The sequence below is a fragment of the Kitasatospora sp. NPDC091276 genome (genome assembly GCF_040684355.1).
Classification (GTDB): Bacteria; Actinomycetota; Actinomycetes; order Streptomycetales; family Streptomycetaceae; genus Kitasatospora.
This window is the reverse complement of record NZ_JBFBFU010000013.1, coordinates 18,521-66,639: the sequence shown is the minus strand read 5'-3', so window position 1 is coordinate 66,639 and position 48,119 is coordinate 18,521. Positions and strand designations below refer to the sequence as shown.

Annotated in this window: 46 protein-coding genes and 6 pseudogenes; 20 read left to right on the top strand and 32 right to left on the bottom strand. The window is 71.4% G+C overall.

Annotation, left to right across the window (positions count from 1 at the left end; genetic code table 11):
• Together AB0O19_RS18195 and AB0O19_RS18190 are read right to left on the bottom strand one after the other, a co-directional pair.
• A pseudogene (locus tag AB0O19_RS18195) lies at window positions 1-952 on the bottom strand (hypothetical protein); the annotation flags it as partial.
• 141 nt (window positions 953-1,093) lie between these two features.
• The gene (locus AB0O19_RS18190; protein ID WP_363620561.1) at window positions 1,094-1,720 is read right to left on the bottom strand and encodes a helix-turn-helix domain-containing protein; all 627 of its coding nucleotides are present in this window, start codon (window positions 1,718-1,720) and stop codon (window positions 1,094-1,096) included.
• A gap of 64 nt (window positions 1,721-1,784) precedes the next feature.
• Between AB0O19_RS18190 and AB0O19_RS18185 the strand changes: the two genes are divergently transcribed.
• Window positions 1,785-2,303: a GNAT family N-acetyltransferase gene (locus tag AB0O19_RS18185; protein WP_363620559.1), complete on the top strand. Its 519-nt coding sequence runs from the start codon at window positions 1,785-1,787 to the stop codon at window positions 2,301-2,303.
• A gap of 31 nt (window positions 2,304-2,334) precedes the next feature.
• Here AB0O19_RS18185 and AB0O19_RS18180 read toward each other — a convergent pair.
• A pseudogene (locus AB0O19_RS18180) lies at window positions 2,335-2,523 on the bottom strand (hypothetical protein); the annotation flags it as partial.
• A gap of 1,106 nt (window positions 2,524-3,629) precedes the next feature.
• On the opposite strand from AB0O19_RS18180, the gene AB0O19_RS18175 reads away from it, so the two are divergent.
• The gene (locus tag AB0O19_RS18175; RefSeq protein ID WP_363620557.1) at window positions 3,630-4,496 is read left to right on the top strand and encodes an HNH endonuclease; all 867 of its coding nucleotides are present in this window, start codon (window positions 3,630-3,632) and stop codon (window positions 4,494-4,496) included.
• Between the two features lie 375 nt (window positions 4,497-4,871).
• On the opposite strand, the gene AB0O19_RS18170 is transcribed toward AB0O19_RS18175, so the two are convergent.
• The 3 genes from AB0O19_RS18170 to AB0O19_RS18160 form a co-directional block, all read right to left on the bottom strand.
• Window positions 4,872-5,279, bottom strand: a complete 408-nt coding sequence (locus AB0O19_RS18170; RefSeq protein WP_363620555.1) for a hypothetical protein — start codon at window positions 5,277-5,279, stop codon at window positions 4,872-4,874.
• Window positions 5,280-5,502: 223 nt separating this feature from the next.
• Entirely contained in the window at window positions 5,503-6,102 is a 600-nt protein-coding gene (locus AB0O19_RS18165) for an RHS repeat-associated core domain-containing protein (protein ID WP_363620554.1), read from the bottom strand.
• A 710-nt stretch (window positions 6,103-6,812) separates the two neighbouring features.
• Window positions 6,813-7,316, bottom strand: a complete 504-nt coding sequence (locus AB0O19_RS18160) for a MarR family transcriptional regulator (RefSeq protein ID WP_363620552.1) — start codon at window positions 7,314-7,316, stop codon at window positions 6,813-6,815.
• A gap of 85 nt (window positions 7,317-7,401) precedes the next feature.
• On the opposite strand from AB0O19_RS18160, the gene AB0O19_RS18155 reads away from it, so the two are divergent.
• Both AB0O19_RS18155 and AB0O19_RS18150 read left to right on the top strand, forming a co-directional pair.
• Complete coding sequence (locus AB0O19_RS18155; protein ID WP_363620550.1) at window positions 7,402-7,908, top strand: cupin domain-containing protein; 507 nt, start codon at window positions 7,402-7,404, stop codon at window positions 7,906-7,908.
• Window positions 7,909-7,952: 44 nt separating this feature from the next.
• The gene (locus tag AB0O19_RS18150) at window positions 7,953-8,372 is read left to right on the top strand and encodes a RidA family protein (RefSeq protein WP_363620548.1); all 420 of its coding nucleotides are present in this window, start codon (window positions 7,953-7,955) and stop codon (window positions 8,370-8,372) included.
• Between the two features lie 77 nt (window positions 8,373-8,449).
• On the opposite strand, the gene AB0O19_RS18145 is transcribed toward AB0O19_RS18150, so the two are convergent.
• On the bottom strand, window positions 8,450-8,623 hold the full coding sequence (locus tag AB0O19_RS18145; RefSeq protein WP_363620546.1) for a hypothetical protein: 174 nt from the start codon (window positions 8,621-8,623) through the stop codon (window positions 8,450-8,452).
• A 261-nt stretch (window positions 8,624-8,884) separates the two neighbouring features.
• Here AB0O19_RS18145 and AB0O19_RS18140 point away from each other — a divergent pair, with 261 nt between their 5' ends.
• Window positions 8,885-9,550 carry an SMI1/KNR4 family protein gene (locus AB0O19_RS18140; protein WP_363620544.1) on the top strand — a complete coding sequence of 222 codons (666 nt, stop codon included), beginning with the start codon at window positions 8,885-8,887 and terminating at the stop codon, window positions 9,548-9,550.
• 89 nt (window positions 9,551-9,639) lie between these two features.
• Here AB0O19_RS18140 and AB0O19_RS18135 read toward each other — a convergent pair.
• The 9 genes and pseudogenes from AB0O19_RS18135 to AB0O19_RS18095 all read right to left on the bottom strand — a co-directional run.
• Window positions 9,640-10,060, bottom strand: a pseudogene (locus AB0O19_RS18135) (transposase); the annotation flags it as partial.
• A gap of 78 nt (window positions 10,061-10,138) precedes the next feature.
• Window positions 10,139-10,594: pseudogene (locus tag AB0O19_RS18130) on the bottom strand (winged helix-turn-helix domain-containing protein); the annotation flags it as partial.
• A gap of 379 nt (window positions 10,595-10,973) precedes the next feature.
• Window positions 10,974-11,747 (bottom strand): PIG-L family deacetylase, encoded by a 774-nt coding sequence (locus tag AB0O19_RS18125; protein WP_363620816.1) that lies wholly within the window; start codon window positions 11,745-11,747, stop codon window positions 10,974-10,976.
• A 542-nt stretch (window positions 11,748-12,289) separates the two neighbouring features.
• Complete coding sequence (locus tag AB0O19_RS18120) at window positions 12,290-12,535, bottom strand: NUDIX hydrolase (RefSeq protein WP_363620542.1); 246 nt, start codon at window positions 12,533-12,535, stop codon at window positions 12,290-12,292.
• Window positions 12,536-12,537: 2 nt separating this feature from the next.
• On the bottom strand, window positions 12,538-13,050 hold the full coding sequence (locus AB0O19_RS18115) for an HIT family protein (RefSeq protein WP_363620541.1): 513 nt from the start codon (window positions 13,048-13,050) through the stop codon (window positions 12,538-12,540).
• Window positions 13,047-13,523, bottom strand: coding sequence for a GNAT family N-acetyltransferase (locus tag AB0O19_RS18110; protein ID WP_363620539.1), 477 nt, complete (start codon window positions 13,521-13,523; stop codon window positions 13,047-13,049). The genes AB0O19_RS18115 and AB0O19_RS18110 overlap by 4 nt, the downstream gene beginning before the upstream one ends.
• Before the next feature lie 150 nt (window positions 13,524-13,673).
• On the bottom strand, window positions 13,674-14,156 hold the full coding sequence (locus AB0O19_RS18105; RefSeq protein WP_363620537.1) for an NUDIX domain-containing protein: 483 nt from the start codon (window positions 14,154-14,156) through the stop codon (window positions 13,674-13,676).
• Window positions 14,157-14,197: 41 nt separating this feature from the next.
• Complete coding sequence (locus AB0O19_RS18100) at window positions 14,198-14,866, bottom strand: winged helix-turn-helix domain-containing protein (protein ID WP_363620535.1); 669 nt, start codon at window positions 14,864-14,866, stop codon at window positions 14,198-14,200.
• Window positions 14,867-15,144: 278 nt separating this feature from the next.
• On the bottom strand, window positions 15,145-16,461 hold the full coding sequence (locus AB0O19_RS18095) for a helix-turn-helix transcriptional regulator (RefSeq protein WP_363620533.1): 1,317 nt from the start codon (window positions 16,459-16,461) through the stop codon (window positions 15,145-15,147).
• A 319-nt stretch (window positions 16,462-16,780) separates the two neighbouring features.
• Here AB0O19_RS18095 and AB0O19_RS18090 point away from each other — a divergent pair.
• Window positions 16,781-17,077 (top strand): annotated as a pseudogene (locus AB0O19_RS18090) (Gfo/Idh/MocA family oxidoreductase); the annotation flags it as partial.
• A gap of 57 nt (window positions 17,078-17,134) precedes the next feature.
• Here AB0O19_RS18090 and AB0O19_RS18085 read toward each other — a convergent pair.
• The 6 genes from AB0O19_RS18085 to AB0O19_RS18060 form a co-directional block, all read right to left on the bottom strand.
• Window positions 17,135-17,707, bottom strand: a complete 573-nt coding sequence (locus tag AB0O19_RS18085) for a 3'-5' exonuclease (RefSeq protein ID WP_363620531.1) — start codon at window positions 17,705-17,707, stop codon at window positions 17,135-17,137.
• A gap of 731 nt (window positions 17,708-18,438) precedes the next feature.
• Window positions 18,439-19,317, bottom strand: a complete 879-nt coding sequence (locus AB0O19_RS18080) for a LysR substrate-binding domain-containing protein (RefSeq protein WP_363620529.1) — start codon at window positions 19,315-19,317, stop codon at window positions 18,439-18,441.
• Between the two features lie 126 nt (window positions 19,318-19,443).
• On the bottom strand, window positions 19,444-20,301 hold the full coding sequence (locus tag AB0O19_RS18075) for an NAD-dependent epimerase/dehydratase family protein (RefSeq protein ID WP_363620527.1): 858 nt from the start codon (window positions 20,299-20,301) through the stop codon (window positions 19,444-19,446).
• 482 nt (window positions 20,302-20,783) lie between these two features.
• Window positions 20,784-22,079, bottom strand: a complete 1,296-nt coding sequence (locus AB0O19_RS18070) for an FAD-dependent oxidoreductase (protein ID WP_363620525.1) — start codon at window positions 22,077-22,079, stop codon at window positions 20,784-20,786.
• Window positions 22,076-22,309 (bottom strand): ferredoxin, encoded by a 234-nt coding sequence (locus tag AB0O19_RS18065; protein ID WP_363620522.1) that lies wholly within the window; start codon window positions 22,307-22,309, stop codon window positions 22,076-22,078. The genes AB0O19_RS18070 and AB0O19_RS18065 overlap by 4 nt, the downstream gene beginning before the upstream one ends.
• A 66-nt stretch (window positions 22,310-22,375) precedes the next feature.
• Window positions 22,376-23,416, bottom strand: a complete 1,041-nt coding sequence (locus AB0O19_RS18060) for a cytochrome P450 (protein WP_363620520.1) — start codon at window positions 23,414-23,416, stop codon at window positions 22,376-22,378.
• Between the two features lie 38 nt (window positions 23,417-23,454).
• On the opposite strand from AB0O19_RS18060, the gene AB0O19_RS18055 reads away from it, so the two are divergent.
• On the top strand, window positions 23,455-23,634 hold the full coding sequence (locus tag AB0O19_RS18055) for a hypothetical protein (protein WP_363620518.1): 180 nt from the start codon (window positions 23,455-23,457) through the stop codon (window positions 23,632-23,634).
• Between the two features lie 183 nt (window positions 23,635-23,817).
• Here AB0O19_RS18055 and AB0O19_RS18050 read toward each other — a convergent pair whose 3' ends face one another.
• Complete coding sequence (locus AB0O19_RS18050) at window positions 23,818-24,411, bottom strand: DinB family protein (RefSeq protein ID WP_363620516.1); 594 nt, start codon at window positions 24,409-24,411, stop codon at window positions 23,818-23,820.
• A gap of 703 nt (window positions 24,412-25,114) precedes the next feature.
• Between AB0O19_RS18050 and AB0O19_RS18045 the strand changes: the two genes are divergently transcribed.
• The 3 genes from AB0O19_RS18045 (at window position 25,115) to AB0O19_RS18035 (ending at window position 27,962) form a co-directional block, all read left to right on the top strand.
• On the top strand, window positions 25,115-26,005 hold the full coding sequence (locus AB0O19_RS18045) for a PAS domain-containing protein (RefSeq protein ID WP_363620514.1): 891 nt from the start codon (window positions 25,115-25,117) through the stop codon (window positions 26,003-26,005).
• Window positions 26,002-26,952 (top strand): ornithine cyclodeaminase family protein, encoded by a 951-nt coding sequence (locus AB0O19_RS18040; protein ID WP_363620511.1) that lies wholly within the window; start codon window positions 26,002-26,004, stop codon window positions 26,950-26,952. The genes AB0O19_RS18045 and AB0O19_RS18040 overlap by 4 nt, the downstream gene beginning before the upstream one ends.
• A 134-nt stretch (window positions 26,953-27,086) precedes the next feature.
• On the top strand, window positions 27,087-27,962 hold the full coding sequence (locus AB0O19_RS18035; protein ID WP_363620509.1) for a PhzF family phenazine biosynthesis isomerase: 876 nt from the start codon (window positions 27,087-27,089) through the stop codon (window positions 27,960-27,962).
• 223 nt (window positions 27,963-28,185) lie between these two features.
• Here the strand turns inward: AB0O19_RS18035 and AB0O19_RS18030 are convergent.
• Window positions 28,186-28,431 (bottom strand): annotated as a pseudogene (locus AB0O19_RS18030) (transposase); the annotation flags it as partial.
• 290 nt (window positions 28,432-28,721) lie between these two features.
• Between AB0O19_RS18030 and AB0O19_RS18025 the strand changes: the two are divergent.
• Entirely contained in the window at window positions 28,722-29,003 is a 282-nt protein-coding gene (locus tag AB0O19_RS18025; protein WP_363620507.1) for a hypothetical protein, read from the top strand.
• Window positions 29,004-29,229: 226 nt separating this feature from the next.
• Here the strand turns inward: AB0O19_RS18025 and AB0O19_RS18020 are convergent, their stop codons facing one another.
• The 4 genes from AB0O19_RS18020 to AB0O19_RS18005 all read right to left on the bottom strand — a co-directional run bounded on the left by AB0O19_RS18020 (window position 29,230) and on the right by AB0O19_RS18005 (window position 32,320).
• Window positions 29,230-30,036, bottom strand: a complete 807-nt coding sequence (locus AB0O19_RS18020) for a glycoside hydrolase family protein (protein ID WP_363620505.1) — start codon at window positions 30,034-30,036, stop codon at window positions 29,230-29,232.
• Between the two features lie 92 nt (window positions 30,037-30,128).
• Window positions 30,129-30,950 carry a thaumatin family protein gene (locus tag AB0O19_RS18015; RefSeq protein ID WP_363620503.1) on the bottom strand — a complete coding sequence of 274 codons (822 nt, stop codon included), beginning with the start codon at window positions 30,948-30,950 and terminating at the stop codon, window positions 30,129-30,131.
• Window positions 30,951-30,966: 16 nt separating this feature from the next.
• Complete coding sequence (locus AB0O19_RS18010; RefSeq protein ID WP_363586058.1) at window positions 30,967-31,221, bottom strand: hypothetical protein; 255 nt, start codon at window positions 31,219-31,221, stop codon at window positions 30,967-30,969.
• A gap of 115 nt (window positions 31,222-31,336) precedes the next feature.
• Window positions 31,337-32,320, bottom strand: a complete 984-nt coding sequence (locus tag AB0O19_RS18005) for a hypothetical protein (RefSeq protein ID WP_363620501.1) — start codon at window positions 32,318-32,320, stop codon at window positions 31,337-31,339.
• Window positions 32,321-32,701: 381 nt separating this feature from the next.
• Between AB0O19_RS18005 and AB0O19_RS18000 the strand changes: the two genes are divergently transcribed.
• Window positions 32,702-33,169 carry a TetR/AcrR family transcriptional regulator gene (locus AB0O19_RS18000; protein WP_363620500.1) on the top strand — a complete coding sequence of 156 codons (468 nt, stop codon included), beginning with the start codon at window positions 32,702-32,704 and terminating at the stop codon, window positions 33,167-33,169.
• Window positions 33,170-33,705: 536 nt separating this feature from the next.
• On the opposite strand, the gene AB0O19_RS17995 is transcribed toward AB0O19_RS18000, so the two are convergent.
• Both AB0O19_RS17995 and AB0O19_RS17990 read right to left on the bottom strand, forming a co-directional pair.
• A complete protein-coding gene (locus AB0O19_RS17995) occupies window positions 33,706-34,164 on the bottom strand; it encodes a winged helix DNA-binding protein (protein WP_363620498.1) in 459 nt (152 codons plus the stop codon).
• Entirely contained in the window at window positions 34,157-34,912 is a 756-nt protein-coding gene (locus AB0O19_RS17990) for an alpha/beta hydrolase (RefSeq protein WP_363620496.1), read from the bottom strand. The genes AB0O19_RS17995 and AB0O19_RS17990 overlap by 8 nt, the downstream gene beginning before the upstream one ends.
• Between AB0O19_RS17990 and AB0O19_RS17985 the strand changes: the two genes are divergently transcribed.
• The gene (locus AB0O19_RS17985; RefSeq protein ID WP_363620494.1) at window positions 34,875-35,852 is read left to right on the top strand and encodes a DUF4389 domain-containing protein; all 978 of its coding nucleotides are present in this window, start codon (window positions 34,875-34,877) and stop codon (window positions 35,850-35,852) included. The two genes, AB0O19_RS17990 and AB0O19_RS17985, sit on opposite strands and share 38 nt — an antisense overlap.
• On the opposite strand, the gene AB0O19_RS17980 is transcribed toward AB0O19_RS17985, so the two are convergent.
• On the bottom strand, window positions 35,845-36,195 hold the full coding sequence (locus AB0O19_RS17980; protein ID WP_363586064.1) for a beta/gamma crystallin domain-containing protein: 351 nt from the start codon (window positions 36,193-36,195) through the stop codon (window positions 35,845-35,847). The two genes, AB0O19_RS17985 and AB0O19_RS17980, sit on opposite strands and share 8 nt — an antisense overlap.
• A 289-nt stretch (window positions 36,196-36,484) precedes the next feature.
• On the opposite strand from AB0O19_RS17980, the gene AB0O19_RS17975 reads away from it, so the two are divergent.
• The 5 genes from AB0O19_RS17975 (at window position 36,485) to AB0O19_RS17955 (ending at window position 41,034) form a co-directional block, all read left to right on the top strand.
• Window positions 36,485-36,733, top strand: a complete 249-nt coding sequence (locus tag AB0O19_RS17975; protein WP_363620492.1) for a hypothetical protein — start codon at window positions 36,485-36,487, stop codon at window positions 36,731-36,733.
• A 375-nt stretch (window positions 36,734-37,108) separates the two neighbouring features.
• On the top strand, window positions 37,109-37,471 hold the full coding sequence (locus tag AB0O19_RS17970; protein ID WP_363620490.1) for a hypothetical protein: 363 nt from the start codon (window positions 37,109-37,111) through the stop codon (window positions 37,469-37,471).
• Between the two features lie 274 nt (window positions 37,472-37,745).
• Window positions 37,746-38,591 carry a hypothetical protein gene (locus tag AB0O19_RS17965; RefSeq protein ID WP_363620489.1) on the top strand — a complete coding sequence of 282 codons (846 nt, stop codon included), beginning with the start codon at window positions 37,746-37,748 and terminating at the stop codon, window positions 38,589-38,591.
• A 30-nt stretch (window positions 38,592-38,621) separates the two neighbouring features.
• On the top strand, window positions 38,622-38,915 hold the full coding sequence (locus tag AB0O19_RS17960; protein ID WP_363620487.1) for a hypothetical protein: 294 nt from the start codon (window positions 38,622-38,624) through the stop codon (window positions 38,913-38,915).
• 1,669 nt (window positions 38,916-40,584) lie between these two features.
• Entirely contained in the window at window positions 40,585-41,034 is a 450-nt protein-coding gene (locus tag AB0O19_RS17955; protein ID WP_363620485.1) for a hypothetical protein, read from the top strand.
• A 909-nt stretch (window positions 41,035-41,943) separates the two neighbouring features.
• On the opposite strand, the gene AB0O19_RS17950 is transcribed toward AB0O19_RS17955, so the two are convergent.
• A complete protein-coding gene (locus AB0O19_RS17950; RefSeq protein WP_363620483.1) occupies window positions 41,944-42,372 on the bottom strand; it encodes a hypothetical protein in 429 nt (142 codons plus the stop codon).
• 521 nt (window positions 42,373-42,893) lie between these two features.
• On the opposite strand from AB0O19_RS17950, the gene AB0O19_RS17945 reads away from it, so the two are divergent.
• Window positions 42,894-43,805: an aminoglycoside phosphotransferase family protein gene (locus AB0O19_RS17945; protein WP_363620481.1), complete on the top strand. Its 912-nt coding sequence runs from the start codon at window positions 42,894-42,896 to the stop codon at window positions 43,803-43,805.
• Window positions 43,806-44,561: 756 nt separating this feature from the next.
• Window positions 44,562-48,119, top strand: a 3,558-nt coding sequence (locus tag AB0O19_RS17940; RefSeq protein ID WP_363620479.1) for an RICIN domain-containing protein, incomplete at its 3' end; no start/stop codon positions are given.

The window sequence follows — 48,119 nt, the reverse complement described above, 5'->3', positions numbered from 1 at the left end:
GGCCGTCGACCACCCCCGTCGCCACTGCGCACACAGCATGGGTGTGGCCGGTGAGCGGCTCGCCGATCTGCTCGCGCGTGGTCAGGTCCCATACCCGCACGGTCTCGTCGCCGCCGCCGGTGACCGCGACGGGGCGGCCGTCGAGCACCGCCGTCGCCACCGCCGACACCGCAGCTGTGTGGCCGGTGAGGGGTTGGCCGATCTGCTCGCACGTGGTCAGGTCCCACACCCGCACGGTCCGGTCACCACTGCCGATGAGCGCCACGGCGCGGCCGTCGACCACCGCCGTCGCCACCGAGCACACCTGGCCGGTGTGGCCGGCGAGAGGTTGGCCGATCTGCCGGCCGGTGGTCAGGTCCCATACCCGCACGCTCCGGTCAGTACCGCCGGTGACCGCGACGGGGCGTCCGTCGACCACCGCCGTCGCCACCGCCAGCAACGCGTCGGTGTGGGCGGTCGGAATACGACGCACGGACCGGTCGAGCTGGGAGCCGGTGGCCCACTCGACGCCCCACGGTGCGGCGGGTTCGTCCTCCACCGGTACCGCGGTGATCCGCGCCGACAGCTCCCGGTCCCCGTAACGGGCCGCGTCCAGCGCCAGCAGTTGTCGGCGCACCCCCGCGGTGACGTCACGATGCAGGTGTGTCGAGGCCCGGTACACCGACGCGGCCAATCGCGCCACCGGACCCGACGCCGCATCCAGCAACGCCAGTACCGATCCCGGGTCCGCGTTCACCAGGAACCCCGGATCGGCCAACCGCCCAACGGCCGCGGCGGATTCAGCACGCGGGTGGAAGTCCCGCAGATCGTCAGACATGAACGGCACAGTAGCCGTGCCCGGCAACCACGGCACCGCGGAAAGCGCGACCGCCAGACCCCCGCCTGCACATGGGCAGGGCACCGTCAGGACGCGGGCGCCGGCACACGAACACGAGGCGTCGCCCTTGTCCATGACGCAGGCCCCTGCCTGGACTCCGCCGGTGTCCTCTTCGGCCTGTCCGCGTGAGTGGCGACCAGGCGCCAGGTCCTCAGGCGCCGCTGGCAGGTGGCGAGCGCGCGGCCTCCGGGTGCGGCGCGGGCCGGCTGCCGGGCGTCAGCCGAGGGCGGCGTCGAGGAAGGCGTGCCAGGCGGCGTGGACGCGGGCGGCGTGGTTCCCGCCACCGTCGTTGCCGTCCTCGCTCCCGTCCTCGCCGCCGCCCCCGCTCCCGCCGTCGCCGTCGGCGAGGAGGTCCAGCAGCAGGCCGCGGAGGACGGCCAGCACCACGGTGGGATTCGCGCCGGTGCCGTCCAGGGCGCGTTCCAGGGGCGGCAGCCACTCGTCCAGCGAGACGGTGCCGAAGTCCAGCCAGGGCCCGGAGCCGCCGAAGGCGCGGACGTACCCCTCGAAGAACAGGCGTAGCGCGCCCCGGTGCTCGGGTTTCGTCAGCCACTCCCAGAGCAGTTCGAGGGTCTCGCGGGCGTCGCTGCCCTCGGTCTCGGAGCGCTCCAGCAGCGCGAGTTGCTCGGCCCGGCCGACCGCCAGGACCTCCCGGACCAACTGCTCCTTCGACCCGAACAGGTACAGGAGCACCCGCGGGCTGGATCCGATCTCGGCCGCCAGCGGGCGCAGGGAGAGGTCGGACACGTTGTGCTCGGCGACGTAGCGGACGGTCGCGGCGAGGATCTCCTCGCGGCGCCGCGACGGACGGGAGCGCGCATCTGCGGGGGTGGGGGTGGACACGTGGTCTATCGTTCCACTGAAACGACTGTTTCAGTGGAAGTGTCCTCCTGGAAGGGATGCCACCATGGCCGCCACCGCACCCGGATTCGCGACCGTCCGCGAGGCCGTCCGCCCCGGAGACCTCGGCACCGTCGCCGCCCTGCACGGTGTCCTCTACGCCCGCGAGTACGGCACGGACGAGACCATGGAGGCCTATGTCGCCGCCGGGATGGCCGAGTTGGTCCTCGCCCGGGCCCGCGAGGGCGGTGCGGCGCCCGGTCGTCTGTGGGTCGCCGAGCTCGACGGCCGCGTGGTCGGCGCCACCGGCCTCGTCCGGGCGGACGAACGCCCGGGCTGGGGCCGGCTGCGGTGGGTGCTCCTCGACCCGGTCGCCCGGGGCCGGGGCCTGGGCGGCCGGCTGCTGGAGACCGCCCTGGACGAGGCCCGCGCCCGTGCGTACGAGGGTGTGCTGCTCTGGACCATCGCGGGCCTCGACGCCGCCCACCACCTGTACGCGAAGGCCGGTTTCGAGCTCAACGTCTCCCGTTCCGCCCGCAAGTTCGGCCTGGACACGGTCGAGCAGCGGATGGACCTTCGGCTCTGAACGGGCCTCTGGCGTAGGCGACTTCCGTCCTTCAGGGCTTCGGGCCGAGGGAGCCGCTCGCCCGGCAGGGCTCCGCGTACCGTCCGGCGCGGGCGAGAAGGTCCGCGTGCGTGCCCGACTCGACGACCCGGCCGCCGTCCAGAACGATGATCCGGTCGGCATGCCGGACCGTGGACGACCGGTGGGCGATCGTGATCGTGGTACGGCCCGCGGAGAGCGCGCATGCGTCGTGTCGGCCCGGACTCGCGGTCATGGTGGTCGGTGAGGTGGAATGAGTCCGATCGGGCCACGGGTCTGACGAGTGGACCGGAGTGCTTGGGTGGGGACGATTCTCAAGGGCGTAAGCCGTGTGCGCTGGGACGAGTTGAAGCATGCCCGTGGATCTGCGGCAGATGTTCCCGGCCGAGCGAGTCCTGCTGCCGGGCCTGACACAAGAGCCTTCCCTTCCTTGGCACTCCGGCATCGGCCGTCGGCCTGGTGGTGCTCCTCGCTGCCGTCCGGGATCTCCGGGGGTCGCTCGACGCCGGCCTTGTCCCGGGCCCGCTGCGCCCCGGCTGCGGCCGCCGTCCGGGACCACGGAGGCCTCTGGACGAGAGGCAGCCACCGGACGGCTTCTGTCGGTGCCGGGTGATAGATGATCAGCAGGGCCGGGTGGCATGGCAGACAGGGGGAGGGCGCAGTGTCGGATGTGGTGATGTGGGGTCCGTTGGGAGATATCGCGCGGCAGGCAGGGCTGCAGGATGGCATCCACACCGAGGACGTCTATGCGGCGGCCCTGTGCTGGTGGGCCACCGCTGTGGCCCCCTCGGCGGTCCTTCCTGTCGGCCTCATGGAATGGCCTTGCCTGGTGTGGGGAGCCTTCCTGGCCGACGACGCCCGGCCTCCACTGGTTGCGGCCCTGACCACAGCCGGTATGGACCCCAGCCGCTTTCGCCGGCTCACCCGCCACCACGACATCACCACAACGGAGAGGCTGCGGGCCGCTTGGCGCCGGTCCGCCCGGAGTACCCGGCCCGGCACCGGCTTCTCTCTGCTGCTCACCGGCAGCCCCGTCAAGCGCCGCCCATCGAGGACGTTCTCCGATGACTCCCTCGCCTACGCGTTGCGTACGGCCTGGGACGGCAACGAGTACCGCAACCTCGAACATCAGCGTCGTTCGCGCGCGGGCGGTCCGGCGGGGGAGGCCCCCAAGATCGGGGTGCTGTGGGAGATGCCGGTGGGCGACTGGAGGTACAGAGCACAGACGGAAGCGGCCTCCTCCAGCAGGTTCCTGGTCTTCCGCCGGAAAGGGATGATCCCCGGGGCTCCACGCTCCCCGGCCGCCGGATGGTGCCGACGGCTTCCCGGGCCGTCGAGGGCCTCGCCCGGATCCACGAGAGCCTGTCGCGCCAGCAGGTGCAGTTCACGATGACGGGTGAGGCCGCCGCGAAGTTCTGGCCGGTCCGGCTCAGCGCTGCTCGCTTCGACGACCAGGAGTCCCTGCCGGAGGACCAGTTCGTCCGACTGGACGCCCACACCCACCGGATCGCGGCAGCGCTCGCCCTCGCCGAGGACACGGACGTGATCACCGGCGGCCACATCGAAGCGGCATGGTCCCTGGTTGCTCGTTCTGGCCGGGATCGGGCCAGGTTGCTCTGCCCTGGTGCCCTGGGCCTCGTCGGCGGCATTCTCGACGAGATCGGCGGGCAGGTCCGGACCGCGACCGGCTCGCCGCGGGCCCTGCCGCTGAGAGAGCTGTTCCCGCCGGGTGGTCTCCATGCCGACAGCGCGCCTGCCGCGGTGCCCGCCAGCGGGGTAAGGGACAGGAAGGGCCGGATCCGGCGTGACGGGGCGGTCGTTCAGGACGTCAAGGACTGGTACGGCAACCAGTGCCAGATGTGTTGCAGCGTCCTGGGAATCCCGGGACCACGCCAGGCGATCAGCGAAGGTGCTCATATCCGCCCGCTGAGCCAAGGCGGACCGGACTATACCGGCAACGTCCTGTGCCTGTGCCCGAACTGCCACACGCAGTTCGACCAGGGCGGCCTCTACCTGACCGACGACCTGCGCGTCGTGGAAACGGTGACGGGCACAGTGCGGCAGCGTCTGGAAACGGAGCCCGGCCATGACGTCGGCCTGGAGTACGTTCGCTGGCACCGTGCGCGATGGGCACGGTACATCCAGCCCGTCAGGCAGACGCGCGGAGGGCGCTGACGGACGCTGTGCCATTGCGGAGAGGCGGAGTTCGCGGGCTGTGCCCGCGCGGCTGTCCGTTGCCAGCGACCGGCTGGGTTCGTTTGATGCGGGGCCGGCTGCACGGCCAGCACCGGGCCGCCCGCCCACGCGGCTGCGGGGCTGCCGCGTGGTGACGGCCGTCGACCTCCAGTACCACCCGGATCGCGGTGTGCTGGTGCTGGCGCTGCTGATGGAGCTGGAGGACCCACTCGCCTGCCCGAACTCCTACGGCTGCTGCGGCTACTCGTCCTGCCACCGCCCGCCTCGACGGCCGGATCACGCGGCAGCCGGGGCGTCGGCGTTGGTCGGCCCGAGAGTTGGACCCGCCGGAGGAGCCACGGTGTATCCTCACTGTCAGCCCGGGAAACCCAACAGGTCGCGCAGAGCCTGGTCTTCTCGGACAGCGCCGGGTGGAGCCGTCCGTTCGAGGGCGGCCACGAGTCTCTGCCGGTCCCGCCGCCGCACGGACAGTAGCGGGATCCGGCAGCGTGCCCCCGTGCGGCTCTCGAGCAGGAGGGCGTGCGGCCCCCGGCCGGCGTCCGCCTCGGCCGCCACCGAGCGCAGCTCCGCCAGCGGGACGGAGGTGCGGCGCAGGCCTCGGCGGACGGTGACCCGGCCGCGGCCCACGGTGACCGAAAGGAGGAGCACCAGCGCGGGCGCGATGGCGCTCACGACCACCGCGGCGGCGTACACCGGGGCCATGGGACCGCCGTCGAGCGCCTTGGGCAGGGAGATCAGCAGGCCGCCCGCCGTGAGAGGCATTCCGAGGAGTGGGTTCGGCCGCACGGAGATCGGTGCGGACGGGGGTAACGCCTTGTCGGTCATCTGCCGTTCCTGTCGTAGAGAGGTACGGAACGCGAGCCACCGTGAGCGGCGGGCCGCCCCCGCGAGGAGAGACGGCCCGCGGTGGTGGACAGTATCGAGCCGGCCGTAGCCGGCGTGCACCGGCCGGGAACCGGGCTGGTCAGTTGCCGCAGATCTTGCGTCAGACGTCCAGGCCCTTGTCCGTCCGGGCCGGGAGGACGCCCCTCAGAGCGCCCATCGCCTTCGATCCGTCGAAAACGTAGCCTGTCAGGTAGAGGGCCTCCTTCCCGCAGTCCCAGGCGGTCGATCCGCCGCTGCACTTGTCAACCGCCAGGCCGGCCTCGGTGACGGTGCTGACCACCCAGGCTGCCTGGGAGATTCCCCCGGCGACGGCCGCGCAGGGCAGCGCGCCCACGACGCCGCAGCCCACCGCCGCCGTACCGGCGACGGCGCTGACGGCCTTGGCGACCGAGTTGATCTGCGAGATCACGTCGGAGTGGTCATGGGCGAACTTCTTGATGTTGCTCCAGCCCCAGAGCCCCGAGGGGTCGGTCTGGTTGAGCGGATCGGCGTTGGCGTAGCCGTATGCGCTGAGGGTCTGTTCGACCACCGGGTCGACGCCGAGGAACTGCGCCGTGGCCGGGTCGTAGGAGCGGGCCCGGAGGTAGACCAGACCGCTCTCGTCGTCGCTGTACTGGCCCGCGTACCGCAGCGCGGTCGACGCGGGGCCCGTGTGGGAACTGACGGCGCCGTAGGGTGTGTAGGCGTACGCTCCGGCCACGGAGCCCGAGGCGTCGGTCAGGGCCCGGGTGGAGCCCAGCTGGTCGTGGAAGAAGCAGAGGGTGCCGGTGACGGTGATCTGTTCGACCGGCAGGTCGTCCGGTCCGTAGATGTACGAGGACGAGCCGTCGGAGAGCAGGTCGGGGATCTGTTGCGCGTCCCAGGTGTGGGAGACGGTGGTCGTCCCGGTGGTCTTCCGCGTCCGCAGGCCGGTGCCGTTGTACGTGTAGGCGCTGGTGGTCCCGCCGCTGCGGTGTAGCCGTACTGGAAGTGGTCGTCGTCCTTGGGTGCGGGGCTGCGGGTGGTGCCGGCGCCGTAGACGTCGGTGAGGTTGCCGTGGGTGTCGTAGCCGTAACTCACCTGGCGGCCTGCGTTGTCGGCGAGGCCGGTGACGTGGTTGCCGGTCCAGGTGAGGGTGTAGCTCCGCCCGCCGGGGTCGGTGATGGCGCTCAGGTTGTAGGAGTGGGTCCAGCCCCAGCCGAACGGTCCGTCCGCGGCCAGGGCGCCGCCCGGGCCGACCGTGGCGGAACCGGCGGAGGCGCCGCGCCGGGCCGCGGCGGAAGCGGAGTACGTCAGGGTGTGGTAGTCGTCACGGACGGCACACAGCAGCGGGTGTCGGCCGCCGTACGCGTTCCCCGCGTACGGCGGCCGACGGTGTTCCGGAGCGGTCACGGGTGGCTGGGCCTCGGGCGGGGGCGTCGGGCGGGGCCGTCAGGGCGCCGGGCTCTGCGCGCCCTCGACGTCGGCGAGCAGTTTGCGCAGGAGCCCGTCCAGGGTGGCCCGTTCCTCGCCCGAGAGGGCGGAGAGCAGCGCGGTCTCGTTGGCCGCGTGGTCGGTGAAGGCGGCGTCCACGAGGGCGCGTCCGGCCGCGGTGAGGGCGATGCGGACGCTGCGCCGGTCCGCCGGGTCGGTGCGGCGTTCCACCAGGCCCGCCGATTCCAGCCGGTCGATCCGGCTGGTCATGCCGGCCCGCGACATCAGCAGCAGCGCGGCGAGTTCGGAGGGCATCAGTTCGTACGGTGCTCCGGAGCGGCGCAGGGTGGCGAGAACGTCGAACTCGCCGCGCTGGAGGCCGTGTTGCTTGAACACCTCTTCGATGACCCGGCCCGCGAGCAGCGCGAGGCGGCCGAGGCGGCCGACGGTGCCGACCGCCGCCAGGTCGAGGTCCGGGCGCTCCCGGCTCCACTGGTCGAGCATGACGTCCACGTGATCCATAGAGCCATATTATTCGATGGGAGATAGTTAGACGTAGTACTATCAGTCATGGAACTATCGGAGCACTCACTGTGGGGAGAGGCCAATGACGTTGATCGGACCGGAAGCTGTGGTGGTGCGGGGCGACGAAGCCGAGACCGTCGCAATGCTCGGCGGCAAGGGGCGGCTGCTGGCGGACTCCAGCGCCACCGGCGGCGCCCTGAGCACCCTGCGCGTCACGCTGGGGCGCGGCAGGGACGGCGCCACTCCGCACTACCACGGGGGCTCCTCGGAGCTGTTCTTCGTCGTCGACGGCTCGGCCCAGGTGCTGGTCGGGAACGAGGTGGTCACCGCCCGCAGCGGCGACCTCGTGGTAGTGCCGCCCCATCTGCCGCATGCCTTCGCGGCGGCGCCGGACTCCGGGGCGGACCTGCTGATCGTGATCACCCCCGGGGTGGAGCGCTTCGACTACTTCCGCCTGCTGGAGCGGATCCGCGCGGGCGAGGCGACGGTCGAGGAACTGCTCGCCAAGCAGGACCTCTTCGACAACCACTTCCTGGAGTCGCCGAGTTGGCGCGACGCCCGGGAGGAAGCCGCCCGGTCCGAGCCGTAGACCGCCCGGCACCGAGCCCGGCCCGACACCAGGGGAGGAACCCCGTGACCGACACCCGCACCATCACCAACCCGCCCGGCCTGCACGACCCGACGCCGTTCGGCTACAGCCACGCCGCCTCCGCGCCCGGCGAACCGGTGTTCATCGGCGGCCAGTACGCCTCCGACGCCAGCGGTCAGGTCGTGCCCGGCGACTTCGCCGCCCAGGCGGAGCTCGCCCTCGCCAACCTGCGCACCGCGCTCGCCGGAGTCGGCCTCGGCTTCGAGCACGTGGTCCGCCTCGGCTCGTACATCGTCGACCACGACCCGGAGAAGTTGGCCGTCCTCGGCAAGGCCCTGGCCGGGGCCTGGGGCGACCGGCTGCCCGCGCAGACGCTCAGCGGGGTCGCCTCGCTCGCCCTGCCGGGGATGCTCTTCGAGATCGATGCGGTCGCCATCCGGCCGACGGCGGGGGCAGCGGGCTGACCCACCTACGCGCAGGGGTCCCACCGATCGGTGGGACCCCTCGCCGTACCACCGCCGTTCGAGCCGGCGCGGACCGCTCACATGGCCCGGGTCGCCGCGCACAGCCGTCGTTCCACGGTGCCGGGGCCGTCGCCGAGGAGCCGCACCCGCAGGAACGGGCCCTCATCGGTGGCGGCCGTGCCGAGGATCTGGAGCAGGGCCGTCAGCTCGCGGACCGGCTCGTCGGCGAGGACGGCCTCGGCCCCGCTCACCAGGATCAGCCGCCCTGCCGGGTCCGGCCGCCGGAGCGGGTAGCGGGTGACGGAGCGGGTAGCGGGTCTCGGTGAGGCATTCCTCGAAGGCGTCCCAGTTATACCTTGTCCCACGTCTGCTTGTACCGACCCGGCGGTCGTTCTCGTGTAGATCGAGCGGGGCTCGCCAGCCGGCGGTCTTCCGGCCGGGTCAGTGGCTTGTCGGAGCCGTGGCCTAAAGTGCAGCCTCTGACAGACTGACGGCCGGAGAGGGGTCGGGCGATGACCGAGGCGTGGAACCGGCTCCGGGCGATTATGGGCGAGCCGGTGTACACCCCGGCGAGGGTGCCGTGGGAGCTCGCACCGGCCGAGCTCGGGGTCCAGCTGCCGTCGGACTACCGGGCGTTCGTCGACTTGTACGGTGCGGTGAACCTGAACGGCGAGTGGGGCGTGCGCTCACCGACGAAGCACTCCCACGTAGCCGGCTCTCCGGGAGGCCTGGCGGGGTGGCGCTTCGAGACCGACACCGAGTTCCGGGGGCAGGTCGAGGGTGAGGACGAGTTCTGGGACCAGGAGCACACCCCTGTGTTCCCGGACCCGGGCGGGCTGCTGCCCTGGGGCATGAACAGCAGCCACAACTACTGCTGCTGGCTGACCACTGACCCGGACCCGGAGCAGTGGCCGGTGGCCGTCTTCTGCGATTTCAACGACGGCGCGCTCGACCGTTTCGACGGCGGCTTCGCAGAGTTCGTGGCGACCGTACTTACCGGCGACTACGCCCATGAGGATGAGTTGCTGGTGCGCCCGGACCCGGAAGAGTGGGGACCTCAACCGGCCCGACCACTCTGGACACCCGCCTACGACTGGACCGGCAAGGACTGGGGCGCGGAGTGGGGCATCACCTGGTACCGACCCACCGGGTCGACGGAGATGCCCTGGACCAGGTAACGACGATCCGGGTACACCACCGTGACTGTGCCGAGGCTGCCTCAACTCGTGCGCGACAGGAGGAACGGCCCCATCCGTGAGCTGGAGTGTCAAGCGGCGAGTGCGTGGGCTGGGTGGGACCAGGCGGCCGCCTCGTCGTACGGTGTGCCGGTTTTGAGGCAGCCGTGCAGGATGCCGACGAGCCGGTTGGGCGAGTTGGCGCAGGGCGGCGTTGAATTCGATGCCGCGGGCGCGTTGCTTCTCGTAGTAGGCCCTGGCTCCGGTGGAGACCCGCAGTGCGGAGAAGGCTTGGGCGATCAGGGCGTCGATGAGCCGGTCGTTGCGGACGTGCCGGGCGGTCACGACCTTCTTCTTGCCGGAGGCTCGGGTGATCGGGCTGGTGCCGGCGTAGTTCTTGCGGGCCTTGGCGCTGGCGTAGCGGTGAGGGTCGTCGCCGAATTCTGCGAGTACCCGGGCGCTGAGCATTGCTCCCAGTCCGGGCTGGGACCGGATAATCTCAGCGTTGGGGTGCAGGCCACCCGGGGCAGCCTGCATCCGCGCGGGAGGCCGCCCGGGCGCTTTTATCTCCGCCCAGGTCGCCTCCCTCCACGCGGCCACGACCTGCTCGTCGCGTTCGGCGGCCCGGCGCGCGGGGACCTGTGGGGTGAAGCCGAGCCGACGCATCAGCCGGGTGGCCCCCGAGACGCTGTAGGACACGTGGAACCTGCGGCCGATCAGCGTCGCCACCCGCGCACCGGTCCACACCTGGTCCTGGTCCCAGCCGTGCACGGCCGGCCCCTGCTCGAGGTATTCGGCCAGCTTCTCCCGGCACCGCGCCGACAGCTTGCACCGCTGCCCACCCGGTCCCCGTGAAGCCGGCGCCCCGACCCCGTCCTCCCGCCAGGCCCGGTGCCACTGGTAGGCCGATTTCGCGGTCACCCGCAGCCTGCGGGCAACCTCCCTCGGCGGGACACCTTCGTCGAACAACGCGGCGGCCTCCAGCCGCACCGCCTCTCGGCACTGACGTGCCTTCGCCGTCAGCCCGCCCCCATCCGCATAGCGCATACCAACGGCATAGCACGCAAATGACTGCCAGTCAGCTACACAAAACAAGCCGATCACCTTGAAGCGCCGACATCAGTAAATTCGCCCTCCCGCTGCGCACTTCGCAGGATGGCGCGTGTTCGGATCGGGCTGGCCGGGCCGACGCCTGCCCGTACCGGGGCCCTCGGGTGCGCGCGCGGCCGCCGCGGCGGGAACCGCCCGGGTGCGGCTCGCGGCGACGAGTCGGCCTTCTGGCAGTTGGGTTCACGGCGGGCCTCGCCTGCTCAGAGCGCGGGCACCGCCCGTACCGGTGCCATTCTGCCGGCGCCGGCCCGGTGTCGTCCGTCCGGTGGGGAGGGCGGTTACTCGAATCAGCTGCGTCCAGGCGTCTGTCGGTCCGTCAGGCCGATGATCCAGCCGGGGAGTGCCGGGGTGGCGCGGTGAGTGACGTGTAGTGCTCGGTTCCGAGGATCCGGTACCTGACGTCCTCGGGCAGGCGGGTCAGGATTCCGGGGAGCGGGCGCTCTCCCTCGACCTGGCTGCGGTGGGCCGTGATCGCGGCCCACTTCTGGTCCAGCCACTGGCGTACATCGCATGTCACGTCGGCCAGGGTGTCGGGGACGCTCAGCACGGATTTGCCGACCCGGCTCAGGAGCGGCCCGAGGTCGGCGATCGCCGAGTGGGGGTGGGTGGCCATGTGGACGGCGGCGGGCTGCCAGGGCTCCCCGGCGTCCGGGTAGAGGTGTTCGAGTCCGGAGGCGGCGATGGCCAGCAGGGTCGCCCGGTGGGTCTGCCGGTGGTCCGGGTGGCCGGTCAGTTGCCCGTAGGCGTCGTGGGTCAGCACGATGTCGGGCCGAACCGCGCGGATGTGCCGCACGATGTCCTCGACCAGGCGATCGATGGGCGCGTCGCACAGCCGCGGCCGACCGGGAGCGGATTGCGGGACGCGGGCGTCGGCGTAGCCGAGCATCCTCGGTGCGCCGGCGCCCAGGATGTCCAGGGCGTCGGCGAGTTCGGCGGCGCGGTGGCTGTCCTCGGCCCAGGTGGCGGTGACGACGGCCGTCCGGACGCCGGACGCGGCGTGCTGGGCGAGGGTGCCGCCGACGAGGAGCGATTCGTCGTCCGGGTGTGCGAGCACGGCGAGCAGGGACGGCAGGGACGGCAGGGGTGGCATGGCAGGTCCTCCTTGTTCGGCGGGCGCAGGGTGAGTGGCTGGTGACGGCTGCCCGGGTCGGAGGCGGGCGGCGAGGGTGGCCATGTCGGTGGTGAAGCGGCCTGCGAGGTCGACGCCGGTCTCCTGGGCGATGACCATGAGCGAGAACAGGCAGTCGGACAGCTCGTGGCCGATGGCCCCGGTGCTCGCGGCCACGTCGGCGCGGTGGCCCTGGTGGGCCATGACCAGTTTCGCGAGGTCGCCGACGTCGCCGGTGAAACCGAGGACGAAGTCCGACAGGCCCCAGGTGCGACCCAGCTTCCGCCGGTTGATCTCGTCGTAGAGGTCGCGTACTTCGCCTGCGGCGGCGGACATCTCGTCCCAGGTGGTCATCGGCTGCTCCGTTTCGGGTGCGTGGTCGGGTGGCATCGGCGGCGGGTGCGGTCGTGTTCGGCGGGGTCGGGGGGAGATGCGTTCGAGTTCCTTGTCGGTGAGGCGGCCGCCGTCGAAGGTGACGCCGATCTTCCAGGGCCGCGGTGGTTCCGGCGGGGTGAAGGAGAGCATCAGGGAGCGGGGGCGTCGTCGAGGGCGGCGGGGACGAAGCCGATCTCCTCGGCGGTCTCGCGCAGTGCGCATGTCCACGGGTCCTCGTCGTTGTCGAGGAGGCCGCCGGGGTAGTGGTATTCGCCCGGGTGGTGGGCGGAGGTGAGCAGGAGCGGCCGGTTGTGACGGCCGGTCAGGAAGGCGCCGGCGTAGGAGATGCCGTGCGGCAGGGTGGGGACGAACCGCTCGGGCGGGACGAAGACCATGGTCAGGCTCCTTCCTGGCCGTGACGGCCGGGGTGGCCTAGCCGGGTGCGCAGGTCGGCGGCGAGGCGTTCGGCCTGGCCGGGGTCGTCGGGCAGGAGGCCCGCGCCCTCGGTCATCAGCGCGTGGAACTGCTGCTGCTCGTAGGGGGTGCCGGGCGGTAGGGCAGCGATGTGCCAGTGGACGTGGGCGTTGCCCTGCATGCTGCCCAGGCTCAGCAGGTAGAGGCGTTCGGTGGGGACGGTCGCGGCGAGCGCGGTCGCCACGCGGTGCACGACCAGTTGCAGGGCGAGGTACTGGTCCTCGGTGAAGCCGCTGACGGTGTCCTCGACGTGGGCGCGCGGGGCGACGAGGAGTTTGCCCGGCAGGGTGGGGTAGCGGTCGAGGAAGGCGACGTGGACGCCGTCGTCCAGGACGATACAGTGTTCGTACCCGGGCTCACCGGCGAGCATCGAGCAGATGAAGCAGGGGCCGTTGCGGGCCCGCTCGTTGTAGGCGTCGAGGTCGAAGGCGGTCACCGCGTCCAGCCTTCCGAGCCGGGGCGCAGTGCCATGTAGCCGTCGACGGGGTCGAATCCGAGGGTGCGGTAGAGCGGGGCTCCGGTTTCGGTGGCACGCAGCTCGATCGATCCGCAGCCGCTGTGCCGGAGTGCCTGGACCAGGGCGGTGGTGACGGCGCGGGCGTGCCCGCGGCGTCGGTGGGCCGGGTCGGTGGCCACGGTGTGGATCCGGGCCCACCGGCCGGTGGGGTGGGTGGGGCCCCGGTAGCCGCGGTAGACGATGCCGATGGCGCAGGAGGCCAGCGTGCCGTCGTCGGCGGGGACGACGTAGGCGAGCAGGTTCGGGTCGGTGCCGAGCCGTTCGCGCATGTCGTCGCGGAAGGTGGTGCGCCAGTCGTCGGTGAGCCGGGCGCCGTCGAGCACCGCGACGCGCAGGCGCAGCAGTTCGTCGGCGTCCTCGGGGCCGGCGGGGCGTACGGGGGATCCGGTCATGCGGGACTGCCTCCGGGGTTCGGTGGTCACTCGGGTGGTTGTCGGGGGAGGCCGGGGCGGACGAGGTGTCGGTCGGTGCCGCCGTCGGGCCGGTGCACGGCGCGGTAGGCGTACGGGATCCGGCTGGTGGGGAAGGCGGCGGTGCCTTCCTCAGTCCTGGACCAGGTCGCGGGGGTCGGCCCCCTCGGCCCAGCCGTGGGTGGAGAACCCGCGGCCACCGGACAGGTACGCGGACAGGGCGGCGTGGGAGGACGGGAACATCGGCAGCGGCAGCTCGCCCTCGGGCGACCACACCACGGCGAGGTGCTTGCCGGGCTCGGTGTTCGCCAACTCGCCCTGCCAGGCGGTGGCGAGGAAGACCGACAGCAGGAAGGGGCCCTTGCCGTCCCAGCCCTGGCGGACCTGGATCGTGTGGACCAGCCGCAGGTCGCACGGGTCGACTTCCAGCCCCGTCTCCTCCGCCAGTTCGCGGGCGGCGGCCTCGTCCAGGCGCTCGCCGACCTCGACCTTGCCGCCGGGGATCGTCCACACCGGCGTCGTGCTCCAGCTGTTCGTCGCGTAGTTGATCGTCGCGACCCGGCCGCCACCCCGGTCGTGGACGATGACGGCCACCGCCTGTCGCAGGCTCTCCACAGCACTACCTCCAAGGACGCTTGATCACTGACTTCGGCTCGTCAGGGTGATGTTGGGGTGTCGAGGGTCAGGCCGGTGCCGGCTATGAATCCGTCGGGTGTGTCGGGTCGGTACTGGAGTCGCTTGAGTCGGTTGCGGACGAGGGTTTCGAGTCGGTCGAGGGCGACCACGGCGAGGTTGGCGAGGCTGTGCTTGACGTGTGCCCAGACCCACTCCACGGGGTTGAGGTCGGGCGAGTGGGCGGGAAGGAGGAAGACCGTCAGCCGGTCGCGTTCGGCGATCAACTCGCCGATGGCGTGGGAGATGTTGGTGTACAGGCGGTCCCGGACCAGCGCGATCGGTGCTTTGGCGAGGTGGTGGACGCCGCCGACCAGAGCGGTGAAGTCGCGCTCGGCCACCCCGCGCTCGGCCACCCTGCGTGCGGGGACCTGCGGGCTGAGGCCGAGCCTGTGCATCGGCCTCGTGGCGCCCGAGACGCTGTACGAGACGTGGAGCTTACGCCCGATCGGCGTGGCCACCCGCGCAGCCGTCCACACCTGGTCCTCCACCCAGCCGTGCGCGGCCGGGCGCTGGTCCAGGTACGCGGCGAGTTTCTTCAGGCAGCGCGGCGGCAGACGGCACCGCGACCCGCTCGGACCGCGAGAAGCCAGAGCCTGCGCGCCGCCATCGCGCCACAACTGGTGCCACTGGTAAGCCGACTTCGGACTCACCCGCAGACGCCGTGCCACCTTCGGCGGTCGCCGGGCTCTGGCTCGCCGGACACCACCACGACGGCACCCCCAGGAGGGCACCCCCAAGGCGTGCGCTCCTGCGAGCACATCCAGCACTTCTCGCTGATATCGGTGCGAAGCCCGGCCCCGCGACCCGCATGGGGCCGGGCTTCGCAGACTGGCGCTTGGCAGCCTCCTGGCGACGGCGGCTCGGATCATCCTCCCCGGGATCATCCTCTCCGGGCCGCTGATCACCGCGACTCTGATCTGGGCATCCGTCACGCAGCCCGGACGCGCTCGATGAGATCGGCGACGCCGTCAACCTGGCGGTACGGCTTGAACGCCGGCGCGAGCTCGCGGACCAGGCTGACGCACCGCTCGGCGCCGATGCGGGTGGCCAGATCGAGGGATTCGGTGGTGACGGCGAGAGCCTGCTCGACGTCGTTGGATTGCAGGAAGCCCTTGGCCTGGTAGGTCAGGAAGATGCCACGCGTCTTGTCCCGGGCCTTGGGCAGGAGGGCCAGGCCCTCGGCCATCCTGACCTGCGCCTCGTCGGCCCGGCCGAGATCGAGCAGGCACTGGCCGGAGTCGACCGCGAGGTCCGCGGGGCGCATCCACGCGCACCAGCCCGGCGCGGGGTCGCCAGCCCGCGCCGACAGTGCGGTCTCGGCGTCGGACAGGTCGCGGTAGCACGCGGAGCGTTCGCCGAGCGCGGCGTGGGCCCTGGCCCGCCGGAGGAACAGCAGTGACCGGGCGGTGGGGTGCTTGGTACCGGACAGTGCGTGGCCGAGCTGGTCCACCGAGATGCTCGGTTGGCCGATCCAGTTCGACTGGTAGGCGAAGTCGGAGAGCACACCGGCGCTGAAGTCGCGGTCACCTGCGGCGTCGGCGGCTTGCAAGGCTCCTGCCCAGAGCTTTCCCGCGGCGAAGTGCTTGCCCTGGTCGAAGCGGTACCAGCCGCAGGTGGTGGCCAGTGACGCGGCCAGGAGGTGCAGCCGCTTGGCGACGGGCTCGGCGTGGCCGCCGCCCTCGATCAGGTCGGTGACGGTGGCGAGATGAGCGTCCATCAGCTTGATCGTGTGCTGGCGCTGTTCGGTGGGCAGGGTCGTCAGCTTCGCGCTGGTTTCCTCCAGCCAGTCCACGAGCCCGGGGTCCACGGCTGTCCTGCCGTCGAGGGCGGAAGTCAGGCGATCGGGCTCGATCGTGGCCCACTGGGCGGCGAGGCCGGCCAGCGAGACGGCGCTGAAGGTCATGAAGCTGCGGCGGTCCATGGCGGCTCTCTGCGCATCTCGAAGTGCTTGGACGGTGTACGCCGATCCCAGCGGCAGCGGAACCTCGCGGCCGGGCAGCCAATCGGGCCACCCGAACAGCTCCATGTCGGCGATCGGAACGTCGAAGGCTTCCGCGATCAGGATCTGGGAGTCCAGGTTCGGCTGCTTGCGCCAGTTCTCCCACCGGCTGACGGCCGTCTTGTCCGCGCCGGAGCGGAGCCCGTGCCTGCGGGCGGCCCGGTCGAGGAACACGACGAGGCCGCTCTGTGACCACCCGCGCAGTTCACGGGCGTAGGCGAGGGGGTGCCGGATCGGGTCGTCCACGGGGCCAATTCCATCATCGACAGTGACAGACAGCCTACTGCGCGCGAGCGCGGGACAACCCCGGGACTACAGACAATGCCTGTCCAGGGAAGCGGAGTTGGCGCTGCACTCGACACGCATCGACAAGTTCCCTCACGAAGCGGAAGGAGTCAGCCCATGAAACGACGCGCGGCGGTCATCGGCCTCGGACACCAGGCACTCGAAGACCACCTTCCCGGCCTGCTCGCCTCCAACCGGGCCGAGTTGGTCGCGGTCTGCGACAACGACCCGGACGTCCTGCGGGCCCAGCAGGACACGCACCACGTCCCCGGGCTTCACCCGGGCCGCCGACCTGCTGGACACCGTGGCGCTGGACTTCGTCATCGTCGCGGTCCCGCACCACGCCGGCCGGGCCGCGATCGAGGAGTGCGCCGTCCGAGGCGTGCACGTCCTCAAGGAGAAGCCGTTCGCCACCTCCCTGCCGGAGGCGCGCGAGCTCGCCTCGATCTGCCAGCAGGCCCAGGTGGAGCTGATGGTCACAAGCGCGGGTGAGAGCACTCGGCTCAGGATTCTCAGTGCATCTGGCTTCAGGGGAACATGCGGTGGGTTGGGGGCCAGTTCTGGAGGTCTGTCTTGATGCTTTCGGTCCCACTCCGCTGTCCAGCCTCCGCGCGCGGAGAGACGTCCGGCGTGGTCAGCATGGAACCGGCCAGACGCCTCGCTCGGACAGGTGGAGAACGAGGGCGGCGATGTTCCAGGCGTCGTCCTCGCCGCGGTGGTGACGGCCTTCGAGTCGCCGCCCGGCGATCTCCAGGGCCCGCGCCATGCCGGGGCGTTTGCGCAGGCCGTATGCCTCGGTGAAGGCCGCTTTGGCGTTGGTGTGGTGCCGGCCGAAGGGGTACGGCGTCCCGGTGGCCCGGCACTGCCGGGCGAACTGGTGGCGGTCGTAGTCGCCCCAACTGGCCCACGGGCGCGTCCCGGCGTGGTGTCCGGCCGCCAGGAGCCGGCACGCTTCGGCGAAGCCGACCCCTGCGTCGACCTCGTGCTGGGTGAGGCCGGTCAGCTCCGTGCAGAACTCGCTGACCGTGGATCGGGCGGGCCGCACCAGGATCCGGTGGCGGGCGAGGCGCTCGCCGGCGTCCAGATCGACGACGGTCAGTCCGATCTCGATGATCTCGCTGACCGTTCCCGGCGGTTGGCCGCCGGCCCAGCAGGTTGCTTCGACGTCCACGACGTTCAGGAGGTGCTCGGCCCCGGTGCTGTCCATGGCGGGAAGCGTAGGGAGGAGCGGCGGTCGCGGCACCTGGTTTTGCCTGCCGGGGTACGGATGCGCTGACGCCCCGCACCCCCTGGGGAGGCAGCTGGTTCGGGCCGGCGCCGCGGCCGGTCGGGCCCGGTCCCGAACGAGACCACGTGTCCCGTCTCGTTGATCAGGTCACGAAGACGTGCTGTGACCTGGGCGCTGACAGGTCTGACCGGGATTCGCCTCGGACGTGACGGGCTGGGACACGGACTGCTGCCTGAGCGGCGTCGACGGTCTCATCGATCACGGCGAAGCCGCCCGCACCGTACTTTGCCGCGCTGGACGACGAGGCCCTGCCCGAGCCGCTGGCCAACCCGCTCGCCCGATCCGGGCAGTGGGACGAGCTGCAGGGCTGGACAGCGCACCCGAGCCGTTGTCGGCCGAAGGCGTTGCGGAGAGGTGGCCGGCGATCTCGCCCGGCCGCGGATGGACGGGGCCTGGCGGCCGATGCGGCGGGCGCGGGCGCGGGCGCGGGCGCGGGCGAGGACCGAGGCGGTGAAGGCTGGCTCCTCCTTTCCGTGGTGTGAGCCTCCCGGCTCCGGAGCGCTGCTGAGGAGAGGATGCCGAGGCCCGCGAGTGCGCGCTGCCGACGGCACCGCGCGGCGACAGCGGTCGAGTGGCCCCGTGTGGTGCGTCCCTCACGTGGCCCGCTCCTCGGTGGGCGGCGATGGCGGCACGTTCGTGTGGGGTGGCGGTCATGGCGAGGTGGGCGGTGGTGCCAGGGCAGGTGCCACGTCGGTGAAGTCGTGGATGAGCCGGGAATGGCGGGTGGCGGGCCAGGCCAGGCAGACCTGCCCCGGGCCGAGGCCCTCGACTGGCCGGGCGACGACGTCGGGGCGTGTGTAGAAGGTCGCAGTGGACAGCGGGATCACGCAGATGCCCGCGCCGACGGCGACCAGTTCGAGCTTTTCCTCGACGCTGTGGATGGGTGGAACGTCGGAGCGTTCGCCGGTGCGCAGTTCCTGCGCGATGTCGCGCCACTCCGGTACGGCGTCCGGGTCCTGGAGGAGGTGCTCGCCCGCAAGGTCGGCGACGGTGAGGGCCGGCCTGCCGGCCAGCGGATGGTCGGTCGGCAGCACCACGACGCGCGGTTCGCTGAACAGCGGCAGTACGCGCAGCCCCTTCTGATCGATCGGCAGACGCACGATGCTGACGTCGGCCCGTCCGTCGCGCAGGACCTCGACCTGGTCCTCCCAGCCGGTGCGCAGTAGCCGGACGTCGAGTCCGGGATGGCGGGCGGCGAGCGCCCGCACGGCGGGGGTGACGGTGATACCGGGCATAAAGCCGACGGTGAAGACCCGTGTGGCGGTGGCTGCGGCGGTGACCCGGCGGACCACGGCCTCGGCCGCCGCGAGGAGCGGGCCCACCTCGTCGAGGAGCTGGGCTCCGGCGGGCGTGAGGACGGTGCCCCTGCGGTCGCGACGCAAGAGCGTGACGCCCAGGTCGTTCTCCAACGCGCGCACTTGGCGGGAGAGGGCCGGCTGCGCGATGTGCAGTCGCTCGGCGGCACGGCCGAAGTGCAGTTCCTCGGCGACCGCCGCGAAGTACCGTAGTTTCCGCAGGTCGATGTCCATACCGTTGCCGTGTCCCGTCCTGATCGGTGTCCGTACGCCTCGTGATACCCCATTGGATCCAGCGGGGTGCCGCTCCCAGCGGCAGCTCCCCCGGTCGGCGAGGGGACCGGCCACCGGGGGCGTGGATCAGCCCTGGGCGAGGACGGTCAGCGGGTCGGTGTGCTTCGGGGTCCAGCCGAGCTGGTCGCGGGCGCGCGCCGGGGTGAGTCGCTGGTCCAGGGCGAAGGCGTCGGCGAAGGCGCCCATGGCCGCGCGTGCCTCCTCCAGAGTGATGGAGACGGTCTTGCCGCCGAGACCTGCTCCTCGGCTGATGGCTTCGGCGCACTCCCGGGCCGTGGGATCGACTCCTCCGACGCCGGCGTAGACGGCGCCGGGCCGGGCGCGCAGCGTGGCCGCGTACAGTTCCGCGAGGTCGTCGACGTGGACCAGAGCCCAGTGTTGCGAGCCGTCTCCGATGTAGGCGATGGCGCCCGCCACCATGCCCGGACGGGTGAAGAAGGCATCGATGAGCCGGTTGTCGCCGCCGTACAGCAGGCCGGGCCGGACCACGACGGGACGACCTCCGCGCGCGGCGCGGGCGAGGACGGCATCCTCGACGGGGCGGCGCCAGGCGACGAGGGCCGGTGGATCCCACGGCGCGTCCTCGTCGACGACGCCGTTGGTGTCGCCGTAGACCCAGGTACCGCTGGTGTGCACGTAGGGGCCGGCGCCGATGCCGTCCTGCATCGCGGTGGCGGCGGCGAGGTCCTCCGCGCCGGTGGCCGCCTGGGCGAGGTGAACGACGGCTTCGGCCTGCGCCGCCGCCTCATTGAGCACGCCCAGGTCGGCCAGGCTGCCCGTGACCGGATCCGCCCCGTGCGTCCGTACGGTCCGGGCAGCGTGCTCGTTGCGGGCCAGGGCGCGCACGGTGTGGCCGTGCCGTGTCAGCGCGTCGATGGTCGCCTTGCCGATGTAGCCGGAACCGCCGGTGACGAAGACCCTCATGACGTTGTTCCTCTCGTTTCGGGATCGCTTTCAGCCTGCGGCGGCGCCGGCACCGGTGTCCAAGACCTGTTCCGGCGCCTGTGGTGCCGTCCGAGCATCACGGTCGAGGAGGCGGCCCACGCGGACGGTGTGAGTTCTCGGTTCTGTCCTGTGGGGCACCTGTGGTTCCTACCTGCAATCCCGGGGGCCATGTGGAGAGTTCGGGATCTTTGCGGCAGGTCGTCCGGGACGCGGTTCGCTCTGGTTCCGGCTGGGCGCGCAGTGTCGTGGGCCTGCGATCCGGTGGTTGACCCGGAACCGGAAGTATCGCGGGAATCGCTATGAAGGTCTCCATGGTTGCGAAGGTCGCGCAGCGTGGTAAAGGCCGGGAGGCCGTCACCCGCAGGTGACGGCCTCCCCGTGTTCTCTCAGGGCCCGGCAGCGTAACGCCGGGCAACGACACCAGTCCGCCTCCAGGTCCGGCCAGGCGGCCCGCTGCGCCTTCACCCAGCGCCCGAGCTGCCCGCCCTCGTACACCGTGTCCTCGGGCAGGGTGGTCCAGTTGACCAGGCCGTCGGAGTCCAGCCACCACAACGGTCGACCGTCAGTGGGGGACACAGCCCGGCGTCCGTGACGGCGGTCCAGAGCGAGCGCTCGACGACCAGCCGGCGCAGCATGCGCAGTTCGCGGGGGGCGTTCCAGCCGAGCACGCCGACCACCACTCCTCGGTGGCCGTAGGCGGCGGTGAAGCGGCCGTTGGACGGGTCGCCGGAGAGGACGCGCAGGTCCGCGTCGGGCGGGAAGATGCCGTACGCCTGGATCCTGGTGTCGTACTGGTCGGTCCAGAAGTAGGGCACGGGGGCGAACGGGGTGGCGTCGCCGAGCAGGTTGCCGGCCGCGGCGACGGCCTGTTCGGTGGCGTTCATCCGGTGCTCCAGCCGGATGCGGGTGCCGAAGTGGGGGTTGTGCCAGGAGGCGACGTCGCCGGCGGCGTAGATGCCGGGTGCGGCCCGGCACCACGCGTCGCACACCACCCCGTTCCCCAGGCGCAGGCCCGAGCCGGTCAGCCAGCCGGTCGCGGGGGTCGCGCCGACGGCCAGGACGACGAGGTCGGTCGGCAGCGTGGTGCCGTCGCCGAGCTCGACCCCGGTCACCCGGCCGCCTGCGCTGCGCAGCCGGCGCACCGGGACCCCGCAGCGCAGACGGGTCCCGTGGGCGCGGTGCAGGTCGGCGACGAGGGCGCCGATGCGCTCGCCGAACGGGCGGCGCACCGGGACGGGCTCCGGCTCGACCACGGTCACCTCCAGGCCCATGGCCCGGGCTGCCGCCGCGACTTCGGTGCCGAGGAAGCCGGCGCCCACCACGACCACCTGGCGCTCGGCGAGCAGCGCGGCTCGCAGGGCGAGCGCATCGTCGAGCGTGCGCAGGACGTGCACCCCGGCCAGATCGGCGCCGGGCAGGCGCCGGGGGGTCACCCCGGTGGCGATGACCAGACCGTCGAAGCGGATGTTCTCGCCGCCGCCCAGCCGTACCCGGTGCCCCGCGGCGTCGAGGGCGGTGGCGGGCTGTCCGAGGTGCAGGTCGGCCTCCAAGCGTGCGAGCTCGTGCGGGGAGCGCAGCACGGCTCGCTCGGCGGGCCAATCACCCGTCAGGATCCGCTTGGACAGCGGTGGCCGGTCGTAGGGCGGGCGGGGCTCGTCGCCGATCAGGGTGAGGTGGCCGTCCCAGCCCCGGCGGCGGAGGGTCTCGGCCGCGGTCAGGCCCGCAGCCGAGGCCCCGACGATGACGATCCGCTTCACTGTTCGCCCTCCTGTTCCTCCTGTTCCGCTTTCTCCTGTTCCGCCACCCAGATCGCCTGGGCCGGGCAGAGGACGGCGGCCTGCCGGATGTCGCCCATCAGGTGGTCGGGCGGGGTCTCGGTGAGCAGGACGACGACGCCGTCCTCCTCACGCTGGTCGAACACCTCGGGCGCGGTCAGTACGCACTGGCTGGAGGCGACGCACTTGTGCTGGTCGACGATGACTTTCATCGGAATCCTCCTTGTCCGCACGGCACTCGTCCGCACGGCACTCGTCCGGACGGTACTTGTCCGCGCTCACCAGGTGACGGGCAGCGCGTAGACGCCATAGACGTTCCCGTCGTGCTTGAACGGGATCCGGTCCGGATCGACCGCGAGCCGCAGGGCGGGGACGCGGCGGTAGAGGGTGCCGTAGACGACCTGAAGCTCGACCCGGGCCATCGGCTGGCCCAGGCACTGGTGGACGCCGAAGCCGAAGGCCACGTGGTGGCGGGGGTTGCGGGCGACGTCGAGCCGGTCGGGGTCGGGGAAGGCGGCGGGGTCGCGGTTGCCGATGTCGTTGGCGAGGACGACGCCTTCGCCGGCGTGGATGGTGACCCCGCCGATCTCGAGGTCGGCCAGGGCCACGCGGCGCCGTCCGCTGTGCACGATGGTCAGGTAGCGCAGGAGTTCCTCGACCGTCGAGGCGATCAGCTTCGGATCGTCGCTCTCGCGCGGCCGGGCCAGCTGGTCGGGGTGTTGCAGCAGGGCTAGGGTGCCCAGCGCGATCATGTTCGCGGTGGTCTCGTGCCCGGCGATCAGCAGCAGTATCCCCATGTTGGCCGCCTCGTGCCGGGAGAGTTCGCCGCCCCTGACCCGCTCGGCGAGGGCGGAGAGCAGGTCGTCGGTCGGGTGAGCGAGCTTGTCGCCGATCAGCCGGTCCAGGTAGTCGGTCAGCTGCCGGGTGGCAGCCCGTGCCTGCTCCGGGGTCGTGGTGCGCTTGACGAGGAGCCTGCTGTTGGCCTGGAAGAAGTCGTGGTCGGCGTACGGGACGCCGAGCAGCGCGCAGATCACCAGTGAGGGCACCGGCAGCGCGAACGCCTGGACCAGGTCCACCGGCTTGGGCCCGGCGAGCATGGCGTCGATCAGGTCGTCGACGATCTTCTGAACGGTCGGCCGCAGGGCCTCTACCTGCTTGATGGCGAAGGTCGCGGTGACCATCCGGCGCAGCCGGGCGTGTTCCGGATCGTCCATGGTGATGAAGGTCCGTGACTGCCTGCGGCGCTCCTTCGTGGCCGGGCTCTGGTGGGGGTAGTGCGGGTGGGTGCTCTCCGAGCTGATCCGCGGACGAACCTCCACTGCACCTCCGACTGAGCCGCGCCCAGGGCGCCCGGCGGGTGCACATCGAAGTCTGCGACGGAGGCCCTGCGGCCGCGCAGGGCGGTTGGGCGGCCAGCTGTACCCGCGGTGAGCACGGCCGAGGGCTGCAGATCATCGACCGGCTCACCGTCGCGCGCGGCGACCGCGCGGAGCTCGGACACGCCGTCCACTGGGCCGACGTCGCCATCGCGGCCTGACCGACCGGCGTTGGGAGCGGTCCAGGGAGCGGCGGTGGACCTCGGGCGGGAAGTCCGGTGGCGCGCACTCTGCGGTGGGCGCCCTGTGACAGCTGCGGCACCGGGTGGGGAGGTAGGCGACAACACGAGCTACCACGGCAAGCCCCTACCTCCCCGAACGAACCCGGCTCAGCTCAGCTCGGCTCAGCTCGGCTTGGCCTGGGCCTCCTTGGCGGACGCCTCCAGCCTGTTCCAGTACTCCTGGTACCAGGCCTCGTCGCCGCCGTCCATGTTGCTGTTGGTCTCCCTCATGCCGGCCTTGCCGTCGATCAGCTCGCGGACGATGTCGGCGTGGCCGGCGTGACGGTTCGTCTCGGCCGTCATGTGCAGCATGATCCGCTGAAGCGTCACGTCGCCGCCGTCGCCCCACCACGCGACGTGGCCCATCGCATCGAGCGGCAGCGCCTCGATCGTCGCGTCCGCGTGCGCCCAGGCGCGGTGGTAGAGGCCGAGGACGTCCTCGCGTGACTCGTCGGCGGGTGCCCACATGTCCGAGTTGGGCTCGGAGCCCTCCTCGTGCCAGGGGAGGGATTCGTTGTGCGGGCGGCCGAACGTCGGGCCGAAGTAGCCGAGTTCGACGCTGGCGAGGTGCTTGACGAGGCCGAGGAGGTTGGTGCCGGTCGGCGTCAGGGGGCGCCGGACGTCGTACTCGGACAATCCGTCCAGCTTCCAGATGATGGCTTCGCGGGCCGCCTTGAGGTAGCGGTGCAGGTCGTCTTTGGGGTCGTTGGGCTTCATGGGGCCGAGTCTCGCATCACCTGCCGACAACCCCGATTCGCAGGAAGAGCTCGTTGCGTTCCCGATCCCACAGATCCGTCGGCAGATCATCGTTCACACCGATGCTCTCTCCCCGCCGCTGTCACTACATGCGGCGCGGCCACCCGTGGGTGGGACATCCACGTCAAAGCCGCCCCACCCACGCCACAGCCCCGCTACGATCACCGCCCCCAGGGCGCTGACCAGGCCACATGGAGAACTCTCACTGGAGTCTAGATCCCCGACAGAGTCAGCCTCTGAGCTTGATCCTTGTCACCGCTGGACGGTCACTCTTTGGGGTGAGCGCCGGGCATGGAGACGTCCTCCTCGTGATCCTGAACTCTGCTGGGGACTCAGGAGTTCACGAGGGGGCGTGGGATGAGTGTGCCGGGGCCGGTCTGCGGAGCGAGGGGACTCGCCGAACTGTCCCGCTTGCGCGTCCAGCTTCGACTGCAGTTCCTGCGTCAGTGTCGAGTAGCGCGCGTACCCGTCCGGATGTCCGTGCTGGGTGGGTCCGGGGTGGCCGGAGCCGGTACCGGGGTTCCCGGCCGCCAGGGCCGGCCCGTCTCGATCCAGGAGGTTCCGGCGGCCGGTTCTCGATCTTGCTCTGGCAATGGAACGTTCGCGAGGGGGCAGGCGGGTCGGAATGGACACTTAGTCCAGATTGGATATACAGTCCAGTTCCATGGGATCCGTTGATGAGAGCGTGGATCCACGGGTGCGGACGTGGGCGCCGGTGGGTCAGGCTGTCGCGCTGTTGCTCGGTCCGTACGCCGAGGTGGTGCTGCACGACCCGGACACTGACCGGATCTTGGCGATCTGGAATCCGATGACTTCGCGCGGCCCGGGGGACCAGTCGTTCCTGGGCGAGTTGGACAAGCCCGATCCGTCGGCGCGGGATGTGTTCGGTCCCTACGAGAAGCTGCTCGCGGCCGGCCGGCGCCTGTCATCGGTCAGCGCGGTCCTTCGTGGCCCGGACGGCGGTCCGTCCGCCGTCTTGTGCGTCAACCTCGACCGCTCACCGCTGGAGCAGGCCTCAGCCCCCCTGTCCGCTTTCGGCGCCCCGACCAAGCCCCTTCCGGAGCCACTGTTCGAGCAGGACTGGAACGAGCGCGTCCAACACGTCATCGGCGCGTACGTGCGCGAATGCGGCCGCCCGGTTGAACGGCTGACCCGCGCAGACCGCCTGGCCGTCCTCGCCCGACTCGACGAGGCCGGCGTCTTCGCCGTACGGCGAAGACGCCTGTCGTCACCGGCGCCCTTCAAGTCTCCCGATCCACCCTCTACAGCCTGCTGGCCGAACTGCGAGCACCAGCGAAGGATTGAAAAGCATGACCGGGCTACCTCCCGCAGAGAACCTTGCCCTTCCAGAGCGCGCTGTGCGCCACCGCCCGACCGCTCCTACCGTCCCCCTGGACCTCCTTGCGGGCGGATCGCTTCCGGCGACCACCAGGGCCGAGGCGTATCCGTGAGCCTCCGCTGCAGCCCCACCGACCGTTTCCGCGTTTGCGTCGGCCGCGTCAACTTCGAAGCGGGCCTGGCCGCCTTCGCCCTGTGGCAGCGGGAGAGCCGATGACCCCGCCCGTCCTCGGTGCCGTCGCGATCAAGCGTGCCGTCACTCCGGAAGTGGTCTTCGCCGCCGTCCGCGACGCGCTGATCGCCCATGCCCACGGTCGCACCGCCGTACCGACACCGCTGCACCTGCAGTTCCCTGACGCCGACGGTGACTGCCACGTCAAGGCGGGCTGGGTCACCGGTATGCCCGAATTCGCGGTCAAGATCGCCGCCGGTTTCTACCGCAATAGCGCTGCCGGGTTGCCCACCAACCACGGCCTGGTCTGTGTCATCAGCACAAGCACCGGCCAGATCCGTGCGGTCCTCGACGACCAGGGCCTGCTCACTGCCTGGCGCACTGCGGCGGCGGGCGCCCTGGTCACCCATGCCCTGGCCCGACCCGACGCGGCCACTCTGGCCGTCTTCGGCACCGGAGAACAGGCACGCCTCCAGGTCGAGTGGCTGGCCAGGCTCCGCCGGATCGGCACGGTGCTCGTCCACGGCCGCAGCAAGGACAAGGCCCGGTCGTTGTGCGAGACGCTCACCGCGCTCGGCCATCACGCCCGGCCCGTCTCGGCGCATGAAGCAGCCGCAGCCGACATGGTCATCACGACCACGCCCGCCACGGTCCCGGTCCTGCAGGCCCGTCACGTCCGCGCCGGCGCACACGTAACCGGCATCGGCACGGACATGCCGCACAAGAACGAACTGCCGGCGGCGCTGTTCGCCCGCGCGGCACTGATCGCGACAGACGACCACCAGCAGTGTCTGGAGCACGGCGACTTCGGCCACGCGGTGCGCGCCGGCTCCACCGCCGAGACCAGCGACACACCCGTTGGCCTCCTACTCGAAGGACCCGTCGATCGGCCGGACGGGGCGATCACGGTCGCAGACCTCACGGGCGTCGGTGCCCTGGACGCAGCACTCGCCTCGGCCGTCCTGCGCGAACTGACCCCGCCGGCCCCGTGATCGGCGTGTCCGCTGGCGCCGGCCATGACAGGCACAGGCAGCGGCCCGGCCGATGACAACCGAGATGTTTGGAAGGAGAACCGCAATGACGAGCCACGCTGCCGAAATTTGGAGCGGATCTGGTGGGGTTGGGCATGGAGTTTGAGCTGGTTGAGGTGTTCGGGAGTGGGCCCCTGACCGGGGGGCCGCTCGGCGTGGTCATGTGTGATACCACGTGTGACGATGCGCTGATGCAGCGTCTGGCTGCCCGCCTGGCCATGCCGGAGACCGTCTTTCTGCGCAGCGGTGACGACGGGGAGGTGGATGTACGGATCTTCACTCCCTATGTGGAGTTGGGCTTCGCGGGCCATCCGCTTGTGGGAGCGGCCGCCGTGGCGGTGCGGCGGAGTCTGGCCGCGCCAGGCTGGGTGGCAATGCGCACTCGGAACGGGATCGTTCGCGCGCGTGTGGAACCACGAGCGGACAGCGCGGTTCTGGAGGAACGGCTCTGCCGGGTGGGTCCGCCTGTCGTGCCGGATCTCGTATGCGAAGCAGTGGGGCTTGCGTCGGATGCGGCCGCGGGGCCGGTGCGATTGGCATCGGCTGGACTCGGGTTTGTCTGCCTCCCGGTGAGTGCCGCTGATCTTCAATCTGCCCAAGCCCTGCCGCTTGAGGTCGCGGCGCTCGCCGAGCGGGTCCCTGGACTGGCCGACGTTTTCGGGGTGGCGGCATTCGTTCCGGGGTTGCCTGAAGTTCGTTCTCGGGTCTTTGTTCCCGAGCCGGTGTGCGCGGAAGACCCAGCCACCGGCTCGGCCGCGCTGGCAGTGGCGGGATGGCTTGCGTACCAGGGGCGGCCTGAGGAGTCCCTGGCGTTCGACATCGTCCAGGGCACAGCCGAACTCGGCTTTGCCAGAATGCAAGTGAAAGTCCGCAGGCAAGCTGATCGAGGTCTGCTCGCGAGCGTCGGCGGCGGGGTACGCACCTTGTTCCGGGGGCAGCTCATCCTGGACGAGACGGCTGACCAGGCCTGAGCTTGCTTTTTAAACTGCCGCTGCGATCTCGGCGAGGTGGGCTTCGGGCGTGGGTTCGCGTTTGACGGTCTTCCCGACGTCGTAACGGGGTGCGCGGTGTTTGTTCTTGGCGCCTGGTGACCGTCCGGGACCCGTGCCTCTGGGTTTGGGAACACGGGTCGGGCAGATGAGGTGGGGGCGGATGTTCCTGAATCCCCGGCGGACCCGGGCCGGGGTGAGCCGTTCGGAGGTGGCCGACGTCGATCCGGCCTTGGTTCAGGCCGCCGTACATCGCTCCGTGCCCACGCCGGTGCTCGGGCAGCAGTGTCAGGTCCAACCGGGACTTCACCGCACCGTCCGCACACAGCACCGCGTCGGCGGGTTCGAACAACTCGTCACGCCGGGCGGTCGGACACTCGTAGAACTCTCCCCGGAAGCGTGACGCTTCCGCGAACGCTTCCCGCCGCACAGCATCAGGCAGCAGACTCACCCTCACTGCCTTCGTCGTGGTCACGTGCACCTTGGCCGGAGCACAGGATCAGACGAAGGCTGCCTTCATGTCCGGCGAATCCCCAGGTGAGCGACCCCGTTCGAGACGCCGTTCGAGGGCGGAATAAAAAGAACAAGCTCATTGTCCGCCGAGATCTCCGAGCAGGCCCCGGGCGGTGCCTGGGGCCCCTGACGCGACTGCCGCAACGGCGGCTGCGCCGGGGGCTGACCGCCGGCGCAGCCGCGTGACGGAGCCGGGGAACGAGGCCCGGGGGCCGGACGCCGCCACCGTTGCCGCCGTCCGGCCGCCTGGCCACCGCCTCCGACCTGTCGGGGCACCGCTGGAAGGACACCGGGGAGTACGCCCAGCCGCGCCGCCTCGGTGTGGTCGACGACTACGCGGGCCGTCAGGCCGGGCGGGCCCGAGGCCGGGCGATCGGCATGCGGGAGGACCGCACCGGTCCGTTCGCCGGCGGCCGGCCGGCCTGGGCACCGGATCCGTCCTGGCCGCTGCCGCCGCTGCCGCCCGGCGCCGACGGGGCGGTCCTGGCGGTGACCCCGTACCGGCCGTGACGAGCAGCGCGCTCGCGGGCGGTGACCACCTGAGGAATCCCTTGGACCGGCGCGGGGGCGGCCGACGAGCCGAGCCGATCGGCCGCGAGCCGAGCCGACGGCCGCGAGCCGTCGCCCGGCGGGTGGACACGTCGGTCCACCCGCCGGGCTCGCCGACCCCGGTTCTGCGCCGGTCCGGGCGTCGTGGTCGATCGGGCCCGTGCGTGGACGCGGGCGGGGTGTGTGCTCAGCCGGCCGCGCGGTAGGCCGTACCCACCCGGTTGGGGGTCGCCCGGTTGTAGAGGCCGGTGCCGCCACGGTCCGCGGAGAGGGTGAACCACGCGTAGCGCTCGACGAAGGGGAGTCCCTGGAGCATGGCGGTCGACTTCGTCACGAACGCGGCCTGCTGTTCCGGTGTCGGATACTTCGGGGTGCCGCTGGAGAAGTCGATCAGGGCGTACTCGGTGAGCCAGATCGGCTTCTTGTAGCGGTTGTACACGGCCTGGAGGTAGTTGCGCAGTTGACCGGTCGCGGCGTCGGCGCGGAAGTCCGAGCCGTACCAGTGCAGGGGGATGAAGTCGACCTTGTCGTGGCGGGCGGCGGCGCCCTTCATGAACTGGTCGAGCCAGCCGCCCGCGACGTCGCCGCCGCCCGCCACCGCGGGTGCCCCCAGACGCATCCCGGTCGACTGGAGCCGGGGCCACAGGTCGAGGGCCCTGGTCACGCTCATGTTGGCCTGCGCCGGCAGGTCGGGTTCGTTGAAGCCGAGCAGGGTCGTGCCCTCCTGCCTGGCCGTTCGCAGTTGTGCGTCGGTCACCGAGCCCGCGCCCCAGATCATGGGGACGAACTCGACGCCGGCCGGCGGCTTGATCTGCTGGCGGTCCGAGGCCCAGGTGTAGAACCAGCCGGCCCTGGAGTCGGCCAGCGCCTTGGTGACGTCGGTGAAGTTCCAGGCGCTCACGCCCTTCTTCTTCGCCGGGGAGGCGGTCGCGTCGGCCGCACTGCCGACGGTGAGGCAGGTGAGCACCGCGAGCAGGGCGGTGAACAGGCGCATTCGACGTGGCAAGGCGTTCCTCTCTTCGGTCACGCGGTCGTGCCGGGGGCCGCGGCCCTGGAGTCCGGGGGCCGGGGTCCGGGGCGGGTGGCTCACGCGGTGGGGCCGAAGGTGACGGTGAAGCCGCTGCAGCGGCTGCACTGCTGCATCACCTTGTTGCCCGGCACCTGGTCCTGCTTGGACCACGTGTAGGCCTTGGGACACTTCGCGCTGAGCGCGCGGCTGTAGCTGCTGGGGGTGTCCCGGCTGGGGTTGGTGCACAGCATCGGCTTGCCGTCCGGCCCGCGCGTCAGGTCGGCGGGCGGGCAGTAGGGCAGCAGGTTCGCCGCGCAGCCCCGCGTGTCGCAGCCCCCGCCGGCCGGGATCGTGGCGTTCACCGGAGTGATCGTGATCGGCAGCGAGAACGCGTTCACGTAGCTCACGTCGTACCAGGGGGCGGCGCCGTCCTTGGCGTCGAAGTTGAACTCCGCGAGGCTGGCGGGTTGTTCGCCCGTCGTGCAGTGGTCGGCGGCCGGGCCGCAGTCGGCCACCCGGCAGTGGAAGGTGCTGCCAAGGGCCCCGCCGCATCCCTGGCGTGCGAAGAACTTCCCACGCCAGTGGAACGGGGCGGCCGTCTCGGGGATCGTCACCGTCGCCGACTGGCCGGGAGCCAGGACCGGCAGCCGGGTGAACTGCTTCGACCCGTCGGCGTTGACGCCGCTTCCGATCCACAGCTTCTGCGACGAGTGGTTCACGAACGTCACCGTGTGGTTGACCGCGGCGGCCGCAACCGGCGCGGTGCGGGTCGGCGCCGCCGCACCCGTCACGGTCGTGCCCGTGACGGTCGCGCCCGTCGCCGCGCCCGCGTTCGGCAGTACCACGGTCAGTGCGGCGGCGGCCGCCGCGACGAACAGCCTGGTCAGGAATCCGCGCATGACTTCTCCGTTCCGCTCAGCAGGTCAGGTTGGTGCCGGGGTAGGCGCTCATCGCGCCGACCAGTGCGTCGTAGGTGTAGAACCGGTCCCTGTTCGGGAACATCCGGTCGAACTGGGCCTTGCCCATGACGAAGCCGGCCCGGTCCGCCGCCGTCGCGTGTGCCGGTCCGGCCGTCGACAGGCCGGTGGCGTGGGCGGAGGCGGGCAGGGCGATCGCCGATACGGCCGCCGCCGCGGCGGCGATCCTCAAGGCCGTGCGTCGAAGGGACACGCGGGGCCTTCCTCCCGTTGCGGAATGCGGGACATCGGGTCCGCCGGTCTCCTGGTGCCACCGGCGGGTGTGGTCGGGCCGTTCGGGCCGGCCTGGCCGGCGCCGCGGTGGTGTGTCAGGAGCAGGTCTTGTCCGGGTGGTCATGGGTGATGGCGCAGATCATCGCCTTTGCCCGGCCGTTGTTCGGATACCTGCGCTGAAGCTCGTCCTCGAAGTCCTTCCACTGGCGTGCGATGTCCTTGACGGCGAGGTCGTAGGCGTGGTCGAAGTTGTGGGCGACGACCGAGCGCGGACTGTCCTTCGTGTCCTTGTTCAGGACCCCGTCATGAGTGACGCGACCCGTGCAGTTGGAAACCGTCCCGCTGTGGTCGCGGTCCGGATAGCAGCCCGTCGCCAGGTCGTGGGGGATGTGGCCAGTGGCGTCTTTGACCCAGTCCGCCCTGCTCATGGAGCTGTAACGACCGATGGAGAAGAACACGGGCAGGTCGGTGCGCCCCAGACCGGGGGGGTTCTTGACGCCGATGGCTCCCGGGACGGCCTGGTCGACCCAGTTGCTGTGGGCGTAGAAGTCCTCGATCTGATGCCAGCCGCGGCCCAGGTCCTCCATCACCTCGCACTTCGCCCGTCCCGGTCGGTCGTTCCACGAGCAAGCCGGGGAGATGGAGGTCTGGGTGGCGATGACGCGCCCGTTCGCGTCGACCAGCCGGTCCGCGGCGGCGACGGCCCTCCTGACGTGGTCGATGGAGCCCTCGACGCAGTCGATGATCTCGGCGTTGGCCTGCTCGCGGGTGCGGGGGTAGCGGCTGTCGTACCTGGGGTCGAGGTAGTCGGCGTTGTCGCAGTGGAGCTTGCCGATGCCGAAGTACTCGCCGTGGTCGTTGGCGACGATCGCGCCCGAGTTCCCGTCCGCCATCGCCGTCAGCGAGTTCGGGTGCCAGCCCCCCGGGCCCAGGGCGGCCCGGGTGATCTTCTCGTGGTTCCCCCCGCTGAAGGCGTGCGCCGGTGTCGAGGCACCGAGGGCGACGGCACACGCCATCGCGGCGCACGCGGCGCCGGAAGCGCGCAGGCGCTGCCGGCGGGAAGCGGAGAGGGGATTCATGAGGTCTCCAGTCGCACGATGGACGTCTTCGGCAGGCGTGCGTCCGGGCATGGAGTCCCGTCCGTACTGCGCAGGCCATGGCGGACCCATGGCGACACTTGGTGACGAAGCGTCACCGATCCTGCACCCGTACGTTAGCCGCCGTGCCCGCAGCCCGACAGACCGCCAGTGCCCCACGGGCCTGCGGCCGCGCATCGCGGTGTCCCCGTGCCACGAGGCCCAGGCGCCCGGCCCCGTTCACGGGAACGGGCAGCACAGCCTCCCGGCCCCCTTCCGGCCTGGGCTTGTCCACCCGGGGCCCGCCCCCGCACCAAACAGAGCAGGGATTCTGTGCAGTTCCCTCTGCAAGCAGAACGTCAATTCTTCTTGACGGAGGGCGCGGTGCCACGGCTCACCGACGCACGCAAGGAACTCCGGCGCACCCAGATCACCGAGGCCGCCGTAGGCTGCTTCAGCCGCAACGGCCTGGAGCGGACCTCGATCGCCGGCATCACGGCCGAGTCCGGCCTCTCGACCGGCTCGATCTACGCCCACTACCGCGGCAAGGCCGACCTGGTCCGGGCCTCCGCCCACGCGCTGCTCGCCAAACGCGCTGAAGCCCTCGGCGAATACGCCGCGAGCGACAGCCCGCCCGACCCCGACGAACTGCTCGCCCGCCTGATCGCCACGATCGACCCCGCCGAGGCCCTGGTCGGCGTGCGGACCTGGGGCGAGGCGACTACCGACCCGGCCATCCGCGGCATCGTCGTCGACACGGTCGACCGGATGCGCGCCATGGCGCTCGACTGCGTCACAGCCCACCTGGCCAAGGTCGAAGACCTCGCCCCGGCCCGCGCGACGACCGGCTGACCACCGCGGAGAAGGAGGAACTGCGGTCCGCCGCGGCGGTGACTGTGGTGACGGCCTTGAGGACTTCGGGGGCGGTGAGGTGGACGGGTGTTGACCGGTCGGGTGGTGTGCTGGTCGAGCGGGGTGAGCCGGTTGGTGGTGGTGCCGGTGAACGGGTCGAAGCCGCCGTCCACGGTCAGAAGGTTCGGGGGCGTACGCGGTGATGCGGAAGTGCTCCTCGGCCGGGCGCGGGAGCGTGCGGGTCCGGCGGTAGGTCGTGCCGGCCCCGATCGGTCCCGGGGAGGCCTGCTCGGTGGTGTCGAGTGCGTAGTTCCAGCGCGGGAGGTTTTCGGGCCGTGCGAGGTGGCCGTGCGAGGTGGCCGTGCGAGGGGGGCGTGCGGGGTGGGCGTGCGGGGTGGGCGAGGACCTCGCCGGCGGGCGCGTCGACGGTCGGGGTGTTCGAACCGCGTGGTCGTTCCTTCCCCGGCGCGCGGTCGGCCGGTCCTGTGCGGCCGTGCGGTCCCGTGCGGGCCGTGGCGACGGTCGGGGGCGGGGTGTCAGTCGAGGGCGAGGCGTTTGTTGAGGGCCTCGCCCGAGGGCAGGGGGTCGATGAAGTTGTGCAGGAACGTGAGCATCGCGTCGGTGTCCAGGCCCTGGCAGGCGGTGTCCATCGCGGCGTAGAGGGACTCCTCGATCCCGGCGACGGCGGTGGCCAGGCGTTCGCCCTCGGGGGTGAGGCTGAGCTGGAGGTAGCGGCGGTCCGCGGCGTCGGTGCGGCGCTCGACCAGCCCGGCCGCGACGACGCGTTCGACCAGCCGGCTGGGGTTGGTGCCGCTCTCGCACACCAGGAGCTGCCCGAGCCCGTTGAGGCTCAAGGTGCCGTGCTGCTGGAGCAGGCGCAGCACCTCGGCCTGTGACGGGGTGATGCCGTGCGGTTTGAGGGCCTGGATCAGCAGCCGGTTGCCTTCGCGCTGGGCCGCCAGGATCGCGAACCGCAGGTGTTCGGCCTTACGCATCGGCGTCTCGCCGGGTGGTCGGCAGGGTGGCGAGGAAGTCGTTGACCACGGCGGCGTAGGTGGCCGGGTGGGAGAAGCGGAACATGTGGCCGGTGCGCGGCAGCACGACCTCCCGGGCGTCGGGGATGCCCGCGAGCATGACCTTGGAGGCGTTCTCGCCGATCAGTACGTCGTGGGAGGGGGTCAGGATCAGGGCCGGGACCTGGACCCGGCCCAGCGCGTCGACGTAGTCGGCGGTGAGGACGGCCCGCAGGCGGGCGCCGAAGGAGACGGCGGGGGTGTTGGCGAGGAACAGTTCGCGGCTGCGTGCCTGGCTCCAGGGCACCTGGCCCTCGCCGTCGAACGGGGAGGTGAGGCGGTGGGCGTGGGCGCGCAGTGTCAGCTGCCGGTAGAGCGGCCCGCGGGCCCTGCCGATCGCCCGCATCAGGGCCTTCCACGGCTTCGAGTCGACCGGGTTGGCCGCGAAGCCGCCGGACACGACCAGGGCGCGCAGGCCCCGCGGGCGGCGGGTCGCCAGTGCGAGGGCGATGTTCGCGCCGAAGGAGTCGCCGACCAGCACGTAGTCGTCCAGGTCCGCGATCGCGCTCTCGACGTGGTCGGCGTAGCGCTCGATGTCGTCGACGCCCTCGGGCAGGCGCAGCGTCCGTTTGGGTGCCTCGCCGTAGGGGGCCAGTTGCTCGGCGCTCCACGGGGCGCCGGAGAAGCAGGGGATGAAGACGAGGGTCGGATTCTTCTCTGAAGTGCTCATATCGGACACATTACACGACACATGTGTCGTGGCATATGTGGCCCAGGTCATCTTCCCGGTCTGTTTTCCCTGGACTCGCCCGGCCTCGGGAGCGGCGCGAGCCTCCCTGGCGCGCGGAAGGCGGTCACCAGGCCGCGGGGCGCCTCGAAGGTATCGATCCAGCGTCCTTCGGTGCCGTCGCCGCGATCACCGCCACGGCCCCGGTCGGCTGCTCGCGCAGCACCACCCGCCCGGTGGGGTCTCGGGGGAGGGGGCCGACACCGGGACCGCCGCGCCCGACCCGCCGGCCGCATCGTCCGGTCGGCCACCGGGGGTGCCGGGACACGGTCGCGGCGCGGACGGCGGCGGGACGGCGGTCCTCTTTCGATGGAGCCACTGGAGTTGCATGTCGGTCAGTTCCGCGGGGAGCACCACCGAGCGACAGGGGGGTGTCCGGGAACGCTGTCGGAGGCCTCGATCGCGCAGGGGCTGGCGGACGGCGTCGATCGTGGTCTGGCTCGTGGTCCTGGCCCTCGGCCGGATGCCACCGCCGCTGTACGAGGCGACGGCCGCGGTCCTGCGCTACCGGATGCGCCACACCACCTACCTGACGATGCTTTCGTCGGCCTACCCCAAGCGCCTGTTCGGCGAGGAGCCGGGCAGCGAACCGGAGGGCCCGGCGTCGGGCACCCGTCCGCTGGCCCTGGTCGGTGCCGGGCGCGGCCTGCTCGTCCTCTTCCTCCTGCTCGGCCCGGCCTCCTGGGCGACGGGGTCGGTCGCCGTTTCGGTGAACTCGGACGACGACGGCAACGACGAGTTCATCAACCCCACCCAGCGCGTCCTCGCGCCCCTCGTCCCGGGCCCCGCCGACCGCGTGCCCCGGGGCCCGCCCGCGACGGCTCCCCGTGGGGGGCCGGTCACAGGGGCACGGCCTCCTGTGACCGGCCGGTGGTTCAGTTGATGTGGAGCGTCGTGATGGTGCCGTAGTTCTTGGTGATGGCCTGGTTCTTGCCGAAGGTGTGGCGGTAGAGGGAGCCGTCGCCGGGCTCGTACTCGAAGTACCCGGCGTTGTTGCCGCTGCTGAAACTCGTGACCGACCTCTGGTCGATCCAGATGTCGCCGGCGTTCGCGAAGCACCTCCTGAAACCGGTGCCGTTGTCGTTGGTGATGCCGATGGTGAAGTAGTCGCTGGCGAACAGGCATTCGGCGAAGTTGACTTCGTTGGTCGCGTGGGCGGGCACGGTGCCGACGGCCAGAGCCATCATGGCGACCCCGGCGGCCACGGCGATTCGTCGCTTCAGCATGACGCAAACTCCCTGGTGTGTGAGGCGGGGCATGCGAGTCGAACTGAAGGGACACTAACAAGAGGTGTTCAGGCCGCAACCTGGTGTAACGATTTTCGGACATCATTCCATTTCCCGGGACTTTTGCCAGACTTTGCTGATCTGAATTCCGCAACTGTCACACCTGTCACCTGTCACACGGACCCGCATGGCCGTCCGGGCCGCGCCGATCCCTCGGCGCGGGGTGCGGGTCGCGCGTCGGGGGCCTGGTCCTTTGTCTGGCCACCGGAGCTGATCCTGCCGGCACCGGATGAAGGGAGGACCCGCCCGCACGACCACCCGGTCGGACTCTCGCACCCTGCGGTGTCCCACCGTCGCCGGACGCCGCGCCGCCGCCACGCTTCCGGCCCGGACCGAACCCGCCGCGCTGCGCCCGGACCACCCGAGCACACCGGTGGCGTACTGCGAGCACGTGCTCGACGTCGCCGTCAGCGCTGGCCTCGTCCTGCCGGAGAACACGGGCGAGAAGGTCCCGGCCGAGGAGCAGACGGCCCGATGACCGTCGCGCTCGACAAGGCCGCCGCCCAGACCGGGCGCCTTCGTTCGTGCCGGCCGGGTAGGTGCCCGGCGTCGATGTGATCAGCTAGGTGGATGGGGGTGGCCTGCGGGGCCGTGCCGCTTTCGGCCGCTGGTTTTGCTCTGCTGTCGGAAGTTTCGGGCGCTGACCGGGGCGGCGCTGTTGCGGCTGTGCGGGCGGGAGCGCCCGTACGACCTGCTCCTCCAGGAAGGCGGCGGTGGGCCGTTGCGTCTACGGACCTGCTCGCCGTGCTGCGCCCGGGCGCGTGGATCGTGAGCGATCGCCTGGTGCGCGCGGGTCTTGTGGCTCACCTGCCCGCGCACTGTCAGTCCCCTCTGACGTGCGAGGATCCCCCGTATGTTGACCGTGGAGCAGGGCTGGCTGGACGGGACTGACTCGGGGCTGTTCGTGCTGTGTCCCGAGACGGTCGCCGAGGGGTGGACGGGCTGCGACGGGGCCTTGTTGGAGGCCGCCGCGGACTACGCGGCCGCCTACCCGGTGCCCGGGCACGGGGACGTGCTGGTGTTGGGCGGGGAACCGCTGCTGGTCGGGTGGCTGGCCGAGGAGCGGGTGTTCGTCAGGCCGCTCCACTTCGACTGCGCGGACGACGTCCGGCCGCTGGTGCGCGAGGCGCTGCGGTCGGGGGTGTGGGAGGACGGGCCGTTCCTTCGACCTGACCGCCGGGCGGTACCTGCTCACGGACGTCTTCTACGACGGTGAGGCCGTCCTCGAGCGCGGCGAGTACCTGACCGTCGAGCTCCCGCCCGGGCGCTACCTGGTCCAGTCGCTGAAGGCCGAGCCCGACAGGCGGGCGCAGTTCCATCTGGAGCGCCTGCTGCCACGGTGAGCGGACGCCCGGGGCTCTGTGCGGAGACGGGCGGCCCTGAAGTCCGGGGCCGGTGCGGGCACTGGGGCGGTGCCGCCCCCGGCCCACCGGGCGGTCGTCATCGGCCTGGAGGCGAAACTCGGAGTCCACCGCACGCCGGACGAGCTGATGGCCCGCGCCCTGGCCCATGCCGGCCCCGAACACGACGACTGGTTCGCGTCGTTGTTCCGGGTCGCCGAGCCGCAGAGCCAGGACAGGTTCGACTGGGCCCGCGCGGTCGCGGAGGAGGCCGAGGACGGCGGCGAGCTCGATCGCCGGCGCTTCGCGTTCGACGTGATCAACTTCCTCGGCTTCGGCCTCGATGCCGACAACGACGACGAGTCGCCGTTCACCCAGGAGGCCGCAGAGTTCCTCCGGCCCCGGTTGGACACCGAGCAGGACCCGTACGCCCTGCGCACCGTCATCGCGGCCTTCACCGGCTACTGCTCCCGCGAGGAGTTCCCGGCCGTCCTGGCCCACACCGACCACCCGGACCCGGGCGTCCGCCATCGCGTCGCTCTGGCGTTCCCCGCCCTCCTGGGCGACCGGCCCGACACGCTCGCCATCCTTTTCTGCGCCTGGTCGACGACCCTGCTTCCGTCACCCGGTCCAGCGCGCTTCACAGCTTCACTCACTTCCCCCTCGGCACCCGCGTCCTGCTGGACATCCCTGCCCTGCGCGCCGTGCTGGCGGCCCACCTCACCGACCCCCACTTCGACGCCCGCCTTGAAGCCGTCGCCGCCCTGGCCCTGCGCGGCGACGAACGCGGCACGCCGGTCCTCGACGAGATCCGCCGCGGCAGCGGTACCGCTGCTCCCGCCCGCGCGGGCCGCCTCGCCTGAAACCGACCATCACCGGCGCCCCGCTGGCTTTTCCTGGGGGGGGGACCTACCAACCGCAGGTCATCGGGCGGCGGTTTCCGCCCCCAGAGACCCACCGTGGGTCGGGGCACGGCACCTCCAGATCGGGCTTTAGGAGACTGGGGCCCGGGTAAAGGCTTTCCTGATGAGCGAGTTCTCGGCGGACCGAGGTACACAGCACCTGCTCAGGGGGATGGCCATGGGATTGATCCATGCATGGCGTATGCAAAAGCTTGTTTCGGACGCCAGGATGGCCTTTGACCGGGGCGATACCGACTTCGCCGCTGTTTTTGATATCGACGGCCCCGGCGTGACGATGAAGAAGATCCGCAAAGAGATCGACTTGAGCGTCAGAGCAGTGGAGGCAGCCGGCTGGCCGTGCATCGGGGTTCGGTCGTTCCTCGCGGAGATCCAGATCGGCTTCATCCGGGGAGACTGAGCGGCGAGCAGACGCCGACACGGTGCGGCCCGCTCGCCGGCCATCGCGGCCGATCAGGCCGACGCTCTCGCCCACGCCGCCGACGCGCGCCGGCGTGCCGTTGAAGTCAAGGCCCGTACGGCCGAATTGAGGCTCGTGTCCCCGAAGTCGAGGGCACCGCGAAGCTGACGTCCCGGGAACCGGCCGCCCGTCAGGTCGCCCGGATGATCCTCGACGCCACCTCCTTGGGCCGGCCGGGAAGTCGCCGACTGTATCGGGGACCGACGCGCACGGCGGGTCTGTTCGTGATGCCCAGTCACCATTTCGCGGTGACGGAACCCGGGACCACCTGCCTGCCCGGCCGGTCGGGTCCGGGGTGTGGCGATCTCGCGGCCCGCGGTTACCGTCCGGGTTCCAAGGCCGCAGGGCCGGCCCGGTGCGGACGCAGGACGGTTGTGCGCGGGTGGATCGCTTCATGATCACCCGTCCCCGGGACGCCGGTACCAGCGGGCACCAGGTCCCGCCGGCGCCACCGGGCCGGAAATTCTTCGGCACGCTCCCGTACTGCTAACCCTCCAGAGCCATCCATGACAGGAAGATTTCCCGTTCCGCGCGTCGATGCCGCCACCGCAAGGGGTTCCTGTGCGGCGAGACCTGCCCGACCGCGCCCGCATCGCGTGCGGGGCGGCGACCGCTTCTCCCACAGCGTCGCCCAGCTCTCCTCCTACTCCACCGGTTCCTCGGAGCGTCGCTTCCTCGTCCGACCAGCGGCAGTAGCTCATGAAGCAGGCGGTTCGTGAGGGACCAGAGGATGTGACCTGCGGACTTTCGGCGGGACCAGCCAGGGTGACCGGCGGCCCGGTACCCGTCCGCGTTCTCCCCTCGTCATATCTCGATCCGTCGTTTCCACCAGGGAAGGTCACCCGGTGCGAACGGGTCGTTGACTGTCCGGGCGAGGATGCGTTCGTCGAGAGGCCCGAGTTCTCTGCGCAGTTCTCGGCGGGCCCGGGTCCGCAGGGCCCGAACGGCCCGTTCCAGCAGGGTCCTGACGTGGTAGTACCCGCTTCGCAGGTCCGTATCGTCGTATCCGTACCACGCCGCCAGGTCGCGGCGCGGGCGCCGACCGGTCCGGGCCCAGCTCCCGAATGCGTGAGCGACAGTGCCAGGGTGTAGTCCGTGGGCCTGCTCGAACCGGGTGATCTGGCGATTGGCGCTGGCCGAAAGCCCTCGGATGACGGAGGGCCGACGGACGACTGCGCTGCGGGTGAAGCGTCGCGGCAGACGGGACCTGATCTCGCCCGGTGACCTGCGAGGCATGAAGGCTTTTTTCGGAGATCCAGTTCGTGAGATGGCGCCTGGCGACGCTAACGGCATGTCGGTCGCAGGGTCAAGAGCGTGGTGGTGTTCCGTCCCCGCGGACCTCCCACGTGGCCGGTGTTCGTCGTCACCCGGGGCCGGGTCCGCCACCGGGCGGCCTGGTTCACCCTGGAGGCCATCGACACCGGTGCTGGGCGGTGTTCAGGCGGGCCTGCTGGTGTGCGCGTGCCGGCGGGAAAGGCCGGACACCGTCCGGTCGGCCTCGGCTGGCCGGTAATCCATCACCGCGCAGCCGCGGAACGAAGTCTGTCCGGTGGACGGGGGCTGGGTACTCCTCGACTCGCCGTTGTGACGGCGCGTAGCGTGACAGACCATGAGATCGTTGATCCGCCGCGCGTGGTTCCTCCCGTTGACCGGCGCCCTGGCCGCACTGCTGGCGCTGGTTCTCAGCACGGTCGCGGCACTGTCGCAGTGGCGGACGGCGAGCCGCATCGACGCCGCACCGTTACGGGTGGACGCGACGATCACCGCTGCTGTGGCCATGAAGGGCGGAACGAGGTACACGCTCACCTACCGGGTTGCCGGCCGCGACTACAGCACCGACTCCACGCCGCACGGCGTCAGGTCACCGGGCATCGGTGCGACGGTCCCGCTGGAGGTCGCAGCCGACGACCCCGAGGCCTCACGCGTCACCGGCAGCCATTACCCCGACGACGCCCTCCAGCCCACGATGATCCTCGTGGCCACCGCCGCCGTTGCCGGCCTCGCCATCTCCCTGCGCTTCCTCCACACGGCCACCAGACGCAACCGCCCGGGCCCCTGAACCAACCCTGTTCTGGCTGTTCCGCGGCGGCTGCGTGGCCTGTCCCGGCTCGCTTTGTCCCCTGGGGCGGGGCGCTTGTTCGCTGGTCTGGTCTGCCATCGGTGACCGCCCTGGCTGCCGTGGGCCGGCCCGGTGCGGACGCAGGACAGTCGTGCGTGGGTGGATCGCCTCATGACTACCCATCTCCCCGGGTCGCCGATACCAGCGGCCACCAGCCCCGTCAGCGCCGCCGGACCGGAAATTCTTCGGCGTGCTCCCGCCCGGGTAACCCCTTGAAGCCATCCACGACAGGAGGATTTCCCGTTTCGCGCGTCGCGCCATCGGGGCCGCCCGATGCCGCGTGGCCTGCCCGGCTGCGCCCCGACCGACCGGGCCTTGTTCCCGCAGCCCTCCCGCCCTCCCCGGCCGTGCCCTCGTCGTTGTGGCAGGCGTCGGCCGTCCCATCCTGCTGCGCCCCGGGGATGACGTCGTCCCGATCGCTGCTCTCTTCGGCGCCGCCGCCCGCGGCCTGTTGTCGGGGGTCTCTTGTCGGTCGTCGTCACCGCCCCGCCTCGGGGGTGGCGAGAGCCTGTTCGCCGCCCCGGTCTGTCGTCGGTCGGTGACCGCCTGCCCCGGTCTGCCCCGCTCGGGCCCGCTCCCGGCCTGGCTGCCGCACTGTCGTCCCCGGCCGGATGAGGCAAAAAGGGGGGGGGCTGCCCGGGGCCGAGCTGTTCGGGCCTGCTGTGCCCGCGTGGTCGTCGTGCCCGTCATGGCCAGGATGGTGGCGAGCCCGGTGTCCCCGCCTGCCCGCCTGCCCGCCCTGCCGCCCCGCCGACTGTCGTCGCGGTCGCCTCCTCGCCTCCTCCCCGCCTCGTGCCCTCGCGGGCCGGGTTGACGGCCCGTCGGCGGGTGGTCGGATTGTTGGTGCGGTCAGGGGCTCGGGGGAGTGTGTTCCGGGCCCCGCCGGGGTGGAAGGCTGGGACGGCCTCGGGGCGCGGTGTCGGTGAGGTGGCGGTGGGCGGCGTGGAGGTGTTCGGCGGCCTGGCGCAGATGGTGGCAGGCCATGGAGGGAGAGACCGCGCTGTAGGGGCGGAGCCATCGTTCGGCGGCCTGTACGCAGGCGAGGGCGGCGGTGAGGGCCTGGTGGGCCGGCCGCATCGAGGGGATCTCGGCGACTTCGTCCACGGTTCGGGCGAGCAGGACGGCGAGGTCCTCGGTGTCGGGCCACGCGCCGTCGGTGAAGTCGTGGCCCCACAAGGCCAGTCGGGCCGCGCATATCCCGACCCAGGCCTCCAGCCGGTCTTCCCAGGACGGCGGCCTGGCGGGCGGGGGCGGGGGCGGGTTCGCAATGATCGGCACCCGAACATGATCCGCCCACGGGCCACGGTCGCGTGGCCGTTTCACCGGAACCTGTTGACGACCTGTTGCACAACCCCACCCGGTACCGCCCAGGGCCGTGAGACGGTCGGGGACTGTTTCCCGGGTGCCGGGTGCCGGGTGCCGGGTGCCGGGGGACGGCCAGGGGGGTGCTTCCGGCGGCTGCCCGCCCGGGCCGCACAACGGTCAGGGCGAGGTGGTCCCTCCCGTGGGCCGGGGATGGGGCCGACGGGCGGCACAAGCACCTCCGCACAGGTACACCCGTCCTGGATCCGTACGGGAGTTCTCCGGCCCTCGGCGTGAACTGACCTGACAGGCAAGGGCATCCGGTGCGTAGGATCTCCTGTCGACCCGACCGCCCCTGCGGACGCACCGCACCGCACCTCGCCGATAGGCGCGCCGCACCCGCAGTGCACCGCAACCGCACCACACCGATCAGCGAGGAACGGGCCTGACGACAAGGCCTGGACCAGACCGTAACGGAGACGCCGGATGGAGACGCCGTGACTTCCGGAAGCCCGCAACAACACCGCCTGGCGCAGGTACCCGAATCCCTTCGGGCCTTCGGCCGCTGGCAGCACGAGGGCGAAGCGGGCCGCCGGTGGCTGGCGGCCCTGCCGGACACCGTCGCCCAATGGTGTGACCGCTGGAACCTGAAGGTCGACGGGCCACCCATGCACGGCTACAACAGCCTCGTCGTGCCGGTCCGCCGGGGCGGCGAGCCACTGGCACTGAAAGTCACGTGGCCCGACCAGCAGATGCAGGAACAGGTACTCGCCCTGCGCCTGTGGAACGGCCACGGCGCGGTCCGCCTGCTCGACACCGACACCACGGCGGGCGTCATGCTGCTGCAACGCCTCGACCACACCCGTCCACTGCGCGACGCGCCACTGACACAGGCCGTCCCCGTGATCGGGACACTGCTACGGCGGCTGGCCATCGAGCCACCCGACGGCCTGCGCACGACGGCAGACATCGCCGCGGACCACCGACGAGAACTCCCCGCCCAGTGGGAAGAACTCGGCCGCCCGATACCTCGACACACGCTCGACCACGCACTGGACCTGGCCGAGGAACTGTCCCACGACGACTACACCGTCCTGGTCAACAACGACCTCCACTACGACCAGGTCCTGCGCACCCCCGACGGACACTGGTCCGTCGTCGACCCGCTGATCGTGCGCGGCGTCCTCGAATACCAGGTCGCACCCCTGCTGTGGAGCCGGTTCGACGAACTCGGCCCCTCGCGCGTCCAGTGGTGCATCGACGCCCTGGCCGACGCTGCGGACCTCGACCCCGACCGCGCCCGCAGATGGGCACTACTGCGAGCCGTCGAGTACTGGATATGGGGCCTACGCGCCAGCTTCACCGAGGACCCGGTGCGCTGCGCCCACATCGTGGAAGCACTCACCTGACCCCCGCCCCGTCCAGCCCGCGCCCCGGTTCGCCACCGCCCCAACTGCTGTGAGGCGGTGGCGAGTCGGGTGAACTGGCCTGGTGATCGGCACGGCGGCCCCTTCGGCTGCCCGGACGCACTGATTCGGTTCAGTGCCGGACTCCAGGAACGCGGGTTGATCATCCATGACGGGGGCGCATCGGGCATCGCGGTCGGCTTCTGCCCTTGGTGCGGACAGGGCCTTCCCGAGTCGCAGCGGGATCGCCGGTCCGGCGAACTGGAGCGTCGCGGGGCCGATCCGTGAGAGGAGGAGGTTCCTGCCGAGTTCCAGTACGGGGCTGGCTCGAGCCGTTGATCCACTTCTGAAACAGGCCCGGCTGTTGTCGGCGAGCAGGTTCTTGACGCCTTGCCCCAGCCGCAACGGGGTTCGTCGGCGACGGCGAACGTGCGGGCCGCGACAGGGCCGCCTTCGCCCGGGAACCGCGTTCGTCGTCGCCGCAGGCCCGTTCGACCGGGCTGCGGGCCTGACCGCAGTGGCCCGTGCCCTCGCGGGGCACGGGCCACCACCTGGACATCAGTCCTGGAACTGCGGGCGGGCCTTCGTGGGTTGCGGCACCGCAGGCCCCGGAGCCCCTCGATTCTCCGACGCACCCTCACACGCCCCGGCGCGCCGTCGTTCGGCCGTTTATGCCGCGTATATCTCCGCCTGGTTCGATGCCGGTCGGCGAACCGCGTCCTGCGGGAGCCGGTCCAGTTTCCGCGATATGAGGACGGCATGCTCGAGCACCACAGCCCACCACGGCCGGTACGAAACCCGGTGAAACCACCGTTCCTCACTCGGCCTCGGGCATCGGGTGTGACGGGCGTACTGATCCTGGCCCTGCTTGCCACGCTGGTGCAGTTCCTCCCGGTGCTCACCTCGTCGGCGTCCGCCGCAGTGGCCGACCACTCGGTGGCGACCTGGAACATGCAGCGGAAGAAGAAGAACTGGCAGACCGCGCTGACCTACCTCCTCCCGGGGCGCGAGGCGGTGGCCCTCCAGGAGGTGCCGGACACCGTCACCGCACCGAGGGGCTACGACCTCTACTCGCCGGTGCCCAACGACCCGGACGACATCGGGACCTTCAGGCGATCCGGAGGGGCGAAGAACAACACGTACTCCGTGTACAAGCACGAGTGGAGGGTCACGGGCCGTCCCGCCCCGGACGCGGACACCGTCTACATCTACTACCTCAACACCAACAGCACCGGCACGAACATCGCGTTCATGACCCACGCGAACCTGGACGTCGGCGACGGGCAGGGGCAGGTCGACGTCATCGGCTGGCGGGACGACTTCGACGTTCCCGGCAAGTATCCGAAGCCCATGCTGGGGCTCAAGCTCGGTGACACCTGGTTCTACAGCGCGCACATGCTCACGGACGGTGGCGACGATGCCGTCGACCAGCTCACGGCGGTCGACGCGGCGAGGCCGGGGCAGAAGTGGGCGGTCATGGGCGATTTCAACCGCAAGCCGGCGACTCTGGCCGGGGCGCTCGCGGCGCACCCCGGGTGGCGCGCGATAAGGAGCCGTCAGGACACCCGGCCGACAAGCCCGGTACGGGAACGCGAACTGGACTACATGGTCGCGAGTGACCCGACGGGCATAGCCCAGGAGTACACCGGCTTCGTCCAGGGATATTTCAACGACACCCAGTCCGACCACCGGCCCGTCGGGTTCCGGCTGGAACCGAATCCCCAGGACCGTCAGAACGGGCGGGACCACTGTCCGCAGGGCCTTCCGCCGCTCCCCCGCGTCGCGGCCGTACCGGCCGCCGCCACCACCGCGGCCGACACCACCACCGCGCAGACACCCGCGAGCGCCGACCCGTCGGCACCACAGCACGGCAGGACCTCGGTCCTCACCTCGGCCTCCGGCAACCTGGTCGCCGACGTGACGGGCGGTTCACCGGCCGCCGGCACGGGGGTGCGCGCCGCCGCACCCGCCTGTGCCCCGCAGCAGAACTGGGCGACCTGGCAGAAGTCCGACGGCACCTGGGTGATCGAGACCGGACTGACCAACGGCACCACCCCCGCAGGGCAGGGCAGCGTGCTCGGCCTCCCCACGTACGGCGACCAGGTGGCGATCCGCCCGATCGAGAACGACGCCACCGGAAAGCCCGACGGCAGTCCGGGCCAGCGCTGGCGGTTCACCCCGTCCGTCGACGAGGACGGCTCGTACCAGATCACCGCCGCGTCCACCGGGGCCTGCCTCACCGCCTCGACGGACGGGGCCGGACTGACCACGAAGGCCTGCGACGGGTCCGACCGGCAGCGGTGGCGGCTGTCCATGCCCTGCAACGGGCCCGGTCACGCCGTTCCGGGATTCCCGGACACTCCGTGGCCGACCGTGGCGGACCACCCCGAGTTGACCTGGCCGTCCCTGCCCGCGCATCCGGCCATCGCCTGGCCGTCCGTCCCCGGCTACCCGAACATCCCCATGCCCGGCCACCCCGATCTGCCGGAGATCCGCTGGCCCGGGTTCCCGACCGTGCCGAGCCTGCCGTGGCCGACGATCGGCGGCCACCCCGAGGCCACCTGGCCTTCCGTGCCGGGCTTTCCGACCGTCCCCTGGCCCGCGATGCCCGGACACGCCGACGTCCCGTGGCCGGTGCTGCCACTGCCCGGCAACGGGAACGACGACGGCACCGCCCTGGTCCCCGGCCTCCCGGCGGTCACCGACCCGGCGATCCCGGACCACCCGGGCCTCGCCTGGCCGACCGTCCCCGGGTTCCCGCAGGTCAAGTGGCCCTCCGTCCCCGGCAATCCGACCGTTCCGTTCCCCGGCCACCCCGCCATGCCCACCGTCACGTGGCCGGGCGCGCCGTCGTTCCCGTCCGTCCCGTGGCCCCAGATGCCGGACCAGCCCTCCTGGAGCTGGCCGTCGATCCCGGGCTCCCCGACGATCCCGTGGCCGTCGCTGCCCGGTCTGCCGAACGTGCCGTGGCCGACCACCTCGGGCTTCCCGAACGACCCCGCCGCGTCCGCCAATCCGCCCAAGGCCCCGGAGGAGCCGAACAAGTGCGAGCCGGCGGACACCAACCATCCGGCCGACGACGGCGGCACGCCGAATCCCGGCGATCCCAACCCCGGTGGCGGTGGCACACCCGGCGGCGGCCCGTCCGTGCCCGCGCTCCCCGCCATCGGCCTGCCCGGCTTCCCGCCGCTGCCCAGCCTGCCCTCCTGGGGAGGCACCCCCGGCGGGCCGAGCTGGCCCAGCGGACCCGGCGGCGGTACGCGGCCGGAGCCGACCCAGGGGATCAGCATCGTCTCCGCCGCCGACGCCCAACTGGTGCCGGACGTACGCGGCGGCGTGCCCGCCGTGGGCACGCCCGTCCAGGCGTGGCAACCCAACTCGACCGACTCCCAGCGCTGGGCGTTCTGGGACCGGGGCAACGGCAACTGGCTGATCGAGTCCCGGCTCACCTACGGCGGCAACCGCCCGGAGGAGCGGCTGGTCCTCGGGCAGGACACCGCCTCCCACCGCACCGAGCTCCAGGCGGTGGCGGCGGACCGGACGAACCAGCTCTGGAAGTTCGCCGACGCCGGGAACGGCTGGTCGACGATCACCAACGGTGACGGCGGCGGCTGCCTGACCCTGTCCGCGTCCGGCCAGCCGCTGACGGTCGGCACCTGCGACGGCTCCGACCGCCAGAAGTTCCGCCTGACCGGCCCCACCGGCAGTGACGGCGGCGGTGGCGCCGGCTCGGTGCCCGTCTACTCGGCGTTCCCGGGCAAGTGCCTGGACGTCACCGGAGGCAACACGGCCGACAAGACCCCGATCGACCTGTACGACTGCAACAACACCCGCTCCCAGCGCTGGACGCCGTCCGCGAGCAGCGGCGTCTTCACCCTGAAGGCGTTCGACAAGTGCCTGGACGTGGCCGGGGGCCTCACCAACCGCGGCACCCGGGTCGGCCTGTACACCTGCAACGGCAGCCCTGCCCAGAACTGGCAGCAGGGCGACAACAGTTCACTCGTCAACCCCGCCTCGGGCAGGTGCCTGGACGTCACCGACGGCAACTCCGCGAACGGCACCGCCCTGCAGATCTGGGACTGCAACGCGACCGACTCGCAGCGCTGGGGCCTGGGCAGCGTCCCGCCCCGTGCGCCCCAGCAGCCGGTGCCGAAGCCGGGCACCGGCCCGGTGGTCAACCCCGGCGTCGGAGCCGGGCAGGTCTCCACCCTCGTCTCCGGGAACAACGGGATGGTGGCGGACCTGGACGGCGGCACCACTAACTCCGGTACGTCGATCAAGGCGCTCGGCGCGAACGGCAACGACGCGCAACGCTGG

Bases quoted from the DNA above. Each gene is read 5' to 3' on its own strand.
- AB0O19_RS18050 (WP_363620516.1), bottom strand. From the start codon at position 24,411: ATGAAGCCCAACGACCCCAAAGACGACCTGCACCGCTACCTCAAGGCG.
- AB0O19_RS17960 (WP_363620487.1), top strand. From the start codon at position 38,622: ATGAGCGAGTTCTCGGCGGACCGAGGTACACAGCACCTGCTCAGGGGG.
- AB0O19_RS18160 (WP_363620552.1), bottom strand. From the start codon at position 7,316: ATGGATCACGTGGACGTCATGCTCGACCAGTGGAGCCGGGAGCGCCCG.
- AB0O19_RS18120 (WP_363620542.1), bottom strand. From the start codon at position 12,535: ATGGTCTTCGTCCCGCCCGAGCGGTTCGTCCCCACCCTGCCGCACGGC.
- AB0O19_RS17990 (WP_363620496.1), bottom strand. From the start codon at position 34,912: ATGAGCACTTCAGAGAAGAATCCGACCCTCGTCTTCATCCCCTGCTTC.
- AB0O19_RS18175 (WP_363620557.1), top strand. From the start codon at position 3,630: ATGGTGCCGACGGCTTCCCGGGCCGTCGAGGGCCTCGCCCGGATCCAC.
- AB0O19_RS18075 (WP_363620527.1), bottom strand. From the start codon at position 20,301: ATGAGGGTCTTCGTCACCGGCGGTTCCGGCTACATCGGCAAGGCGACC.
- AB0O19_RS17955 (WP_363620485.1), top strand. From the start codon at position 40,585: ATGAGATCGTTGATCCGCCGCGCGTGGTTCCTCCCGTTGACCGGCGCC.
- AB0O19_RS18035 (WP_363620509.1), top strand. From the start codon at position 27,087: ATGGAGTTTGAGCTGGTTGAGGTGTTCGGGAGTGGGCCCCTGACCGGG.
- AB0O19_RS18040 (WP_363620511.1), top strand. From the start codon at position 26,002: ATGACCCCGCCCGTCCTCGGTGCCGTCGCGATCAAGCGTGCCGTCACT.
- AB0O19_RS18140 (WP_363620544.1), top strand. From the start codon at position 8,885: ATGACCGAGGCGTGGAACCGGCTCCGGGCGATTATGGGCGAGCCGGTG.
- AB0O19_RS18170 (WP_363620555.1), bottom strand. From the start codon at position 5,279: ATGCCTCTCACGGCGGGCGGCCTGCTGATCTCCCTGCCCAAGGCGCTC.
- AB0O19_RS18155 (WP_363620550.1), top strand. From the start codon at position 7,402: ATGACGTTGATCGGACCGGAAGCTGTGGTGGTGCGGGGCGACGAAGCC.
- AB0O19_RS17985 (WP_363620494.1), top strand. From the start codon at position 34,875: ATGAAGACGAGGGTCGGATTCTTCTCTGAAGTGCTCATATCGGACACA.
- AB0O19_RS18020 (WP_363620505.1), bottom strand. From the start codon at position 30,036: ATGCGCCTGTTCACCGCCCTGCTCGCGGTGCTCACCTGCCTCACCGTC.
- AB0O19_RS17995 (WP_363620498.1), bottom strand. From the start codon at position 34,164: ATGCGTAAGGCCGAACACCTGCGGTTCGCGATCCTGGCGGCCCAGCGC.
- AB0O19_RS17975 (WP_363620492.1), top strand. From the start codon at position 36,485: ATGAAGGGAGGACCCGCCCGCACGACCACCCGGTCGGACTCTCGCACC.
- AB0O19_RS17970 (WP_363620490.1), top strand. From the start codon at position 37,109: ATGTTGACCGTGGAGCAGGGCTGGCTGGACGGGACTGACTCGGGGCTG.
- AB0O19_RS17980 (WP_363586064.1), bottom strand. From the start codon at position 36,195: ATGCTGAAGCGACGAATCGCCGTGGCCGCCGGGGTCGCCATGATGGCT.
- AB0O19_RS17965 (WP_363620489.1), top strand. From the start codon at position 37,746: ATGGCCCGCGCCCTGGCCCATGCCGGCCCCGAACACGACGACTGGTTC.
- AB0O19_RS18015 (WP_363620503.1), bottom strand. From the start codon at position 30,950: ATGCGCGGATTCCTGACCAGGCTGTTCGTCGCGGCGGCCGCCGCCGCA.
- AB0O19_RS18080 (WP_363620529.1), bottom strand. From the start codon at position 19,317: ATGGACATCGACCTGCGGAAACTACGGTACTTCGCGGCGGTCGCCGAG.
- AB0O19_RS18125 (WP_363620816.1), bottom strand. From the start codon at position 11,747: ATGCCACCCCTGCCGTCCCTGCCGTCCCTGCTCGCCGTGCTCGCACAC.
- AB0O19_RS18185 (WP_363620559.1), top strand. From the start codon at position 1,785: ATGGCCGCCACCGCACCCGGATTCGCGACCGTCCGCGAGGCCGTCCGC.
- AB0O19_RS18065 (WP_363620522.1), bottom strand. From the start codon at position 22,309: ATGAAAGTCATCGTCGACCAGCACAAGTGCGTCGCCTCCAGCCAGTGC.
- AB0O19_RS18045 (WP_363620514.1), top strand. From the start codon at position 25,115: ATGGGATCCGTTGATGAGAGCGTGGATCCACGGGTGCGGACGTGGGCG.
- AB0O19_RS18005 (WP_363620501.1), bottom strand. From the start codon at position 32,320: ATGAATCCCCTCTCCGCTTCCCGCCGGCAGCGCCTGCGCGCTTCCGGC.
- AB0O19_RS18110 (WP_363620539.1), bottom strand. From the start codon at position 13,523: ATGACCGGATCCCCCGTACGCCCCGCCGGCCCCGAGGACGCCGACGAA.
- AB0O19_RS18085 (WP_363620531.1), bottom strand. From the start codon at position 17,707: ATGGACAGCACCGGGGCCGAGCACCTCCTGAACGTCGTGGACGTCGAA.